This window comes from Photobacterium sanctipauli (assembly GCF_003026495.1).
In the GTDB taxonomy this organism is placed as follows: Bacteria; Pseudomonadota; Gammaproteobacteria; order Enterobacterales; family Vibrionaceae; genus Photobacterium; species Photobacterium sanctipauli.
Map to the genome: position 1 here is coordinate 57,672 of NZ_PYMA01000019.1, position 46,698 is coordinate 104,369.

The 46,698-nt window shown below is 50.1% G+C and carries 42 protein-coding genes and 11 tRNA genes (1 of these 53 cut by a window edge); 25 read left to right on the forward strand and 28 right to left on the reverse strand.

The window, feature by feature from the left end:
• Positions 1-67: the 3' portion of an anaerobic C4-dicarboxylate transporter gene (locus C9I98_RS22135; RefSeq protein ID WP_036823563.1), read on the forward strand. It extends 1,256 nt beyond the left edge of the window; 67 of the gene's 1,323 nt are visible here — the last part of the coding sequence; its start codon lies off the left edge, out of view; the stop codon is at positions 65-67.
• Positions 68-233: 166 nt separating this feature from the next.
• Here the strand turns inward: C9I98_RS22135 and focA are convergent, their stop codons facing one another.
• From focA to C9I98_RS22170, 7 genes are all read right to left on the reverse strand, one after another.
• On the reverse strand, positions 234-1,079 hold the full coding sequence (focA, locus tag C9I98_RS22140) for a formate transporter FocA (protein ID WP_107272493.1): 846 nt from the start codon (positions 1,077-1,079) through the stop codon (positions 234-236).
• A 360-nt stretch (positions 1,080-1,439) separates the two neighbouring features.
• Positions 1,440-1,781: a hypothetical protein gene (locus C9I98_RS22145; protein WP_036827885.1), complete on the reverse strand. Its 342-nt coding sequence runs from the start codon at positions 1,779-1,781 to the stop codon at positions 1,440-1,442.
• A 348-nt stretch (positions 1,782-2,129) separates the two neighbouring features.
• Positions 2,130-2,678: a phosphodiesterase gene (yfcE, locus tag C9I98_RS22150; RefSeq protein WP_036829368.1), complete on the reverse strand. Its 549-nt coding sequence runs from the start codon at positions 2,676-2,678 to the stop codon at positions 2,130-2,132.
• 79 nt (positions 2,679-2,757) lie between these two features.
• Positions 2,758-3,159 (reverse strand): CBS domain-containing protein, encoded by a 402-nt coding sequence (locus tag C9I98_RS22155; RefSeq protein WP_036829367.1) that lies wholly within the window; start codon positions 3,157-3,159, stop codon positions 2,758-2,760.
• Positions 3,156-3,506 (reverse strand): P-II family nitrogen regulator, encoded by a 351-nt coding sequence (locus C9I98_RS22160; RefSeq protein ID WP_036829364.1) that lies wholly within the window; start codon positions 3,504-3,506, stop codon positions 3,156-3,158. The genes C9I98_RS22155 and C9I98_RS22160 overlap by 4 nt, the downstream gene beginning before the upstream one ends.
• A complete protein-coding gene (locus C9I98_RS22165; protein ID WP_107272503.1) occupies positions 3,496-4,272 on the reverse strand; it encodes a DUF1538 domain-containing protein in 777 nt (258 codons plus the stop codon). Before C9I98_RS22165 ends, C9I98_RS22160 begins: the two co-directional genes overlap by 11 nt.
• A 32-nt stretch (positions 4,273-4,304) precedes the next feature.
• Entirely contained in the window at positions 4,305-5,039 is a 735-nt protein-coding gene (locus tag C9I98_RS22170) for a DUF1538 domain-containing protein (protein WP_036829359.1), read from the reverse strand.
• A gap of 246 nt (positions 5,040-5,285) precedes the next feature.
• Between C9I98_RS22170 and C9I98_RS22175 the strand changes: the two genes are divergently transcribed.
• A complete protein-coding gene (locus C9I98_RS22175) occupies positions 5,286-6,191 on the forward strand; it encodes a TIGR01777 family oxidoreductase (protein ID WP_107272494.1) in 906 nt (301 codons plus the stop codon).
• A 68-nt stretch (positions 6,192-6,259) separates the two neighbouring features.
• Here C9I98_RS22175 and C9I98_RS22180 read toward each other — a convergent pair whose 3' ends face one another.
• Together C9I98_RS22180 and C9I98_RS22185 are read right to left on the reverse strand one after the other, a co-directional pair.
• Complete coding sequence (locus C9I98_RS22180) at positions 6,260-8,713, reverse strand: ABC transporter permease (protein ID WP_036828008.1); 2,454 nt, start codon at positions 8,711-8,713, stop codon at positions 6,260-6,262.
• A complete protein-coding gene (locus C9I98_RS22185; RefSeq protein WP_107272495.1) occupies positions 8,710-9,384 on the reverse strand; it encodes an ABC transporter ATP-binding protein in 675 nt (224 codons plus the stop codon). The genes C9I98_RS22180 and C9I98_RS22185 overlap by 4 nt, the downstream gene beginning before the upstream one ends.
• Here C9I98_RS22185 and tesA point away from each other — a divergent pair.
• Together tesA and C9I98_RS22195 are read left to right on the forward strand one after the other, a co-directional pair.
• Positions 9,383-9,982: a multifunctional acyl-CoA thioesterase I/protease I/lysophospholipase L1 gene (gene tesA / locus C9I98_RS22190; RefSeq protein ID WP_036822431.1), complete on the forward strand. Its 600-nt coding sequence runs from the start codon at positions 9,383-9,385 to the stop codon at positions 9,980-9,982. The two genes, C9I98_RS22185 and tesA, sit on opposite strands and share 2 nt — an antisense overlap.
• A 36-nt stretch (positions 9,983-10,018) precedes the next feature.
• On the forward strand, positions 10,019-10,840 hold the full coding sequence (locus C9I98_RS22195; protein ID WP_036822428.1) for an SDR family oxidoreductase: 822 nt from the start codon (positions 10,019-10,021) through the stop codon (positions 10,838-10,840).
• Positions 10,841-11,285: 445 nt separating this feature from the next.
• On the opposite strand, the gene C9I98_RS22200 is transcribed toward C9I98_RS22195, so the two are convergent.
• Positions 11,286-13,172, reverse strand: coding sequence for a methyl-accepting chemotaxis protein (locus C9I98_RS22200; RefSeq protein ID WP_107272496.1), 1,887 nt, complete (start codon positions 13,170-13,172; stop codon positions 11,286-11,288).
• A gap of 99 nt (positions 13,173-13,271) precedes the next feature.
• Positions 13,272-14,753 carry a methyl-accepting chemotaxis protein gene (locus C9I98_RS22205; RefSeq protein WP_036820126.1) on the reverse strand — a complete coding sequence of 494 codons (1,482 nt, stop codon included), beginning with the start codon at positions 14,751-14,753 and terminating at the stop codon, positions 13,272-13,274.
• Positions 14,754-15,192: 439 nt separating this feature from the next.
• Here C9I98_RS22205 and C9I98_RS22210 point away from each other — a divergent pair, with 439 nt between their 5' ends.
• Positions 15,193-16,047 carry a type 2 periplasmic-binding domain-containing protein gene (locus C9I98_RS22210; RefSeq protein ID WP_051902245.1) on the forward strand — a complete coding sequence of 285 codons (855 nt, stop codon included), beginning with the start codon at positions 15,193-15,195 and terminating at the stop codon, positions 16,045-16,047.
• A gap of 89 nt (positions 16,048-16,136) precedes the next feature.
• Positions 16,137-16,880, forward strand: coding sequence for an EAL domain-containing protein (locus tag C9I98_RS22215; RefSeq protein WP_158262708.1), 744 nt, complete (start codon positions 16,137-16,139; stop codon positions 16,878-16,880).
• A 5-nt stretch (positions 16,881-16,885) separates the two neighbouring features.
• On the opposite strand, the gene C9I98_RS22220 is transcribed toward C9I98_RS22215, so the two are convergent.
• Both C9I98_RS22220 and C9I98_RS22225 read right to left on the reverse strand, forming a co-directional pair.
• Positions 16,886-18,025: a winged helix-turn-helix domain-containing protein gene (locus tag C9I98_RS22220; protein ID WP_051902247.1), complete on the reverse strand. Its 1,140-nt coding sequence runs from the start codon at positions 18,023-18,025 to the stop codon at positions 16,886-16,888.
• A gap of 3 nt (positions 18,026-18,028) precedes the next feature.
• A complete protein-coding gene (locus C9I98_RS22225) occupies positions 18,029-19,327 on the reverse strand; it encodes a winged helix-turn-helix domain-containing protein (protein WP_146153901.1) in 1,299 nt (432 codons plus the stop codon).
• A gap of 684 nt (positions 19,328-20,011) precedes the next feature.
• On the opposite strand from C9I98_RS22225, the gene C9I98_RS22230 reads away from it, so the two are divergent.
• Positions 20,012-20,866, forward strand: a complete 855-nt coding sequence (locus tag C9I98_RS22230; RefSeq protein WP_036827825.1) for a co-chaperone YbbN — start codon at positions 20,012-20,014, stop codon at positions 20,864-20,866.
• Positions 20,867-20,909: 43 nt separating this feature from the next.
• Here C9I98_RS22230 and cueR read toward each other — a convergent pair whose 3' ends face one another.
• On the reverse strand, positions 20,910-21,302 hold the full coding sequence (cueR, locus tag C9I98_RS22235) for a Cu(I)-responsive transcriptional regulator (RefSeq protein ID WP_036827823.1): 393 nt from the start codon (positions 21,300-21,302) through the stop codon (positions 20,910-20,912).
• 183 nt (positions 21,303-21,485) lie between these two features.
• Between cueR and C9I98_RS22240 the strand changes: the two genes are divergently transcribed.
• The gene (locus tag C9I98_RS22240; protein ID WP_107272498.1) at positions 21,486-24,440 is read left to right on the forward strand and encodes a cation transporter; all 2,955 of its coding nucleotides are present in this window, start codon (positions 21,486-21,488) and stop codon (positions 24,438-24,440) included.
• Positions 24,441-24,590: 150 nt separating this feature from the next.
• Positions 24,591-25,469 carry a TraB/GumN family protein gene (locus C9I98_RS22245; RefSeq protein ID WP_036823784.1) on the forward strand — a complete coding sequence of 293 codons (879 nt, stop codon included), beginning with the start codon at positions 24,591-24,593 and terminating at the stop codon, positions 25,467-25,469.
• Between the two features lie 262 nt (positions 25,470-25,731).
• On the opposite strand, the gene C9I98_RS22250 is transcribed toward C9I98_RS22245, so the two are convergent.
• From C9I98_RS22250 to C9I98_RS22260, 3 genes are all read right to left on the reverse strand, one after another.
• Positions 25,732-25,808 (reverse strand) — tRNA-Pro (locus C9I98_RS22250).
• Positions 25,809-25,944: 136 nt separating this feature from the next.
• Positions 25,945-26,021 (reverse strand) — tRNA-Pro (locus C9I98_RS22255).
• A gap of 138 nt (positions 26,022-26,159) precedes the next feature.
• A tRNA-Pro gene (locus tag C9I98_RS22260) sits at positions 26,160-26,236 on the reverse strand.
• Between the two features lie 382 nt (positions 26,237-26,618).
• Between C9I98_RS22260 and C9I98_RS22265 the strand changes: the two genes are divergently transcribed.
• Both C9I98_RS22265 and smrA read left to right on the forward strand, forming a co-directional pair.
• Complete coding sequence (locus C9I98_RS22265; protein WP_036821663.1) at positions 26,619-26,759, forward strand: DUF3149 domain-containing protein; 141 nt, start codon at positions 26,619-26,621, stop codon at positions 26,757-26,759.
• Between the two features lie 128 nt (positions 26,760-26,887).
• On the forward strand, positions 26,888-27,469 hold the full coding sequence (gene smrA, locus C9I98_RS22270) for a DNA endonuclease SmrA (RefSeq protein ID WP_036821665.1): 582 nt from the start codon (positions 26,888-26,890) through the stop codon (positions 27,467-27,469).
• A gap of 113 nt (positions 27,470-27,582) precedes the next feature.
• On the opposite strand, the gene C9I98_RS22275 is transcribed toward smrA, so the two are convergent.
• The 5 genes from C9I98_RS22275 to C9I98_RS22295 all read right to left on the reverse strand — a co-directional run bounded on the left by C9I98_RS22275 (position 27,583) and on the right by C9I98_RS22295 (position 33,122).
• The gene (locus C9I98_RS22275; protein WP_036821667.1) at positions 27,583-28,197 is read right to left on the reverse strand and encodes a LysE family translocator; all 615 of its coding nucleotides are present in this window, start codon (positions 28,195-28,197) and stop codon (positions 27,583-27,585) included.
• A gap of 81 nt (positions 28,198-28,278) precedes the next feature.
• On the reverse strand, positions 28,279-29,217 hold the full coding sequence (locus tag C9I98_RS22280) for a LysR family transcriptional regulator (protein WP_107272499.1): 939 nt from the start codon (positions 29,215-29,217) through the stop codon (positions 28,279-28,281).
• A gap of 40 nt (positions 29,218-29,257) precedes the next feature.
• Positions 29,258-29,737 (reverse strand): Cys-tRNA(Pro) deacylase, encoded by a 480-nt coding sequence (gene ybaK, locus C9I98_RS22285; RefSeq protein WP_107272500.1) that lies wholly within the window; start codon positions 29,735-29,737, stop codon positions 29,258-29,260.
• Positions 29,738-29,850: 113 nt separating this feature from the next.
• Positions 29,851-31,524: a bifunctional UDP-sugar hydrolase/5'-nucleotidase UshA gene (ushA, locus tag C9I98_RS22290; protein WP_036819260.1), complete on the reverse strand. Its 1,674-nt coding sequence runs from the start codon at positions 31,522-31,524 to the stop codon at positions 29,851-29,853.
• A gap of 233 nt (positions 31,525-31,757) precedes the next feature.
• Positions 31,758-33,122 (reverse strand): Na+/H+ antiporter NhaC family protein, encoded by a 1,365-nt coding sequence (locus C9I98_RS22295; RefSeq protein WP_036819258.1) that lies wholly within the window; start codon positions 33,120-33,122, stop codon positions 31,758-31,760.
• Between the two features lie 360 nt (positions 33,123-33,482).
• Here C9I98_RS22295 and C9I98_RS22300 point away from each other — a divergent pair, with 360 nt between their 5' ends.
• Entirely contained in the window at positions 33,483-35,366 is a 1,884-nt protein-coding gene (locus C9I98_RS22300) for a methyl-accepting chemotaxis protein (RefSeq protein ID WP_036819256.1), read from the forward strand.
• Positions 35,367-35,502: 136 nt separating this feature from the next.
• Here C9I98_RS22300 and kdsA read toward each other — a convergent pair whose 3' ends face one another.
• The 6 genes from kdsA to hemA are packed head-to-tail and all read right to left on the reverse strand — an operon-like array spanning position 35,503 to position 40,857.
• Positions 35,503-36,357, reverse strand: coding sequence for a 3-deoxy-8-phosphooctulonate synthase (gene kdsA, locus C9I98_RS22305; protein WP_036819254.1), 855 nt, complete (start codon positions 36,355-36,357; stop codon positions 35,503-35,505).
• A gap of 41 nt (positions 36,358-36,398) precedes the next feature.
• Entirely contained in the window at positions 36,399-37,211 is an 813-nt protein-coding gene (locus C9I98_RS22310) for a SirB1 family protein (protein ID WP_036819252.1), read from the reverse strand.
• A 2-nt stretch (positions 37,212-37,213) separates the two neighbouring features.
• The gene (locus tag C9I98_RS22315; protein WP_036819250.1) at positions 37,214-37,594 is read right to left on the reverse strand and encodes a SirB2 family protein; all 381 of its coding nucleotides are present in this window, start codon (positions 37,592-37,594) and stop codon (positions 37,214-37,216) included.
• Positions 37,595-37,606: 12 nt separating this feature from the next.
• Positions 37,607-38,455 (reverse strand): peptide chain release factor N(5)-glutamine methyltransferase, encoded by an 849-nt coding sequence (gene prmC, locus C9I98_RS22320; protein ID WP_036819248.1) that lies wholly within the window; start codon positions 38,453-38,455, stop codon positions 37,607-37,609.
• The gene (prfA, locus tag C9I98_RS22325) at positions 38,455-39,543 is read right to left on the reverse strand and encodes a peptide chain release factor 1 (RefSeq protein ID WP_036819246.1); all 1,089 of its coding nucleotides are present in this window, start codon (positions 39,541-39,543) and stop codon (positions 38,455-38,457) included. The genes prmC and prfA overlap by 1 nt, the downstream gene beginning before the upstream one ends.
• A gap of 51 nt (positions 39,544-39,594) precedes the next feature.
• Positions 39,595-40,857, reverse strand: coding sequence for a glutamyl-tRNA reductase (gene hemA, locus C9I98_RS22330; protein ID WP_107272501.1), 1,263 nt, complete (start codon positions 40,855-40,857; stop codon positions 39,595-39,597).
• 271 nt (positions 40,858-41,128) lie between these two features.
• Between hemA and lolB the strand changes: the two genes are divergently transcribed.
• From lolB to C9I98_RS22395, 13 genes are all read left to right on the forward strand, one after another.
• On the forward strand, positions 41,129-41,758 hold the full coding sequence (gene lolB, locus C9I98_RS22335) for a lipoprotein insertase outer membrane protein LolB (protein WP_051902071.1): 630 nt from the start codon (positions 41,129-41,131) through the stop codon (positions 41,756-41,758).
• An 8-nt stretch (positions 41,759-41,766) separates the two neighbouring features.
• On the forward strand, positions 41,767-42,630 hold the full coding sequence (gene ispE / locus C9I98_RS22340; protein ID WP_036819953.1) for a 4-(cytidine 5'-diphospho)-2-C-methyl-D-erythritol kinase: 864 nt from the start codon (positions 41,767-41,769) through the stop codon (positions 42,628-42,630).
• A 32-nt stretch (positions 42,631-42,662) separates the two neighbouring features.
• Positions 42,663-43,610, forward strand: a complete 948-nt coding sequence (locus tag C9I98_RS22345) for a ribose-phosphate pyrophosphokinase (RefSeq protein WP_036819956.1) — start codon at positions 42,663-42,665, stop codon at positions 43,608-43,610.
• 134 nt (positions 43,611-43,744) lie between these two features.
• On the forward strand, positions 43,745-44,335 hold the full coding sequence (pth, locus tag C9I98_RS22350; RefSeq protein WP_036819959.1) for an aminoacyl-tRNA hydrolase: 591 nt from the start codon (positions 43,745-43,747) through the stop codon (positions 44,333-44,335).
• A gap of 82 nt (positions 44,336-44,417) precedes the next feature.
• Positions 44,418-45,509, forward strand: a complete 1,092-nt coding sequence (gene ychF / locus C9I98_RS22355; RefSeq protein WP_107272502.1) for a redox-regulated ATPase YchF — start codon at positions 44,418-44,420, stop codon at positions 45,507-45,509.
• A gap of 293 nt (positions 45,510-45,802) precedes the next feature.
• Positions 45,803-45,879: transfer RNA gene (locus C9I98_RS22360), tRNA-Met, on the forward strand.
• Positions 45,880-45,911: 32 nt separating this feature from the next.
• Positions 45,912-45,996 (forward strand) — tRNA-Leu (locus tag C9I98_RS22365).
• A 40-nt stretch (positions 45,997-46,036) separates the two neighbouring features.
• Positions 46,037-46,111: transfer RNA gene (locus tag C9I98_RS22370), tRNA-Gln, on the forward strand.
• Positions 46,112-46,157: 46 nt separating this feature from the next.
• A tRNA-Met gene (locus C9I98_RS22375) sits at positions 46,158-46,234 on the forward strand.
• Positions 46,235-46,263: 29 nt separating this feature from the next.
• A tRNA-Leu gene (locus C9I98_RS22380) sits at positions 46,264-46,348 on the forward strand.
• Positions 46,349-46,389: 41 nt separating this feature from the next.
• Positions 46,390-46,464, forward strand: a tRNA-Gln gene (locus tag C9I98_RS22385).
• 40 nt (positions 46,465-46,504) lie between these two features.
• Positions 46,505-46,581: transfer RNA gene (locus C9I98_RS22390), tRNA-Met, on the forward strand.
• Between the two features lie 30 nt (positions 46,582-46,611).
• Positions 46,612-46,696: transfer RNA gene (locus tag C9I98_RS22395), tRNA-Leu, on the forward strand.
• Positions 46,697-46,698: the final 2 nt, after the last annotated feature.

The following is a 46,698-nucleotide window of genomic DNA, read 5'->3' on the forward strand; positions in this document are numbered from 1 at the left end:
CCCAGGCTTCATTGGTGTTGGCTCGGCCACCATTATTGGTTACTTCATCTCGATGGTGGTGAACTAAGTTAATACCGAGCTAAGCCAATCCGGAAATAAAAAAAGGCCGCTACACAGGTAGCGGCCAACGTCAGACTCGAATCACGACAAAAATGATAGCGACAAGTTATCGCCTTTAAACGTAGAAACTTCCAAACTCAATCTAGTGGTATCTATCCAGTCACCCGGATAGGTTATTTACCGCGTAGGTAAATGATCCAATACCCCATGCCGACAAACACCCCACCACCAATGATGTTGCCGATAGTCACAGGGATCAGGTTATTGATAATAAAGTTGCTCATGGTCAGGTCGGCAAAATCTGCCGGGTTCATGCCACTCATTTGCCAAAACTCAGGAGACGCTAATGCCTTAATACCGATAGCCATTGGCACCTGAAACATATTGGCAATGCAGTGCTCAAAACCCGAGGACACAAACATTGCCACTGGCAAAATCATCACCAAAATCTTATCTGTCAGGGTGCGGCCACTGAACGTCATCCACACCGCCACACACACCAATACGTTACACATGATGCCAAGGGCAACCGCCTGCGAAAAATCATGGTGCAGCTTATGCTGGGCTATTTGCATGGCATTGATCCCCACCAAGCCGCCACCAGACATATACTGCTTACTCACCAGCATGATGCCGACCAACAGCAAGGCACCGATAAGGTTACCAATGTAGACAACACCCCAGTTTAGGCACAAGCTTTTCCAGCTGATCTTGCCGCTGGCACGGGCGACCAATGTCAGCACCGAGCTGGTAAACAACTCACCACCGGTGATCACTACCAAAATCAAGCCCAAGCTAAACGCCAAGCCGCCAATAAAGCGAGACATCCCCCAAGGCATGTCGCCCGCCCCCGTGGTGACCGTGGTATAGAAGACGAAGGCAATACCAATATGCATGCCGGCAGTGATCGCCAGCAACAACGACTTCATCGGATCTTTGGTGGCCTTGCCCACACCTACCTCGGCCGCTTTCTCCGCCATTTGCGGCGGCAACAACGAATCAAACTGATTCTGACACATATTGTTCTGCACCTGACACATCTTGAAACATATTAAGAAAAAGAGGCGCGCATATTGGCTTTTATCACACAAATATTCAAGGGGTTCCCAAAGCAATAATTCGAAATATACGAGGCCATTATTCGGATAAACCGAATCAACAGATAATGTAAACATCATTCAACATTTCAATGACGCCGATGATCCAATCAAGCAATAATGCCATCACATGCAAAAGGCAGCATAAGAGGCAAACGCCATAACAGCAGATTAGGCAACTAGGAAAAGCAGAAACGAAAAAGCCACCCGAAGGTGGCTAAAAATAAATATTATTGTTATTGCATAGCTGGTTTTTCTACACGCCGTCGCTATTTTGAACCGCTACTTGACCAAATCAGGCCATAGGTAGCGCACATTCTGGCTTCTATCCGGCTTTATGTTCTCACGGGTTTGCAGAAACTTCTCTAGCTTGAATTCCTGCTGAGGCTTTGCGCTCGTTCGCTTACTGATAGTGAGCTTGGTAATCCAATGGCCTGTATCTGGACGCTTTTGACGCTTCACATCTACTTGGTAATACCAGGCGTTATCAGCTTCATGACGAATTCGGTGCAAAATGTTACTCGCCCGCCGAGGTGATACCGCAAAAGCTTCGGCAATATCATGATGGGAAATCGCCTTTTCTAATTGTGCCCCCCAGTTAATCACTTGTTCTTTCAATGACATCTTTCTACCCTCACTCTCGTCATGCCCAACCCAACTTTGGGATAAGGGTCACACTTTGAGGATGATGGTAGCGGCAGTTTTTCCGATGTCTCCTTTTATATTCTTATATTGGCTTATCAGGTTTACTTCCGTTGAAATCAGTTTTTTGAACAACGTAAGATATTGAAAATTAAAAACTTAAAATCAAAACAAAAAAAGATAAAACAAAAATAAATCGAATCTGATTAACCTGTTTTCATTCTGATTAATCGGAAAAATCCAATATGGCGAAACGGTTACGCCAATCCCTCAGATCAAAAAAGGCGGCCAAGCCGCCTTTTCTTTATGCCACCAGCAATGAATATCTGATTACACCAGTTCAACCTGGCAAATCACCTCGTTTTCAAACGACACAACCTTCAGAGTATTGTCTTCCAGCAAGCCAAAGCTCGCTTGGTACTCGCCGCGAGGGATGGTGACGGATCCTGGGTTGAAGGCAAACAAGTCACCTTTCTTTTCAGCCACAGGTAGGTGTGTGTGCCCCGAGACCACGACATCACCATCACGCAAGCGTGGGTGCTTTTCACTGTTATACAGGTGGCCATGGGTTAGGAACAGGCGGCGGCCATTTGGCAACAATACCAAGTTGTAATCTGCCATCATTGGAAACTCCAACAGCATCTGATCAACATCGCTATCGCAGTTGCCCCTTACCGCGGTAATTTTTTCAGCATGCTGGTTCAGCAGTTCGGCAACCTCAATCGGGGCATAGCCCGCTGGCAACGCATTGCGCGGGCCATGGTTTAATACGTCACCCAGCAAAATAAGGTGGTCGGCACCACTTTGCTCAAATGCAGCAAGTGTACGGCGGGTGCTCTCGGCACAACCGTGGATATCAGAAGCAAAAAACAATTTCATGATAGGGTTTCTTTTCCAGCAAGATCTGGCGCCGATCCTACACCTAAGCCCGGCATAATGCCATTGCCACTGGTACGGTTTACTCCCGCAACATACCGTTCAGCACAATGTTGTTATAGCTGACCATGCCTTGAATTTTCCCGTCTTCGATTACCGGAGCCCGGCTGATCCCAAAGCGCTCGAACAACCTGGCACAATAGCGCACATCCATACTGGCATTCACCGATAGCGCCGGTTTCGTCATGATTTCATACACATTGGTTCGCTCTGGTGAGCGATCTAACGCCAACACTTTTTTAGCAATGTCATTCATTAGCACAATGCCGTATTCATCATCCGCATGGCGCTTGTTGATGATGAGCGCCTTGATCTGTTTTTGTTGGGCAATGCGGATGGCCTCGGCGACGGTGATCACCCCTTCGACCACGGCATATTGATCCATCATGACATCGCGTACCCTGACCAAGCTTTCATTACTCATAACTTTGCCTCTACCACTTTGGTCAATGTTTCCACTTGGTGAGCCACGCCCACCGCGTCTTCTATATCAAGCTGCACTGCGATTCCCTGCCCCGATTCGGTGTCAAACTCACCGACTCGCTCAATGGTTTCGAGCACAGTCCTGGCCAGGTGCTCCTCCACTACAAACAAAATTACGTCACGCTGTATTTCAAGGCTCAGGCCAAAGAAGGTCTTCTTCTTGTTTAACCCTTCGCCCCGGGCATTATTGATCACAGTGGCACCCGTCGCGCCCGCTTCGCGGGCCGCATCAAGCACAGCATCGGTTTTCAAGTCTTCAACAAAGGCCAATAACAACTTAAAGCGCATCTCCCTCTCTCCTTCTCGCCTGCCACACCGATAATTGGGCATAGCCCATTACAGTGATCATCGGGAACAGGCTGGCAAACGCAATTAAACCGAACCCATCTAACATCGGATTTCGCCCCGGCACCGATGATGCCAGCCCCAGGCCGAGTGCCGTCACTATCGGCACCGTCACAGTAGAGGTGGTCACCCCACCCGAATCATATGCCAGCGGTACTATCGTCTTGGGGGCGAAATAGGTTTGGATCACCACCAACACATAGCCAACCAAGATGTAATAGTGCAGCGGATCGCCTGCCACTATCCGGTAGCTACCCAGCGAGATACCAAATGCGACCCCAAGGGCTACTGCGATACGCAGGCCATTCACTTTAATCGTGCCGCCAGAAACTTGGTTGGCCTTGATCGCCACGGCGATCAACGACGGCTCGGCAATGGTAGTACTGAACCCAATAGCCGCCGCAAACAAATACACCCAATAGTATTCAGACCAATGCACCACCTCCGGCACCAGCTCGTCAGAGTCAAACAAGAAATCCAACGCCGTCAGCTGCATCGCCATCGACTCACCAAGCGGAAACAAGGCCAATTCAAGCCCCATCAAAAACAGGGCGAGCCCTAAAATGACGTATACAAAGCCCAATACTATTTTGGGCCAATTTGTCACCGGACGACGCAAAACCGCTAGCTGGAAGCCGAAAATAATCACGGCAATAGGAAAGACATCGCGTACTGTCGATAACAGCGTGTCGATAAAATGTGATGTCATTTCTACTACACCCAGCATCCTAAATTATCCCCCTAGTGCATGACCATGCCGTAGCCCATGACAAAGATCATGGGTGTGAGCGAGGCGAAAGCAATCAGGCCAAAGCCATCAACCATCGGGTTACGCCCCTTGATAGACGAGGCCAAGCCAACACCAAGCGCCGCGACCAAGGGGACAGTGATCGTTGATGTGGTCACGCCGCCTGAATCATAGGCGATGCCCACAATCGTCGGCGGGGCAAACCATGTCATTAGCATGACCATCAAGTACCCGCCAATGATCATCCAGTGAATTGGCCAGCCTTTAAGAATTCGGATCACCCCAAGCATGATGGCAATACCCACCGACAACGCGACGGTTAACCGCAACCCGTTGGCATACTCAGCCTGTGCCTGCTTGTCCACCGCGATTAGGCCGCCTTCCGCAGCCACCTCAGCAGCTTCTGCCGCCACTGCAGTCAGTGCGGGCTCGGCAATGGTGGTGCCAAAGCCAAGACAGAAAGCATAAAACAGCAACCAGCTTACACTGCCTTTGCTAGCAAACGAACGGGCCATGGATTCACCAATCGGAAACAACCCCAGCTCCAAGCCATAAACGAACAGGGTCAAGCCCAAAATCACAAATAAGAGCCCGAGCAAAATAGGGGCGAGGTGAGGCATCGGTTGCTGCAGCACAACCAATTGAAAGAAGCCAATCACGACAATGATCGGCAGCAAGTCGCGAAAGCTGGAAAACATGGATTTGAGCAAAGCAAGCATAATGGTCATGATGTCCTCCTTGGCAGCCATTCCCCTTAATGCTTGGGTATACCTATAAGGTACTCCTCATTAACATTTAGACACAGTCTTTGTTGACCAGCACGAGAGCTTGCCCACACTCTTTTTTCTCCCCCTTATGCCATCCAGCCATACAGACAACAGCAGCCGCGACGAAGTCATTCAATTCACTAGATAAAGTGATCGTTATCTTGGGTATACTTGTATCTACGGTTAGTCTCTTTGTAAGGAAGCCTGATGAATATTCTCGTGACCGGTGGTACTGGTTTGATTGGCAAGGCATTAATTAGCCAACTGCATAATTGCAATATCACCGTATTAAGCCGTAACCCCCAACAAGCCAGCCAACAGCTCGGGGCGAGCGTCAAGGCCATTGCCAGCTTGGATCAACTTGATGATCTCGACCCATTCGATGCCGTCATCAACCTCGCAGGCGAGCCCATCATCAACAAGCGCTGGACCGATAACCAAAAAGAAAAAATACGCCAGAGCCGATGGGGCCTAACCCAGACATTGGTCGATAAGTGCCATGCCGGTAGCAATCCCCCGCACACCTTTATTAGCGGCTCTGCCGTGGGGATCTACGGCAACCAGCATGAAGAGACCATCACCGAAGACTTTAATATTGGCGCGCAAGTGAAGGCCGATGACTTTGCCCACCAAGTTTGCCAGCAGTGGGAATACATTGCGCTCAAAGCCCAATCGGAGCAAACCCGCGTTTGCCTGCTACGTACCGGTATTGTGCTGGCCAAACAAGGCGGGGCCCTGGCCAAGATGCTACCGCCGTACCAACTCGGCCTCGGCGGACCAATTGGTAGTGGCAAACAGTACTTTCCTTGGATCCATATCGAAGACATGGTGCAAGCCATCTTGTTTTTGCTCCACACCCCGCACACCGAGGGTGCCTTCAACCTAACAGCACCTGAGCCGGTGACCAACAAGGTGTTTAGCCAAGCCTTGGCCAAAACACTACGCCGCCCACACTTGCTGTTCACCCCCGCCTTTGTCCTCAAGGCGGCACTGGGCGAAGCATCAAGCCTATTGCTTGATGGCCAGCGGGCGATCCCCGCCAAGCTAGAGCAATTCGGCTATACCTTCCGCCATCCGCAACTTGGGGAAGCGTTGGAGGATCTCCTGAACTAACCAATGCAAATTGAAAGAGGGGAAGCCATGCTTCCCCTCTTTCATTAACCGCTAATGCATCACTTCGGCTAGCCTTTAATTGGCAGCAACAGTTCGTGCAGCATCGAGCGGATGATCAGCACCACGAGTAACAAGGATAGCAACGGCACCACCAGCCACATCATAGGGTGCAAGCTAACAGGTAACTCAAAGCCCCATTTCACCAGCGCCGCCACAACAGCCTCGGCACCCAATGCGGCCATGCCGCCCGCTATCATGGCCATGATGCCGTATTCGCCCCATACCGTAGCGGATATCCGCTTCTTGCTCGCCCCCAAAGTACGGTAGAGCTTAATCTCCTGTTTGCGCTGTACCATGCTCAAGCGAAGCAAGGTCATCACCAAAAGCAATCCGCTGGCCACGCCCAGTGCTGCCAGCACCGATAGCGACAACGACATCTGCTGCATGATCCCCTGAATACGGGTCGCCATCGTGCGCAAATCCAATAGGCTCACGGTTGGGAAATCCCTACCCAGCTGGTTGATAATGTCGCTTTGATCCGCCTCGATACGGTAGCTAACCAACCAAGTTGCTGGCAGCGCAGCCATCACATCTGGGGTGAAGATGAAATAGAAGTTCGGACGCATATTGCGCCATTCCACTTGGCGGAGGCTGGTAACGGTGGCACTGAATGGCTGGCTATTGACCATAAAGTCCAGCTTGTCACCCAACTCCAGCCCCAAGCGCTCGGCAATCCCGGACTCTACCGAGACCCCTGCCTCGCCTCCCCACTCACCATCAAGCAAGGTATTGTGGACAGGCATTTGCTCGCGCCAGGTAAAGTTAAGCTCGCGCCGCAGCGACTCGTCGCGCTCTTCCCGATCTTTCACATTCGCCAGTAAGTCCTCATCATTAATATGGGTCAAACGACCGCGTATCACCGGGTAAGCGTCCGACCGCTCGACCTCTAGGCTGTCCAGGGTCGATAAGTAACCCGCCTGCTGCTCCGGCGCGATATTCAGTGCAAACACATTGGGCGCATCGGCAGGCAAGGTCTGCTGCCAATCAGACAACAAATCACTGCGTAATACCCAGATAACCGACAACAGCATCAGGGAGCTGGTCAGGGCGGCCAGCTGAGCACCGGTTGCCGTCGGGCTGCGGCTGATCCGGCTCAATGCCAGCGTCATCGCCGCGCGCCACTTGCCGCGTTTTAACAACGCGACCACGCCTATCCCCAACCCAGCCAGCAATAGCATCAATACCGCCAAGCCAGCCAAGGTAAGCCACATCAAGCTGTTATCACCAAACCACAACAACGCGGCCACCACGGGTAAAGCCAGTAACCAATAGCTTTTACGCTTCACCGGCCATTCCGTCTGGGGCTGGATCACCGAGATGGCCGGCGCATCGACCAAGCGCAGCAAAGAAATGCCCATCCCCGGTATTGCCACCAGCAAGGCGACGAGCACACTGACCAGCAGCGGTGTGAACCCCATCTCAGGCAATGGTTGGGGAAGCACATCGGTCAACGGCAATCGCAGCAGGTACTCCAGCAAATAACCCAACCCCGCCCCGGTAACCGCGGCGATAACAAAAAGCATGGTGAGCTGGCGGGCCAGCCACTGCCAAAGCCACTTCTTGCTCGCCCCCAAGCTCTTCATCATGGCAACAGTTTCAACCCGCGTCGACGCATAGTGCATGCAGGTCAGCACCAGGGTTGCCGCTGCCATCAGGATCACCAAAATCAAGGTCAGCGATAAGTATTGGCGTGCCTTTTCAATCACATCACCAGTTCGCCCCTGCGATGTTTCACTCAGCCAGCGCTCTCCCGCATCCAGCGAAACCGACTCTTGCAGCGCCTTCAGCTGGCTGTCGGCACCATTGAAATAAGCCCGATATTGAACTCGGCTACCAGGCTGGATCGCACCGGTACTGTCGAGATCATCGGCATGGATTAGCACTGCCGGCATTTGGCTAAATGGGTTAAACGATAGCTCAGGCTCCTGTACTATCTTGCCGCTCACCACAAGCTCGGCATCACCGATAGCCAAAACGTCGCCAGCTTGGACTTGGAGCAAATCGAACAACCGCTCGGCCAACCAAAGCTCCCCAGGGGAAACCTGATGAACTAAGCCGGAAGGGCTCTCCAACACCAACTCACCACGCATCGGGAATACACTCTCGACACTTTTCACGCTGACCAGCTGCATGGCCTTCTCGCTAAATGCCATGGTGCCGAAGCGGGTTTGCTGCGAAATGGTGAGATCAAGCGCCTTAGCCTGCTCAAGCAGATCAGGCGCCACCGGGTTTGCCGAGCGGAACACCAAGTCGGCGGCAATCATGGATCGCCCCTGATCAACCATGATCTTCTCAACCCGCACCACCAAGGCCGATAGCGCGAAGACACAAGCAATGATCAAGGTTAGCGCCACGGCAACCGGCCATAACTGGCCTTGCCACAACTCGCGCCAACTCCATTTCAGCATCAGTTGCTTGTTTTGGGGTTTTACCATCGGTCGGGTTTCACTCATCTCTGTCATGCTGCCACCATACTCCCGCCTTCAATGGCCAAGGTGCGATCGCAACGCTGAGCCAAATTCGGATCATGGGTCACCAACACCATGGTCGTGCCGTGATCGCGGTTCAAGGCGAACAGCAGCTCGATCACATTCGCCGCCGTGTGTTGGTCAAGGTTGCCAGTCGGCTCATCGGCAAACAACACTTGCGGTCGGGTCATGAATGCCCTCGCCAGGGCGACCCGCTGTTGCTCACCACCTGATAGCTGAGAAGGCAGGTGGGTTTCGCGCCCGGAAAGGCCGACTTTCTCCAACAGCTCCCGAGCCCTTGCCTCATCGGCATCCTCTTCATTGATGATGGCGGGAAGCATGACGTTTTCGAGGGCGGTTAGCGATGGGATAAGTAAAAAGCTCTGGAATACAAAACCAATCGATTCACTGCGTAGCGCTGCCCGGGCTTCATCATCCATATCAGCCAGCGAGCGCCCCAGCAATTCGATTTTGCCTTGAGTCGGGACATCCAATCCGGCAAGCAGAGTCATCAAGGTTGACTTACCGGCACCAGACACCCCAACCAATGCAATCACCTCTCCCTGCTCGACCTCGAGGGAAACATCCTGCAAAATAGTGAGCGACGACGAGGCTGTCGTCACCTGTTTGGATACCGATACAGCTTTAATCACGGATGTAGACATGATGCGATTCCTTTCAGTTTTACTCTTAGTTTTGTTTTCGCAGCAAGGCATTGCCGCGACACTATTAGTACTGGGCGATAGTTTAAGTGCTGGCTACCAAATGCCAGCAGAGAAAAGTTGGCCTAGTCTCTTGGGCCCGGAAATAGAGAAAAATGGCCACGAAATCACGGTGATCAACGCCAGCATTTCCGGCGATACCACCGGAAATGGCCTTGCCCGCTTACCCGCGCTGCTCAAAAGCCACAGCCCCGATTTCGTCCTGATTGAGCTTGGGGCAAACGATGGGTTGCGCGGGTTCGCTCCTACAACTATACGCAACAATCTTACCCAGATGATCACCCAAATTGAAACTGCGGGTGCCATTCCCCTGCTAATGCAAATCTATGTGCCGCCCAACTACGGTAAACGCTATAGCGAATATTTTGCCAACCTCTATCAAGATATAAGCAAAGAATATGAAATTCCATTGCTACCCTTCTTCCTTGAGCACATTATCTTAAAACCAGAGTGGATGATGGAAGACGGGCTTCACCCTAAAGCAGACGCACAACCATGGATAGCAGGCTATATGGCTGAGCAAATCTCGCCACATCTTTAGTCGCCATGTTAAAAAGAACGGTTACAAGGAAACTCAATGAATATTTTAATCACCGGGTGTAGCAGTGGCATTGGCTACTATTGTGCCCACGCGCTTCATACCGCGGGGCACACCGTTGTTGCCAGCTGCCGCAAAGCCAGCGATGTTATGCGCCTCAAAGCCGAGGGGTTACACTGTGTCCAACTCGATATGGATGATGAGAATTCTATCGAGCAAGGGCTTGAAGCCACATTGAAGCTGACGGGTGGGAAACTGGATCTGCTGTTCAACAACGCGGCCTACGGCCAGCCCGGCGCCCTGGAAGACTTACCAACAGAAGCGCTGCGCAAGCAATTCGAAACCAACCTGTTTGGCTGGCACCACCTGACACGCGCCGTGATCCCGGTAATGTTGGAAAATGGTGGCGGTAAAATCATCCAGAACAGCTCGGTGCTCGGGCTCGTCGCCATGAAATACCGCGGGGCCTACAATGCCAGTAAGTTTGCCCTCGAGGGGTACACCGATACCTTGCGGCTCGAGCTGGAAGATACCCCGATCCATGTCAGCCTTATTGAACCGGGCCCTATCGAAAGCCAGTTCCGAGCCAATGCCAAGGCGATGTTCGAGCAATATATCGACATAGACAGCTCCCGCCATCAGCCTAACTACCGAAACATCCTCAGCCGGCTTGGCAAAACCTCTGCCACCAGCAAGTTTACCCTTGGGCCGGAATCGGTAATGGCACGGGTTGAGGCCATCATCAATGCGGCCACCCCAAAACCACGTTACTACGTTACCCAGCCGACCTACATCGTTGGTTTCCTACGCCGTATCTTGCCCAGCCAATGGCTGGATAAGCTGCTTGGTAAAAGCGACTGATCATAATTAACGACATTCACAACAAAAGCCGCCAAAGTGCGGCTTTTTTGCCATTTATGCATTGAATACTTTTTCGCCGAACCGTGACTCTTCAAGATCAAAAATGCACCACATCCCCACATTAGGCGGTTATAAATAGCCGTTTGGTGCCGCCGAGTGAGAAATCACTCGAAAAAAACAAGAAACGTCATATTTGTGTCACATAAAAGCGTTAACCTACTCATGTAAGTTGAAAGAGTGCCCTACATCCTTGCACCTTACGCCCTGATAAAAACCAAAGACTTGCTCATCCTATCAAGGTGTAGTTATGACATTGCGCCAAATTAATATTTTATGTGTCTGCGTGACACTGGCTCTGCTGCTAACGTTCCAATAAAAAGGAGAACGGTGATCCAATACCGTTCTCCTTTTTGTTATCTCAGCCAGTTTTGTATGGATTTACCTTCTAAATCTTAAACTTATTCACTTCGTGGTTAAGCTGCCCTGCAATCTCATTCAACGCCTGCGAGCCTTGGTGGGCATGGTCGGCCTTTTCTGACAGCTTTTCTGCAACCCCGTTGATGGCTTGGGTATTACGGCTAATGTCCACCGCCACCGCCCGCTGCTCTTCCGAGGCACAGGATATTTGCGTCACCATATCGGAGATTTGCTGAATAGAGGCGGTGATCTGCTCTAGCGCCTTGGCCGCGTTATCGGTCTCTGCCATGCTGCCCTCCGCCAGCAGCTGGCTCTTTTGCATAGTAGATACCGCTGTCGCTGTATTGGCTTGCAGCCGGGTGATCATCGATTGGATCTCTTCCGTTGATTGCTGGGTGCGCTGGGATAGCACCCTCACCTCGTCCGCCACCACCGCAAACCCGCGACCCTGGGCGCCGGCGCGAGCGGCTTCTATCGCGGCATTCAGCGCCAGCAGGTTAGTTTGCTCGGCTATCGACTGAATGGTCACCAGAATCGTGTTAATCCCCTTGGCATTGTTTGCCAATTCATTAATCACCTGCTCTGCCTGCTGAATATTGTCCGACAAGTTGGTAATCGATGATTGGTTACGCGACAGCACCTCCTGGACTTCCTCATTACAGCTTTGGTAAGAGGCTGTCGCCGTCCCCGCCGTCTTTTCCGACAACAGCGCCACTTCGTCGGAGGCCACTGACATTTGCCGTATCGCCGTTGCAATTTGCGTGATTTCATCAAATTGCACCGTCAAGGCGGTATGGTTTTCTTCGACATCCTCAAGGTTGGTTTGGGCCCGCTGGCTTAGGGCGCTGGACGTATTGGCAATCCCCGTCATTGAGCGGTGCAGCTTGTCGATCAAGCGGTTAACGTTTTGGCTCACCTGGCCGATTTCATTGTCTTCCCGGCAATCCAAGCGACGAGTCAGATCACCACTGCCCTGCGATAAGTCATAAATGGCCGACGACAAGATACTCAACGGGGCTAACGCACGATTGATAAAAACAGTGATCAAGCCAATCACCACCACCAGCTGGATCAAACTCCCCATTAGCGCACTGGCTTGTGACTCTTCGACATCCTTAAAGGCAATACTCTTGTCAAACATCACCACCAGCAGCCAGTTGGTCGACGGCAACCGTTTCACCTTCACCAAATAATCAATGCCATTGATAGCCAGTTCCACCATGTTTGCTTGCTGGCTCAATGACAACAGGCGCGATGGCGTTAGCTCGGGGTTAATATCGGTGCCGGGTTTCAGAGTCATACCGGGTGTTGGATGGGCGATGATTTTGCCATCGGTTCCCAGCAGCATGGTCGACATCCCAAGCTCACTACCGCTCGTGGCAAGAATTTCATCAACCAGCGCACTGATGGAAACATCGGCTCCCACCACTCCTTGATTGTGGCGGCGCTCAAAATCGGTCGAAATGGTGGTGACCAGCTGCCCGCTAGCGGCATCGATGTACGGCGGGGTATAGATGATACCGTCGCGCTCCGTGGCCAGCTGATACCACTCTCGAGTTCGCGGATCGAAATCATCCGGTAACTCAACGGGGATACTGGTGAGCAACTCCCCTTGACGGGTTCCCGCATACAACAAGTCGAACTGCCCGGCCTGCATGGCTAATAACAAGCTATTGATCGGCTTTTCTTGGTGATCAAAGCCGCTAATCGCGGCCTGTAGCGATGCTGATTTATTATCGAACCATTGCGAAATCGTCGTTGAAGACGAAAGGAAAACATACTCGGCCAATTGCTGGGTAGATCGCTCAGCATCTTGGGTTTGCCTTGAACTCGTTAGCATGATCTGAATCGCCGAAACCGACAAAATAGTCACCGCGAATATCAGGCAGATTTTGTTTTTGATTGATAGGGTCACTTACCACTTCCCACAGCATGAAAATGATTGAAATCGCTGCCGTCACCGTTGGCTGGAACGACAGTAAGGTAATAATGGTTTTCGCTATATTTTTTATATTTATTGGGTTTTGAGATCGAAGCCCGTCAGGGAAGACTGCAATGCTTCGACCTGTTGGTTTACCGTGGCTTCGGCAACTTCCAGCTCAGCCACATTCTCTGCCGCCATCGAGACCATATTGTTCAGCTCAAGCACGCTTTGGCCGATGCTTTCGGTTACATCGCTTTGCTGAGATGAAACCTCCGCCACCTCATGGTTCATTTCTTCAAGGGTATCCATTTTGGCTAGGCAAGTTTCAAGCGCCTGCCGCACCTGCTGGTATTCGCTGATCGCGTTTTCACTGGCAATGATGTTTTTATCCATTCGCTCAGTCGTTTCATCAACGTTGTTTTGCAATGCCTGCACCAAGTCATGGATTTCGGTTACGGAAGATTGGGTCTTCATCGCAAGCGAGCGTACCTCATCAGCCACCACCGCAAAGCCACGTCCGAACTCACCAGCCCGTGCAGCCTCGATAGCGGCATTCAGTGCCAACAAGTTAGTTTGATCTGCAATTTCTGAAATCATCTTGCTGATCTGGGAGATCGCATCCGTATTCCCCCTCAAAGAAGCAATGGTCTCATTGGAGTTAGTGAGCTCGCAGCCAATATCATGCAGATAAGATTCGGCCTTTTCCGAGTGGCCACTGCAAATGGAGAGTTGCTGGTGCATATCACTGGATATTGCCGAAGTCTGGGTGCACTTCTGGGCAATTTCTGCCGCCGAAGCACTCAATTCGGTAACAGATGATGAGAGCAATTCGGCCTGGGCTTGCTCGGTATGGTTGCGTTCAATCACGCTACCAATAACGCGAGATAGCGTTCTGTTTTGCTCGGCCACGGCAGTTCCGGCTTGCTGCACGTTCACCAGCGCCCCCCTAACATGGCCTGTAAATCGGTTCAGGATAGACGAGAACAGCCCTACTTCGTCATTCCTTTGGTACCGGAACTGGTAGCTGAGCTGACCATTGGCCACCGTTTCCATACCTTGCTGCATTTCAGACAGCGGCTTGGATATCAGTGCACGAACGGTTACCAGCAGCATCAATACAATCAACAAAATAAACGCCGCAACCAGATACAATTGGGAATAGAAGCTATTTTTCACCGCGCTATCGACCAGAAACTCGTTGAAGGTCACCTTGAAGCGCCCCACCAGCATCTCGCGGTAAAACACCTCAATCGGCGTTGCCTGATCATTTGGGTTACCCAAACTCAAGACCGGATTGTTCAGGTTATCTTCAATGTATAGCCCTTCGATATAACTCGACTCCATGGTCAACTGAGCAATCGCATCAATCTGGGGGTTATCAAGATTGTAAAGCGGTGCTGCCAGCATAATTGCCAACCCGTCCAATCGCTCTTGATGAATATCCAAACTATCGGCTGATGCTGAGTCCCGAACCATCATCAAGTTAATCGACGTCACCAAGACACCTGCAACCAAAAATAGTAGGCATGCTGTTACAACCAATTTCTTAGTAATACTATTGAACAAGCGCATTCTTCATTGCATTCCTTTCAACCACCGCACAAAAATGCCGAGTGACCTCGCACCAGCACCCAAAATCTTTACCCAAGTAGCTGAAAATCTCCGCTATTTAGGTACGGGGCATTAAGGAATAGCCTCAGGCTGAATACCAATGAAAGTGGCTTTAATTTTTTCATTTCCTCCTGATTTATCTGACTCAAAGCAATTTATGTTTTTTTATCTCCAGCCAAAAATATAAACGCCAAGCAAAAAATCACTGACAACACCCATAAGTAACTGTTATTAAAACAACAAATAAAAATAATCTTGTTTTCAGTAAAATTGATTCGTTCTCCCTGTCCTTAACCTCACTCCTTACTTAAATTTGGTGCCGCTGTTGCCTCCCGTCGACTGGCTGTCAGCACATCATTTTCAGGTCGAGTTGAACAAACCAAATTCATAAGGACAACCCATGAAACCACTATCAAAGCTGCTATTGGCTATTGGCCTATTTTCAGCCAGCACGGTACACGCTGCGACTGAAGTCAAAACTATGTTTGGCGGGGTCGATTTATGGCAAGACACGCTACTGCGTTCGGCACTTGATGCATCGGGAAAAGACTATACCGTATCGAAACTCGACAACAGTGGCTTGGGCGAACGTGCTGTCCGTGCGCTTGAAGCAGGCCAAAGTGATGTGATTTGGACAATGACATCGCCTGAAATGGAAGAGCGCTTGATCCCTATTCGTATTCCGCTATTCAAGGGGCTACTGGGCAACAGGCTGCCAATCATTAAAAAAGCCGATCAAGGCAAGTTTGCCTCACTAGACGAGAACCAATTCCGCCAGCTAAAAGTAGGCCAAGTGGAATCATGGCCGGATGCCAAGATACTGGCAAACGACGGGCTGCCTGTTGTCACGAGCATAGAGTACGCCCTACTCTACGGCATGCTAAATGCACAGCGATTCGATTACTTCACGTTAGGCGCAGCCGAAATCGAGGGCGAATTTAATCGTCTAGGCCCTGACGGCCAAATGATCGATAACAATATTCTGATCCAATACCATTCACCAGCTTATTTCTTTGTCAGCCCAACCAAGCCAGAGCTAGCTGCCGATATCACCGCGGGTCTTGAGAAGCTTGTCGCCAACGGTCAATTCGACGAGATGTTCTATAACCTCTCTATTTTCAAAGATCTACACCAGCGCCTGAAACTGGACAAGCGCACTGTGTTCTATATCAACAACAATAGCCTAACGGCGGAAACACCGTGTCAGCGCCCTGAACTGTGGGACTCTCTCTTCGCCACACAGTGTAACCAGTAATTACCCAAGGCTCAGCGCCCAAAGCGCCATGTATTTTATCCAAGGAGTTGGCTGGCCTACGCGCCAGCCAAAATTGCAAGATGCTAACATTGAAAGAGCTCGAAACTGCGTTTTACAACAACCAGTTTATTCCTTTCTACCAGCCGATTATTGATACCCAGCAGGGAAGTACTGCGGCATTCGAGATGCTATTGAGATTGGAAAAAGATGGCCAGATCATCATGCCGTCTGACTTCATCGCAACGCTTGAAGATAGCTGGCTTATCGAACCGGTGACCTATTACCTATTGGAACAGGCATTCGCCCTGATTGCCCAGTACCAAGGGCAGTTTAAGCTAAGCCTAAATGTGCCCCCGCAACTTATCGCTAGCGATGAAATCATCAACCAAATCAAGCTGTACAAACAGCTATACCAGCCGGTTAGCAATGGCGTGATCCTGGAAATAACCGAGCGTTTACCGGTCGAGCATATCGAAGAAACCATCGCGGTTATCCAGGCATTGCAGCTCGAAGGTATCAGCATCTATATCGACGACTACATTCCCAACCATATTCACTCAACGCTGATTTCGCACTCGGCCTTGGAAGGTATAAAGATTGACCGGAGCATGACGGATACCACCAGGATAAACCAACAGCTTTCGATGCTAGATTTGCCGACGCCAAAAGCGGTCCAGTGGATCGCAGAAGGTATCGACTCTGAAGATAAAAAACAACATTGGCAGGAAATGGGGGTGGTTCTCCAACAAGGCTTTTTATTTTCGCCACCTCATGACGAGGCAGCGATCTCGTCCATGCTGGAGACCAATTGGCATACCGAATTCGTTAATTAACGAAGCTAATTCATAAAGGGTAAAATACCGGACTGCGCTTCCGGGCTGGCATGCACCCACAACAAAGTGCCATCAGAAAATAACCACAGATCAGAATTTCCATCCCGGGCGACACTGGTAACTTTGCCACTGGTTCGAACAAACTTGGTTGTTAAGTCGATTAATAACTCATGATCAGCGCTATCATCAAAATACTGGTTAATCGCGTCTTCATTGAGGTGGAAAAAACCAGGCTTTACATTCAACCACTTTTCATTATCAATCCAGCTTGAAGCCTTCCGCTCCATCGTTGAGACTGATTGGGCCAACAGTAAAAAATCATCACCGGTATCTAGAGTTGCCACATTTAATGCCAACGCTTCCCCGTCTTCTTTTTCGTAAGCCATATCCAGCTCGACTTCAAGCAACTGGCGATTAAATGACACAAAATAGGAAGAGTAATAGTTTGAACTACCGTGATAACTCGATACTGTTTTCAACGGTGCATCCAAGCGTCCTTCGGCTAGGTGCTCAAGCATTTCGGGTAGTTGCTTATTATAAAATTGGACAGTGACATCCTCTGATGAATCACAAAGCCCATGGCTGTCCTTGACGCACCAACTGATGGAATTGAGCTCGCCATATGAAACAGCATAAACATTTAATGCCGAGCGGCGGCGTGCCAAATGTTTTATAAATGTCTCGCTTTCTTCACTTAATGTGGTGAGAGCAAATAGCGCATTATCATTATTCAGTGCGTCTTTTTCTAATCCATGACGAGGAAACAACAGTGCAATAGCCAGGGCTAATAACCCACCCAGTACGCCCGCTAAGAAATACATCCCGGTACGCTTCTTTTTTACCGTCTTTCGTTCGGTAATATTAACCCGGTATCCCAATCTGGGCACCGTAATAATAACATCCTTACCCAACTTGTTACGTAAGTTTAATATCACCCCAAACAATGATGACTCGGTGACATAACCATTTGGCCAACCAGCGCTTAGTAACTGTGCTTTGGTCAATATCTCATCATGGTGATCAACAAAGTATTGCAATATTCGATCTTCAGAGGCATTAAGCTTAACCTGAACATCATTTTTAAATAGCTTTCTCTCATCTGTATCAAATACGACATTGTCAGAAAGAAAAATTAGCTCTTTCATCTGTCACTCCATACAAGATGATACATCCAGACCATACACCCAATTCATTGACTGCCCAGGAATTAACAATAGCCCCATGTTATGTTGGCTGTAAGGAAGGTGAATTCGATAACTGCCTTTTTCAGTACCCGCCATTCGCATGAGCTCACTGGCATATTGGCCCGCATTACTAAGCAACGCATTATCAAATTTTAAGATGCTTAATTTTACATCTGCTGATGCCATGAACTCCTCAAAGTCGGGTTGCTGTAATTTGGCCCTCCCTCCCCTAACACCAATGGTATGGCTTTGCTCATTAAGATCCGCAGCATACATGACCCCTGAGAAAACTTGATTATCACAACTTTCCCCTGAGCTTATACTCCGGGTCGAATACTGAACCGTGGTGTTATCATCAAGGTATCGGTAGACATTACTCAGCCATTGCGTCTTTGATGACATATCTGCACGGAGTTCCCGCTTAGCCAAATAACGCTGCTTAATATCTTGCGCGAGTTGAGTTAAACGCTGCTCTTTTTCACTGCGGTTTAGCATCACTGAGAAGCTTTCACTTTCATCACAAATACGGTTCTGAGAGTTGCAGCCGGCAATATAAAGAGCATGCTTAGTTTGATAGAAATACAGCATCCTTTCTTTATTGGGTAACAGCGAAATGAGTCGCTCGGCATACTCTCTCAGTGGCAACAATAACTCAGCACTGTCACTATAGAGCGTTATGTGGTTACCGGTCATCACATCATAGCTAATATATAACTGCTCTTGCTCAACGTCTGGAGAAGTGCCCAACCAGAAAACCCCACCAGCTACGGCGGCTAACAGCGCCATGGCACCGAAAGTAATGCCAGTTACCCAATGTGATGTCTTTTTCTCTGTTTTTACCGTTAAGGCGTCAGGCTTTAATATGTAACCTACTTTTGAAACATTCTCTAAATATACACCTTTTTCTGGCTCGCCTAATTTTCCCCTAAGGCTTCTTATTACCTGAAATAGGGATGAGTCGGTAATGATACGATTAGGCCAAGCTGCCGCGATCAGTTCCTCTTTCGGTACTGGTTGCCCTAGTCGGCGATAAAGCACCAGCAAGACTTGATACTCTGAGTAATTCAATGTGACTTTATCTTGGTCTGACCACAATACGTCACTTTCAGGATTCCATTTAACGTTACTTTTGAAGACTACGTTGCTGATCATTATGGTTTTCACCACATAAAAACTTAAGCTTAGTGAGAATAACTGACGTAAAAAATTTTTTTTATAATTTATATACTTTAAACAAGTATTGATTTTTATATTTCCATACAAACCAAAGCAAAGATAGATGAAATATATCCCCTACAATGCTTTTCATTTTATACGGTTATCACCAGCAATAATGCCCGTGTAACATATTGATTTGCAAGTATCGGAATCTTACCCCAAACAAAAGGGATTTACTAACACTTTGGAACCAACTCGATATTTTAAGCACCAACAAAAAACACAATAAAAACAACAAACAAACATTTAATTAACCAAGCGTCAATTTTCAAACTCAATGAAAATATATATCGTCGGAAATATGGCGAAGCATGTATTGTGATTTATTTTTTATAAAGAAAGAGTGTAACTGACAATCAAGTTTATAAAGTTCTGACGACTCAATTTTAATTTATCGTATTGATGACTTTAAATTAAATAGGCATGAGACATCTCGGCAATGGCTTTTATGCCATCCTCATAAAGTGGTATGAACTAGTTTTTAAAGGCAATGAAGTCAGTCTACTGGCTTTTTCATTTCAATTCTCTGCCAGACTTCAAACATCACAAAAGTTAGAGGGCCAATTGAAATTGATAATGGGGTCATTAGGGTTCACCCACCCTCGATACAGGCTTGCTCAAGTACAAACAACTTTTGCAATTTATTGGCTAACTGTTGAAATAGATAGCCTTTGCCCCCATAACTATAACTAACAAAAGAGCAGGATTCTTAGGGAGCGAAGTAAACCCATGTACCAACAAATTGCTATCGAGCTAAACGAGCAAAACTTGCAACAGGTCATCGAGCAATCAATGCAAACACCTGTTGTGATCAGCTTTTGGGCGCCTTCTATGCCTGAAACCAGAGAAGTTAACCAAGTGCTTGAGCACGTTGTCGCTTCCTACCAAGGACTCGTTACCCTTGCTACCTTGAACTGTGAAACCGAACAGATGGTTGCTTCTCAGTTTGGCGTCCGCAGCCTACCCACGGTTGCCCTATTCAAAAACGGCCAACCTGTTGATGGTGCCGCTGGCCCACAAACAGAGCAAAGCATCCGCGAAATGCTCGCCAAACACCTGCCAAGCCAAGAAGAGCTGGAACTTAAAGCGGCGCTAGAAAAAGTCGATGCCCAGCAATACGGCGAAGCCCTGCCTGTCCTTCGCGAACTTGCGACCAAGTTTGAGAAAAACAGCGTGATCACCCTTGCGATTGCCGAGTGCCTTGTTGAAACCTCGCAATACGATGAAGCAGAAACTTTGCTTGCAACGGTGCCGATGCAAGATCAGGATGCGAAATACAAAGGGCTAATGGCCAAACTAGAACTTCATAAACAAGCTAGCGATTCGCCTGAAATCCGCCTGTTGGAAGAGAAATTTGCCGCGCAACCAGACAACCTTGATATTGCCTTCGAGCTTGCTGTTCAGTACAGCCAAGTTGAACGCGCCGAAGAAGCATTAGAGCTGCTCATCAAACTACTTCGCAAGGACATGAACTTTGCCGATGGCAACGCGAAAAAGACCACGATGGATATACTGGCTGCACTTGGCCAAGGCAATGCTATCGCCAGTAAGTTCCGCCGCCAGCTATATTCACTGATGTACTAGAAATAAATGCGATACCGCCACTCTCATTGTCATGGTGTGGCGGTTAATCATGCTTACAAAGGCCTTCAATGATTGGGCAGTTGGCCCCCTCATCACCCGGGCATTGTTTGGTCAGCACTTCCAACGTTTGCTTCATTTCCAATAACTCTTTGATTTTTTCGTCAATTTCCACCAACTTTTGCTCTGCTTTGGCTTTTACATCAGCACTGCGCCTTTTGGGATCACGCGAGAAATCCAATAATTCTTTGCTCTCGTCCAAAGTAAAGCCGACCAACCGGGAGCGCCGGATAAGGTGTAGCTCATCAATGTGCTTTTCACTGTACTGGCGATAGCCATTTTCAGCCCTAAACGGCGGTGAAATAACGCATTTATCTTCATAAAAACGGATGGTCTTCGCGGTTAGCCCCGTCAACTTGGCAACTTCACTGATGTTCATAGCAAACCTTACAGTTGATGTAATCTTTGTGGCTATTATTGGAGATCTATGTTCCTTATACAACCCCAATAAAAAACCATTGACCTTCCAGTTGATGGAAGCTTTATCATTAGGGCATCATCTTAAAAAGATCGGTGGATTGGCCACTCCAATTCCCCGCCAGGATAGTATTAAGGCAACCCCATGGCTGAGCTCACCCTCCCCCTCGCAAAAGTCAGGTGCATGAATTGCGCCGGCAAAATCCAATCCGCACTGCTGTCTCAGGCAGGTATTACCCGTGCCGAGGTAAATACCGAGCAGGCCGTACTCCAAGGGGATTTCGACCCTATGGCTGCCGTCACCGCCATTGATGAACTCGGCTATGAGGCGGGCTATAAATACGACCTACCACTGCAGGGGCTATCCTGCTGCAAGTGCGTCAACAAGGTCAAAACTGCCCTTGCCGATGAAGCCGGTATCTTTGAGTTCGAGGCAAGCAAAACTCGCCTAACCGGTCGCGGCATTATGCCACAAGCCAACCTGGTAGCAGTGATTGAGCAACTTGGTTTCCAGGTACCGCAGCTATCAACAACCCAGCTCACCCTATCGGGGCTTAGCTGTGGTAAATGCGTTGCGAAAGTTGAGGCAGCACTGAGCGTACACCCCTATATCGACGCTTTCGAGGTGAGCAAGACAGCGGCCACAATCGACGCTTACCTTTCAGAGCAAGCGCTGATCGATTGTATCCATGAGCTCGGCTTCACCGCTCACAGCGCGAATAATACCGAGACCACAACGATTGAGCAGGCGGAACCGGCTACTCAACAAGCTCAACAAGCTCAACAAGCTCAACAAGCTCAACAAGCTCAACAAGCTCAACAAGCAAACCAACCACAGTACAGTGCCACTGCCCAGCAATTTATTCTATCGGGCATGACCTGTGCCAGTTGCGTCGCGTCAGTGGAACAGGCCATCAACTCGGTCTCGGGCGTTCAGCAGGCCAATGTGAACTTGGCCGAGCGCACAGCGCTAGTTTCAGGCGCCGCATCTGCCGAAATGATCATCCAGGCGATTACCGATGCCGGGTATGGCGCCGAGCTTAGCGAAGATGAGCAAACACGCCGCCAGCGCCAACAGCAGCAGAACGAGCAAAGCTTCCGCCAGCACATCCGCCATTCGGTCATCGCCTTAATTGCAGGCGGTGCCATGATGGCGTGGGGAATGTTCGGTGGCAGCATGATGATCAACTCCCCTCAAGATCAACTGGGCTGGGGCGCTGTTGGCCTCCTCACGTTGCTCTTGTTGCTAACCGTGGGGCGCCACTTCTTCATCAATGCTTGGAAAGCCTTCAAGCATCACCGCGCAACCATGGATACCCTGGTAGCCCTCGGAACAGGGTCGGCGTGGCTTTATTCAATGCTGGCGGTGCTTGCCCCAGAGATCTTGCCAGCCCAAGCAAGGCATGTTTATTTTGAAGCCTCCGCGATGATCCTTGGCCTTATCACCCTTGGCCATGCATTAGAAGCCAGAGCCAGAAGCCGGACATCCAAAGCACTAGAGCAACTGATGGACTTGCAACCACAAACGGCGGTTATCATCGAAAATGGTGAAGAGCGTGAAGTCCCTCTGGCTGATGTCAAAGCCGGAATGCAACTTCGCCTCTACCCCGGGGCCAAAGTCCCGGTCGACGGTACGATTATCGACGGCCAAAGCTACATTGACGAGTCCATGCTTACAGGCGAACCTATTCCAGCCAACAAGCAGCAGGGCGATCAACTCCATGCCGGTACCATCAACCAAAATGGTAGCTTGATTTTCAAAGCGGAAAAGATCGGCCATGACACCATGCTAGCGCGTATTATTGACCTGGTTCGCCAAGCGCAAAGTAGCAAGCCGGCATTGGCACGCCTTGCCGATACCATTTCAGGTATCTTTGTCCCGACAGTCATGATCATCGCTATCGTGACCGCCATGGTTTGGTACTATGTTGGCCCTGATCCATCCAGCATCTACATGTTGGTTACTGCAACGACAGTGCTGATCATTGCCTGCCCTTGCGCCCTTGGATTAGCGACCCCGATGTCGGTCACTGTCGGGGTCGGACGCGCTGCCGAGCACGGGGTTCTGATCCGCAATGCCGAAGCCATGCAGGTCGCGGCTGACGTTGACACTGTCGTACTAGATAAGACTGGTACCTTAACCGAAGGCCGCCCTCAACTTATCGAAATCCAAGCCTATCAAGGAATGGGCAGCAACCAGTTACTGGCACTCTCGGCCAGTCTTGAGCAGGGCTCGGAGCACCCGTTAGCCAAGGCTATTCTCGATGCGGCAAGCGAGCAATCTATCCGCTTGATGCCCCAGCAAGGGTTCCAAGCGTTACCGGGCCTAGGGGTAAGCGGCATCGTCAACCACAGTAACTTGCTGCTTGGCAATAAGAAACTGATGGATGAGCACAACGTGGATCTGGCTGCCGTTTTGACCGATGCAGAGAATATCAGCCAGCAGGGCGCAACCCCTATTTTCGTCGCACAAGACAACCTCGTTGTTGGCCTTATGGGTATCAGTGACCCGCTGCGTCACGACTCCATTAGCGCAATCAAGCGCCTATCAGATATGGGCTTAGACGTGATCATGCTAACCGGTGATGTGGAAGCCACCGCGAAAGCCATTGCCAACCAAGCCGGGATCAACCACGTGATAGCAGGCGTACTTCCCGATGGCAAGGCAGCCAAAGTGGCTGAGTTGCAGCAACAAGGCAAAAAAGTCGCGATGGTGGGTGACGGGATCAATGATGCCCCCGCGCTGGCCCAAGCCGAGGTCGGCATCGCCATGGGGAGTGGCAGTGATGTGGCAATAGAAAGTGCCCAACTCACCTTGATGCGTCATTCGCTTCATGGTGTCGCAGACGCACTGCAGCTATCAAAGGCCACACTCAAGAATATGAAGCAGAACCTATTTGGTGCCTTTGTTTACAACACCTTGGGGATCCCGATTGCAGCCGGCGTACTTTTCCCGTTCACCGGAGCACTCCTGAGCCCGGTTGTGGCCGGGGCAGCCATGGCGCTCTCTTCAATCACCGTGGTAAGTAACGCCAACCGCCTACGTCTGTTCCGGCCTACCGGTACCACCCAGTCTCAAGCTACGCACAAGGAGCAATAACATGGTTGCTATTATTGGTATCGCCGCAATTGCCTTTATCGTTTGGTGGTTCTGGCTTCACCCGGATAAATAGCCAGAATGGCAGATAGCTGATATAACAAAGGTTGTTCCCTTAGCTATCTGCCTACTACTAACGGCCTTTATCAAATTATGCCTTTATCAAGATTGACTGCTCGCCTCACCAAACTCTTCTGGCTATTACCCTTTATCACTGCACCGGCCTATGCCGAACCCATGGTATGGCTAGCTAAAGATCAACAGCGGGAGTTTGTCTTCTTTGGCTCCATCCATGCCGGAAACGACAGCCTATACCCACTGCCTAAGCCTTTTCATGATCACTGGGCAAAAGCAGATGCCTTGGTGGTGGAAGCCAATATCCTCAAGCCCAGCAATACCCGATTAAGCCCAAGCCAACCCACAGTGCTTGATCAGCTGGACGATAGCGAAAAAGAGAAATTGGCGCAGGTTGTCAAGCAAACCCACCTTTCGAACCCTACCCTGCTCAACAGCCCACCTTGGCTTGCAGCGATACAGCTACAAATGGCAATGGCGGTACAGGCAGGGCTATCAACCGAGCAAGGCATTGATATCACCCTGCTACAAAGAGCCGAAGAAGATAAGCTACCTATTCTGGAGCTAGAGAGTGTCGAGCAGCAAATCGCCATGATGGAGCAGTTAGACGATCACGGCAAAGACTTACTGATGTCGACGGTTAACGAGTGGGAAGCCATGCAATCCCAACTGCAGTGCTTGCTCGATGCTTGGACGGCAGGGGATCACCAACAATTGCTTGCGCTATTCAATGACAGCCAGTATTCCGCCAGCACCGATGAAGCGCTTATCTTTGAGCGTAACCGCAACTGGGCAAAGACGCTTAGCTCATCCCCGCAATACCAGCAGGGCCGCTTTATCATCGTAGTGGGGGCGCTGCACTTATTTGGCGAACAAGGTGTGCCAGCCCTACTGCGGCAACAAGGCTTTGATGTCAGCTTGCTCACCGAAGGAAAGAAAAGCCGCTGCCATTATTAGGCGTTTCCGCCATACCTATGAGCAGAATGCGCTACCAAACTGCGTTATTCACTGACACTAGAAACAGAAAAGCCTCGTCATTTGACCGGGACGCGCAGTTGAGGCTTTTGAAGAGTGGTCGGTGAAGAGGCCAATCAAGGTAATAGGGAACCCCCGACTCTCTGGTCCGCCATACCTAAGAGCAGGATGCACTACCAAACTGCGCTATTCACTGACACCAGAAACAAAAAAAGCCTCGTCATTTGACGAGGCTTCTGAAGAGTGGTCGGTGAAGAGGGATTCGAACCCCCGACCCTCTGGTCCCAAACCAGATGCGCTACCAAACTGCGCTATTCACCGACATTGTTGAGCTTTGCGATGCCCCTGCTCGAGGGTCGCCTCTGGTCCGCTATTCCCAAAAATCAGGATGCCCTACCAAACTGCGCTATTCACCGACAATAAATAATGGCTTTTAGTATACCACTATTTGAAATAGTGGTCGGTGAAGAGGGATTCGAACCCCCGACCCTCTGGTCCCAAACCAGATGCGCTACCAAACTGCGCTATTCACCGACATTGTTGAGCTTTGCGATGCCCCTGCTCGAGGGTCGCCCTCTGGTCCGCTATTCCCAAAAATCAGGATGCGCTACCAAACTGCGCTATTCACCGACGATAAATAATGACTTTTAGAATGCCACTATTTTGAAATAGTGGTCGGTGAAGAGGGATTCGAACCCCCGACCCTCTGGTCCCAAACCAGATGCGCTACCAAACTGCGCTATTCACCGACATTGTAAGCATTGCGATGCCCTTGCTTGAGGGTCGCCCTCTGGTCCGCTATTCCCAAAAATCAGGATGCCCTACCAAACTGCGCTATTCACCGACTTAATTAAGTAAAAAGTCTTATAAACTCTTTACTTGCTAGCAGCTGTGCTGCTGAGGTGGCTTATAATACTCAGCCTCTAAAATTACGCAAGCAAAAATAGCTTTTTTTTAAATTTCGAACTTTGTTTGACTATTGTTGCAGCAATAAACGTAATTTAGTGATCGCAAGCACACCATTCAACACAGTAATGATACATATACCCTACCATTGATCCAGATCATCATAACATTTCCGTTTCATTGGTTATCTTGTAGCCACATTCTCGCAACCCAAAGGAAAATGATATGGAATTTTGGCTAGACCTGCTATTTGGCAATGCCGTAGGCCTCTCTTCAATGATTGTTATTTTTGGGGCGCTGGGACTGATGTTATTTTTCGGCGGTTTCTTTATCTATAAGGTACTGTCGGCACCTTCTCCTCACTAGAGCCATTTAGCAATGTAGTGTGCTTGCGCCAGAGCCAAACATGTCGGTGTTGGCTCTGGATTTCTTTTCTACCTGCGTTAACTTGATATAATCATCGTTATTAGTATTAGTTTCTAGCTGTTAGCACTATGTCAGATAACGATGAACTCGATCTCTTCAGAGAGATGATGGCCGATGTCTCGCCGATGGAGCAAGACAAGGTCGAAGACACCGCTAAGCACCAAGTGACCGAGGCGCATCTAGCGCGACGCCTTGCTGCGCAAACCCTATCCGATAGTGATCCCGAATACTTGTCACTCGACTATGCCAAAATGGTCAAACCCGACGACATGGTGGAGTTTAAACGCGATGGTGTCCAAGAAGGCGTATTCCGCAAGCTACGCTTGGGCAAATATGATATTCATGCGCGCCTCGACCTGCACCGCAAGACACTTAAGCAAGCCCGAGATGAAGTACTTCAATTCCTCAAGCAATGCCAGCGTATGGATATCCGTACGGTGATCATTGTTCACGGCAAGGGCGAGAAATCTAACCCACCCGCCATGATGAAGAGCTACGTGGCAACTTGGCTAGAGCAAATTTCCGATGTGATGTGCTTCCACTCGGCACTTCGCCAGCACGGCGGCAACGGTGCCTTGTATGTCATGCTCAAGAAGAGCCCCGAGCGCAAGCTCGAGAACCGCGAGCGGCACAGTAAGCGCCAAAGCTAGCGACATACCTTTAGCGTCACCCAATTAAAAACCAAGAGGAGCCTGCTCCTCTTGGTTTTTATCATCGATTCGAATTTATCAGTGATTAACTTTTATCGTTGATAGAAGTGCTACTAGGCTTGGATCACGACCCGCAGTGCCAACAGGATCAATACCACACCAGAAAGTTGGTCAATCAACTGTGCCTTTTCGCGTAGCTTATCAAGCACCTTCGGGCTAGATAGAACAAAAGCGATCAGGGTATACCATAAGCCATCCACCAGCAGCGGTGTTGCCACGATAATAGCGCGGCTGCTTGCCTCGGTGCCCACCGCAACAAACTGGCTAAACAATGCCAAGAAGAACAGGGCCAGCTTCGGGTTAAGTAATGAAATCATCGCCCCATCTCGGGCCGCAACCCAAATACTTGCAGGCTCGCCAGCTGCCAGTTTGGCTGCAACGCCGCCTTTTGAGCGCAGCGCGTTCACGCCAAGATAAGCCAAATAAGCGGCACCGGCATAAGTAATAAATGAAAACAGCATCGGTGACTGTTTCAATACAACGGCCAAACCCAGTAAAGTCAGTAAGGCATAAACCCCGACCCCGAGCGCGTGCGCCCAAGACGTCACTACACCATGAAAGCGGCCACCAGATAAACTATGCTTGGCAACCACTGCCAAGCTCGGGCCTGGCGACATCGCGCCAAGCATGCAAACCATTAATAATGAAAGCCAAACTGTAAATGTCATTGTTGTACTCCTTGTGTTGCCTTCACCATAGCAATCACAAGTCATTCGTGGAAATCAAAAGAAATCATCAAAGCTATGATTTTAAATCATACCCTTTAGCCGATCGACTTGGCTTATCGAATACATAGAGCTTTGCATGACATTCAATACCTGCTCCCTGAACCAAGTATGGGCAGGATCTGCATCAAATTTAGGGTGCCAGATCAACCAATAACGATGCTCCGGGACGGGAATAGGCAACGGTTTGGAAACAATGGGAAGTATTGCCTGCATGTTTACCGCAATATGTTCAGGAATGACCATCAGCATGTCTGTCCGGCACAACGCCTCAAACGCCGAGCTAAAAAACGGCACCGATAGCTGAACATGTCGAGAAAGCCCAAGCGCCTTTAGTTCATGATCAATGAAGCTGTCTTTGTCTCCCCCTGCCGACACCCGCATGTGCGGAAACTGCACCAACTGCCCAACACTGAGCTCATCAACATTGGCCAAAGGATGGTTGTTGCACATCACGCAGACCGGGTAGTCAGCCCCTATATGGGCCCCACATAGGCCATCGGGGATCGCAGGCAACATGGTCGATACCAACTGGACATCCAAGTCGGCCAACAAGGGTAATTTTTCCGGGGACCACAGCTGATAGCTCAAGTTTAGGTTTGGGGCGCTCTTTTGCACCCTTTCAACTATTTCCGGCAATATATACTGAGCCACGTAATCGGATGAAGCGAGTGCGATTGGCCCTTGCCACTGGCTGGGAACAAACTCATCACTGCTTAACAGATCATCGCAACCCGCAATAATTGCCGCAACCCGTGGCCGAAGCTGAATCGCCTTCGAGGTAGGGATCAATCGGTTGCCATCACGGATAAGCAGTTGGTCATCAAATAGCGCCCTCAGTTGGGTTAACTGCCGACTCACCGCCGACTGGGTGACAAACAAACGCTCAGCCGCCCGGCTAACATGGCACTCTTCGAGCAGAACCAACAGCGTACGCATTAAGTTTAGGTTGACTTGGTTCATCGCTGTTTGCTCCGCTATGACATTATCAGCAAGTAGGCAACTAGGCTGCCTTGGCTATCTCAGCAAATTGGCCTGAAGTCAGCATAAGCAGATCACTTGGCGTCAGCTCAATTTCCAAGCCGCGGCGACCCGCACTCACACAGATTGTCTCAAACTGCTGGGCGGAAGCATCGAGGAAAGTCGGTAATCGCTTCTTCTGTCCGAGCGGGCTGATCCCCCCCACGATGTAACCCGTGGTTTTCTCGGCGATTTGCGGATCGGCCATCTCAGCCTTTTTCCCGCCAGCAGCCTTTGCCGCCGCCTTGAGATCTAGCATCCCCGCCACGGGTACAATAGCAACAGCGAGCTTCTTCGGATCACCATTAAGGGCAAAAAGTAAGGTTTTGAATACTTGATTCGGGTCTTGACCCAATACTTCAGCAGCTTCCAAGCCAAAATTGGTATTGGCCGGATCATGCTGGTATTGATGAACGGTGTGGGTAACTTTCTTCTTTTTAGCAAGATTGATAGCTGGAGTCATCGCACCATGATCCTAAATAAAAAATTAGACTTGCCAATATAGCTTAAAAAACAAAGCCCCAGCAAATTGCCGGGGCTGAATGTGGGGCATATTTAGCGAACGCTAACTATCCGCTACTTGTAAACAATCTCGCCCTTGGGTGCAAAAGCATTGACATCAATCGGGCTGTTAACCTCCAGGAACTCTTTCAATACTTCCGCATCCACAAAGCCGGTGTTCACATGACCAGCGTGACCGGTCACTTTCGGATAGCCGTCACCGCCAGCGGCATTGAAGCTTGGTACCGTAAAGCGGTAAGTATCAGTCATGCTCAGTGGCTTGCCGCCAATTTTCACATCGCTGACTTTGCCGTTAGCAACGGTCATCGAAATGCCGTAGAACTGCGCATAGGCACCCGAATCAACCGGCTTGGTCGCAACAACATTCAGGTAGTCCATCACCTCAACCCCTGTCATATCGTTGTAGGTCACGATATTACCAAACGGCTGCACGGTCAGCACATCTTTGTAGGTGATATTGCCCGCAGCAATCGAATCGCGCACACCGCCAGAGTTCATTACCGCAAAGTCGGCTTTGGCACGTTGCATGTGGGAGGCGGCAATCAAGCGGCCTAGGTTAGTCTGCTGGAAGCGCACCACATTACGATCGCCCTCCAGTTTGCCATTTGATTCCGCAATCTTGATATTAAGCTGATCTTGACCACGCTCTTGGTATGGCTGAAGGAATGCCTTCACTTCCTGGTTTTCAGCAATTTCATCTTGAATAAAGACACGCTGCGAAGAACCGTCAGCCAGCTTAACCTTCTTCTTCAGGTTAACCGGGATCAGATCGTAGCTCACCATCTGCAGCTCGCCATTCTTGAATTCGAAGTCAGCACGGCCAACGTATTTACCCCATTCATGGGCTTGGACAATCCAGGTTCCGTTTTGCTGATCCGGCTGACAATCGTCACCTGGGTTGAAGTTCTTGTTGTACATGTTCGGGCCTTCCATACAGACCGGCTCCTGCGAGTGACCACCCACAATCATGTCCAAATCGCCTTCGTTCAGGTAGCGGGCCAATGCCACATCACCCGGCGCATTGATGCCGCGATTGCCGTTTTCATAGTGGCCCATGTGGGTTGCCGCAATGATCACATCCGGCTTTTCTGTCGCCTCAAGCTCGGCAATCAGCTTCTTCGCTTCTTCTTTAGGATCGCGGAAATCTACGCCGCCGATGTATTCCGGGTTACCGATTTTCGCGGTGTCTTCCGTCGTTAGGCCGATCACGGCAATCTTGATACCTTGCTGCTCGAAGATCTGGTAAGGCTGGAACAAGCGCTCACCCGTATCTTTATCATAGATATTGGCAGACAGCATAGGGAACTCGGCCCACTCCTCCTGCTTACGCAACACATCCAGCGGGTTATCAAACTCATGGTTACCCAATGCCATGGCATCGTAACCCAGCATGTTCATGCCCTTGAAGTCCGGCTCGGCATCTTGCAAATCGGATTCTGGTACGCCGGTATTGATATCGCCACCTGACAGCAACAGGGTTGTCCCGCCCTCAGCAGCGACTTCTGCTCGAATTTGATCAAGTAAAGTTTTGCGCGCGGCCATCCCATACTCACCATATTGGTTCTGCCAGAAGCGGCCATGGTGGTCATTGGTATGAAGGATTGTCAACTTATAAGACTCACCTTGCTGCCATGCTGGTTGCGTGGTTTCTGCTTGGTTGGCACAGCCAACAAGGGATGCAAGTACGGCTGCTGTTAATGCTGTTTTGGCGAAAAAGCGTTGCTTCATGGGGTCACCTTAACCTGGTTATTTTTATATTCCTTTACCGAAAAGTCGGTTTAACAAGCGTCAGTTTAAATTATTTAGTTAACAGCGTTATATTGATTTCATCAATCTGTTGCCTAGATCACCATACTTAACCACCTTGTTGATAACATCGCCCTAACAAGCACAAAAAAGCCCCGCTTTTGCGGGGCTTAAATTCTTTATCAGGTAAAATCAGAACCTTGTGGGCCTATGGATCAGGCCGTCGTAAGCTTACGGGCCGGGTGCTTCATGAAAACAGCCACTACTGCTGCGATAGCCAAGAAGAAACAGTAGTAAGAGTGGCTCACCACCTCCAGTGGCGATAAGCCAAATACTGAGCCAAGCAACAGGGCTTGTGCACCGTACGGCAAGACACCTTGCACCACGCAAGAGAAGATATCCAGCAAGCTCGCCGCTCGGCGTGGCGTCACACCGTTTTCTTCAGCCAGTTCGCGAGCAACGCCACCAGAAACGATAATCGCTACCGTGTTGTTTGCCGTACAGCAGTTAGTCATTCCCACCAGGCCAGCAATGCCCAACTCGCTAGCACGAAGGTTTTGGCCTTCGGTATGCTGCTTGCTAAACACGCGGATCACTTTACTCACCAATTGGGTTAGGTAGGCCAAGCCACCCTGCTGGCGCATCAACTCACCAATACCGCCGATAAGCATCGACAGCAAGAAAATTTCCTGCATGTTGCCAAAACCGGCATAGATATCCTGACCAATATTCGCCAAACCGTAATCCGCCACCGAGAACAAGCCAATCCCACCAGCCAGAACAATACCAATAGACAGCACAACAAAGACATTCAACCCCGATACCGCCAAAACCAGAATCGTCAGGTATGGCACGACTTTCAGCCACTCCACTTCAGATGTTGCCGGCACTTCAGTTGCCGTACTGCTAAACAGGAACAACACCATTGCAGCGATGGCAGCTGGCAGAGCAATACGAATATTCTCTCGGAACTTGTCCTTCATCTGACACCCCTGAGAGCGGGTAGAAGCAATCGTGGTATCAGAAATAATAGAAAGGTTGTCACCAAACATAGCACCGCTTAGTACCACACCGGCGGTAAGGGCGACATCGAAGCCCGCCGCCTGCGCAATACCCAAGGCGACTGGAGCAACAGCGGCAATGGTGCCCATAGAGGTACCCATGGCTGTCGCGATGAATGCCGAAATCACAAAGATGCCCGGTAGGATCATGCTGGCTGGTAGCATCGACAAGCCAAGATTAACCGTTGCATCAACGCCACCCGTTGCCTTAGCAACCGACGCGAAGGCACCTGCAAGCAGGTAAATCATACACATAGCGATAATATCGCTGTGGCCGACACCACGCAGGAACTGCTCAATGGCCTTGTTTAGCTTTTCTTTGCTCAGCAAAATCGCCACGACCACAGCGGGCAATGCCGCCACAGGGGCTGGCAATTGATAGAAAGCGAAATCGACACCTTGCATGGTGAAGTAAGCACCGACACCGATAAACAGGGCCAGGAAAATCCCTAAAGGAAGTAATGCCAACGCCGACGGGGTTGGTTCAATATGATGTGTTTGTTGTTTTGTGTTTGGCATGGTGATGATAGGACATCTATTTTAAAAATTGCGCGTAGACTATATATATGAACTAGCCATGTCAACATCTAGACGTCTAAACATCTAGATAGCAGTAAAAACGAACAATTATCCTCTGCTAGGCGGTGTTAAAATACCGCCCCTCCCACCAGTAAAGGCGATTCACATTAGCGCCAATAATTTGACCGTTACCCATAATATGCGTCAATTCTTTCGCTTATTTTTCATTCGTTTATTTTTTTTATGATGGGTGTCACTTTTTCGTGCAGCAAGCGCAAAAACGCTATAAAATCCACCGCCTCTTTTATGGAGTAATAAATCCCCCATTATTACTCCGCCCCATTCAGATTAAGTGAAGTAATGAAACTATCATTAAAACAAAAACTCATTGGAGCTAGCCTCTCCGCTGTGGTCATTATGGCTTCAGCGCTCACTTGGCTTGCCGCTGATCAGCTGTTCGAACAAACCCGTAACGGGATCTACTCCCGTGCAGAAAGCCTAGGCGAAGCAGCAAGTGAAGGTATCTCGGAATGGATGGAAATCCGCCGTGCTATCGCCAGCGCCTTTAACGACTACAGCACCGAAGCCGATGTTGTGCCTTTCCTGCAGCAAGCACGCAAGGCCGGCGGCTTTGACGATATCTTCCTTGGCACACCAGCAGGCGATATGTACCGCTCCCACCCAGAGCGTAACCGTGCCGACTACGATCCACGCACCCGCCCTTGGTATCGCGATGCCCAGGCAGCCAACAAGCAGATCGTTACAACGGCCTACCGCGACGCCATCACCAATGCCCTGCTGGTCACGATTGCTGAACCGGTATTGAAAAATGGCAGCATGATTGGTGTTGTCGGGGCAGACGTACTGATCGACCAGCTGATCAGTGATGTGATCAGCCTAGAGGCAGGTAAAAATGCCTATGCAATGCTGATCAACAAGCAAGACAACACTTTCCTTGCTCACCCCAACGAATCTTTACTGCTACAGCCGATCAACCGCTTTACCAATGAGCTATCAATGGCTGATATCGAGCAAGCAGCTCGCTCCGGCAGCATTGAAACGGCCACTATCAGCGGCAAAGAAAAGCTATTCTATTTCACCGAGGTGCCAGGAACAGACTGGGTACTGGGCATCGAAATGGATCGCCAGACGGAAGAAGCGAGCCATGCTTCGCTACTTCGCCAGCTCATCATTACCTCTATTGTGATCACGCTAATTGTTGTTGGCGCAGTTGCCTTCCTAGTCGGCTTCTTGTTCCGCGATCTTGCTCGTGTATCTGATGCCCTAGCAGAAATTGCGTCGGGTGAAGGTGATCTTACCCAGCGCCTTGAACCTCGCAGCGACGATGAAGTGGGCCAACTTGCCCTGAACTTCAACCGATTCGTGGGCAATATGCATACCATGGTTTGCAAGCTAAACGACATCTCCAACTCACTCAGCCAGCAAGCACACCTTACGGCTTCACAGGCAGAAGAGCGCAGCACCCGCATCCAACACCAGCAGGATGAGATCAACATGGTGGCAACCGCTATCAACGAGATGGCAGCTGCAACTCAGGAAATCGCGGGCAATGCTGACAATACCGCTTCGACATCCGGTGAAACCGTACAAGTTGCCGAACATGGCGCAGGCCAAGTAAGCCAGAGCCAGCAATCTATCACCAGCCTTGCCACCGAGGTCGATACTGCAACAGGTGTGATCGGCGAACTGAACACCCACGCCCAGAGCATCAATACCATCTTGTCGACAATTCAAGATATTGCTGAGCAAACCAACCTGTTGGCACTGAATGCCGCGATTGAGGCTGCCCGTGCAGGTGAACAAGGCCGTGGCTTTGCGGTTGTGGCCGATGAAGTACGTGTACTGAGCCAGCGCACCCATGCTTCGACCCAAGAAATCCAGCAGATGATCGAAACCCTGCAGCAGACCACGGGCCGTGCTGTCGGTATCATGGAAGACAGCCGCCGCTTGGCTGAAACCAGTGTCGATGATGCCAATGCGGCTTCTGCCAGCCTGTCGCAGATCAACAGTGCCGTGACCAATATCAGTGATATGGCAACGCAAATTGCTTCTGCTGCCGAAGAGCAATCTTCTGTAACATCAGAGATCACCCGCAACACCGAGGGGATCCGCGACGTTTCCAACGAGCTAGCATCGGAAGCCAGCGAAGCTGCGCAACAAGCCGCCGAGCTTTCTGAACTCTCCCACCAGCTGCACCAGGAGATCAGCCGCTTTAAGCTGTAACAACCAGCGAACGTGTATCTGAACCCGAAGGGCTTGCCATGATGGCAAGCCCTTTTTTATGTGCTCTACGACATATAAAAAGCGCCCCTGCTTTCGCAGGAGCGCTTGAATAAGGTATTAACCAATAAGCTAAGGCTTATTTAATCTCGATAGTCTCGAAGCCTTTGATCAGGTCATCCAACTGCTTCAGCTGGGCCAAGAACGGCTCAAGCTTATCAAGCGGGAATGCAGATGGGCCATCACAACGTGCGTTATCTGGGTCTGGGTGTGCTTCCATGAACAAGCCACCAATACCCGTTGCCAAACCAGAGCGCGCCAGATCAACGGTTTGCTCGCGGCGACCGCCCGAGGCTGCCCCTTGTGGGTCGCGGCACTGAAGCGCATGCGTCACATCAAAGATGATTGGGCTACCATTGGATGCCTTCTTCATCACGTCAAAGCCCAACATATCAACCACTAGGTTATCGTAGCCGTGCAGGACACCACGCTCACAAAGGATGATATTCTCGTTACCACACTCGGCGAACTTCTCAACAATATTACCCACCTGGCCTGGGCTCATGAACTGAGGCTTCTTCACATTGATCACCGCGCCAGTTTTCGCCATCGCCTGTACCAGATCGGTCTGGCGAGCAAGGAAGGCTGGCAACTGGATCACGTCCACAACGTCAGCAACAGGTTGTGCTTGGTACTGCTCGTGGATATCAGTAATGATTTTCACACCGAAAGTGTCTTTCAGCTCTTGGAAGATCTTCAGGCCTTCTTCCATCCCCGGACCACGGTAAGAATGCACCGACGAGCGGTTGGCCTTATCAAAAGATGCTTTGAATACGTAAGGGATCCCCAGCTTGTCCGTCACTTCCACATACTTCTCACAGATCTGCATTGCTAGATCACGTGACTCAAGTACGTTCATTCCGCCAAATAGGACAAACGGCTTGTCATTGGCAACATCAACATCACCAACTCGAACAACTTTCTGTTCCATCATATTCTCTCTTTTATTGATTATCGCCTTGGTACGTTTGACGATCAGTGCAGTACCAGCGGCTCTTGGTTGAGCTCTTCAATCTGAAGCTTCAACAACTTGGTCGTCGGATCTTCAGGACATTGCTCAATAAAATATTCAAAATCCATCACAGCAGCATGGCTACAATCTAGCTGCTGATAAATATAGCCCCGATCGCGGATTTCATGCGGGTCGCCGGGACGAAATGCGCCCAGCACCACATCGCTACAGCGCAGCGCATCGGCAAACAGCCCTTCGCGCAGCAAAGCACTCTTCATCACAGTCAACCAACGGGCCAATACATCGCTGTGCTCTGCGGTATCAAAATACTCGTTACGCAGCTCACTGAACGGGCCGCGATGGCCCTTAAGCCAAGCGCCCATCACCTGCTTGCTGAGGTATTCGCCATCAAACGGGTTGATGAACTGGGTCTCGCCATCAAACCACTCGACCTTGAGCACAAACTGGGTGGGAAAGCCCACGCCGCTAACAGGCAGCTCTAAACGATCGGCTAGATAGAGAAAAATCGCACCCAGGCTGACCGGAATGCCCTTCTTTCGCTCAAGTACTTTATCTAGGTAGATGTTTTCAGAAGAAAAGTACTGCTCATGATCGCCACTGAACCCCCACTCACGGTAGAACAGGCGGATCAAACCCTCCAGGCGAAGGTGGGCATTCGGTTCATCCATCAAGCTATGCTCGGCTTCTTGCGCCAAGCGCTCAAGCTGGACTTTCACCCATCCAGCAGGAAAAGCCGGATCGACCGCAGCGGTCACTTCCAATGCCCCTTCAACCAGCGGCATTTGCTCCAGCTCTTGTTCAGTAAAACGTAACATGATTATCCTAAGAACGAAGTTTTCGTCATTGCAATGTTAGCGGCTGCCATCAACCAGCCCAACGCGCCGAGGAAGGCAAACGTCTTAAACAATTTGCCGTGCTGCATCTTCAACGCAAAGAAGCCCAAAGCAATATAGGCTAACACACAGCTTATTTTCTCGGTTAGCCAGCCACCCGCTTCGGTAAACGGCATAAAACCGGTAATGAAAATTAATGTAACACCCGTTAGCAATAACACCGTATCGACAATGTGAGGGGTGATTTTCAAAAATTTCTTCTCGTTTAGCGTCGAGTTAGCCATCATCAGGGCATAACGCGTGACAAAAAGCAGTACACTCAACGCAATAGCGATCATATGAAGGTGTTTAACAGCGGTATACATTATTTTCTCTCTCTATCCTTGCCAACAACCCAGCGTTACCCGGTCAAGACCGGCATAATCTTGTGCTGTTGTGACCTGGTGGTAACCCAGTTCCAGTAAAATAGTTCTGACAGCTTCACCTTGCTCGAAGCCATGCTCCATCAGCAGCCAGCCGCCTGCCTGCAAGTGCTGACGCCCCTGCTCGCTGATGATTCGAATATCTGCCAACCCATTATCATCCGCCACCAGCGCACTCTTGGGCTCGAAGCGAACATCCCCTTGCGACAGGTGGGGATCGGCCTCATCAATGTAAGGCGGGTTGCTGACAATAACAGCAAAACGCGCTTCCGTCTGTAGCGGGCTATACCAGCTGCCAGATAAAAAGCGCGCATTGCCAAGATGCAGGTTGGTGCCATTTTCGGTGGCCAATGCCGCCGCTTCCGGGCGCAAGTCGATCCCCGTCACCGAAACATCACGACGCTCCGAGGCTATCGCTAGGGCGATGGCTCCCGTTCCAGTGCCCAAATCCAACACCGAACAAGCCCCTGCCGGGATCTTGTCGAGCGCCAGCTCGACCAGACGTTCGGTGTCAGGACGGGGGATCAGGGTATGGGGGGCAACTTTCAGAGGCAGCGACCAAAACTCGCGCTCACCGACAATATAGGCCACAGGCTCACCGGTCAGTCGGCGCGCCATAACGGCATCAAAAGCCGTAAGCTGTGCTTCTTCCAACATCTTTTCAGGCCAAGTCAGCAAGTAGCTACGCGGTTTGTCGAGTACGTGGCACAATAGCACCGCAGCATCAATGTGCGGGCTCTCGGAGCCCGCTTCTGTCAATTGCTCAACCGCCAGCTTCAGCCTGGCTTCAATTGACAGCGACATTAGTTTTGTTCAGCCATCGCAGCTAGCTGATCGGCTTGGTGCTCTTGCAGTACAGGCTGGATCAGTGAGTCCAGATCCCCTTCCATGACTTCGTTCAGACGGTAGATAGTCAGGTTGATACGGTGATCAGATACACGGCCCTGCGGGTAGTTGTAAGTACGAATACGGTCAGAACGGTCACCAGAGCCTAGCAGGTTACGGCGAGTGCTCGCCTCTTCCGCCTGGCGCTTTTCTTCTTCCGCCTGAATAATACGCGCAGCCAGCACAGACATCGCTTTTGCCTTGTTCTTATGCTGTGAACGCTCATCCTGACACTCAACCACAATACCGGTTGGCAAGTGGGTGATACGGATTGCAGAGTCAGTGGTGTTAACGTGCTGGCCACCCGCGCCCGATGCACGGAAGGTATCGATTTTCAGATCGCCCGCATTAATTTCTGGAATTTCTGCTTCCGGGATCTCTGGCAGGATAGCCACAGTACACGCAGAAGTATGAACACGGCCTTGCGATTCAGTGGCAGGAACACGCTGAACTCGGTGGCCGCCTGATTCAAACTTCAAGATACCGTATACGGCTTCGCCGCTGATTTTAGCGATCATTTCTTTGTAACCGCCGTGCTCGGCATCGTTGGCGCTCATTACCTCAACACGCCAGCCGCGTGATTCAGCAAACTTGCTGTACATACGGAACAGGTCACCGGCGAAGATACCCGCCTCGTCACCACCCGCACCGGCACGGATTTCAATAAAGCAGTTACGCTCATCGTTTGGATCTTTAGGAATCAATAGAACTTCTAGCTCACCTTCAAGACGGGTAATTTCGCTCTTCGCTTCTTTTACCTCTTCCTGCGCCATTTCGCGCATTTCAGGATCGTCTTCATTCGCCATTTCTTCAGCCGTTGCCAAATCTTCCTGCGCCTGCTGGTAGGCCTGGAAGCATTTGGTCACTTCTTCTAGCTGAGAGTATTCACGAGATAAAGCACGGAACTTATCCTGATTACCAATCACCTCGGGATCGCCAAGTAGGTGCTGGACTTCTTCGTAACGCTCAACCAGCGTTTCTAATTTCACTAAAATTGAAGGTTTCATAATAGGTTTCTATTGTTCCGTTGATAGCAGAGCGTAGTGCTCTGCCTAGTATTAATTCTTGAGTGAGTCTAGCCCGAGGGTTTCGCGGATCACCGCCAACTTCTCTGGCTCGCCATTGTGGGCAGCTTGCTGCATGGCACGGGTCGGGGCATGGATCAATTTATTCGTTAGCTTGTTGCTCAATTCAACCAACACTTTTTCCGGATCGCCGCCATTGGCCAGCGCCTGAATACTGCGGGCCACAAGGTCTGTTTTAATATCATCGGCCTGCACCCGGTATTGGCGAATACTGTCCACCGCCTCAAGCGAGCGCAACCAGCGCATGAATGCCGCGCTTTCCTCACTCACGATCGCCTCGGCTTGAATAGCCGCGACTTTACGCTGTTCTCGGTTTTTTTCAACAATACTGTGCAAATCATCGACAGTATAAAGGTAGGCATCGCTTAATTCCCCTACCTCTTGCTCGATATCTCGCGGTACGGCGATATCGACCAACAGCATAGGTTGGTGGCGGCGGGCCTTAATCGCCTTCTCCACCATGCCTTTGCCGACGATCGGCAACGGGCTTGCCGTCGAACTGATCACAATATCGGCCCTTGGCAGGTACTCCGGAATATCCGGCAAGCCGATGACTTCGGCACCAAACTCCTCGGCCAGGTTTTCCGCCCGCTCTTTGGTACGGTTGGCGACAATCAGGTTGTTACACCCCTGCTCAACCAAGTGGCGGGCAACCAATTCGATAGTTTCACCGGCACCTATCAGCAATACCGTCGCTTCCGACAAAGATTCAAAAATTTGCTTCGCCAAGGTACAGGCAGCAAAAGCCACCGACACCGCATTACCGCCGATATCAGTTTCGGTACGCACCCGTTTGGCAACGGTGAATGTTTTGTGGAACAACTTTTCCAGCATGCCGGAAATCGCATCGTTATCGCGGGAGTCGGAATAGGACTGCTTCACCTGACCTAGAATTTGCGGCTCACCCAATACGAGCGAATCAAGCCCACACGAGACTCGCATCAGGTGGCGGACGGCGGCCTGCTCTTCATGGAAGTAAAGGCTAGGCATCAGTTCTTCGGTTGAGATCTGATGGAACTTGGTCAGCCAATCAATCATCACGCCGGGGCCGGATTGATTAACATCGCAATAAAGTTCAGTGCGGTTGCACGTAGAAACAATAACACCACTGTTCACCTCGGGGTGTGTTTCTAGCTGGTGTAACGCCTGTTTCAGCTTTTCAGGTGAAAACGCAACACGTTCGCGTAAATCCACAGAGGCTGTTTTATGGTTTATTCCTAGTGCAAGCAATGTCATGGAGACGGTGTACCACTTCGCCGATGAAAAAAGATCTAGGGCGGGATTTTACTTGATGCCCCAACGTAATAAAAGAACGCAAACCCAATCTATACGGCATAACTCAGTAAAAGTGGGTTTTTAAATACTTTATTACAACTCAAACTTTCTTATTATAGCGTTTAAGATAGTTCAAAAAAATAATGCTATCGAGTTACTAAGAAGTTGGAAATCTATGACTTTTACCGCTATTGTTTGCCACATAACACTCCAACAATAAGCCATTCTTACTATGCCCGTGACTCAGCCTATTGCAGCGCCAACTTCCAACACAAGAAAGTACCGGCTCCTCCTTCCCCTGTTATTCACCGTCTTAGCGGGCTGTGCAACTCAAGCACCGCAAACGTCCTCGACAGATTGGGAAAGCCACCAAGCCGAACTGGAAAAGCTCGATAGCTACCAAGCCAAGGGAAAATTGGGTTACAAAGGCAGCCAACGATTTGGCGCAAATCTCATTTGGGAGACACAACCCAACAAGGATCACCTGCTGCTCACCAGCTTTCTTGGCAGTACCCTGCTAAAGCTTGACGCGGCGCCAAACCAGGTCACCCTCGTCAACAACGAAGGCAAAACCTTTCAAGGTACCGATGCCCAAGCCTTGATCCAGCAACTCACCGATATCAACTTGCCAATCGAACAAATGCGCGACTGGCTTATCGGCTTACCGACGGCTGCCGATACTTACCAACTCAACGGCGAAGGCCGTGTCGGCTACCTTGCCAAGCAGATAGACGACAAGCTATGGCAGCTCGATTACAACGAATATGATTATTCTGTGACGCCGGGCCTGCCTAAACGCATGGTATTAAGCACCACAGGGGTTAGTATTACCCTCGTCATCAACAACTGGTCCATTAAATAGAGCGTACTATGATCACCCGCACCACCCGTTGGCCCGCACCGGCCAAATTGAACCTGTTTTTGTACATTACCGGCCAGCGCCCAAATGGCTACCATGAACTGCAAACCCTGTTCCAGTTTGTCGACCATAGCGACACGCTAACCATCACGGCCAATGATTCCGGTGACATCACGCTCTCGCCAGCCATTGAAGGCGTTGCCACCGAAGACAACCTGATCTATCGCGCGGCTGATATGCTGCGAAAAAAAGCCGGCATCCAAGCAGGGGCTGACATCCACATCGACAAGATCCTGCCTATGGGCGGCGGACTGGGTGGCGGCTCATCCAATGCCGCTACGACACTGATTGCATTGAATTATTTATGGCAGACTAACCTCGATACCGATACCCTTGCCGAATTGGGCCTTGCCCTTGGTGCGGATGTGCCAGTATTCGTAAGAGGAGTAAGTGCATTCGCTGAAGGTATTGGGGAGAAATTGCAGCCCGCCGAACCGGAAGAAAAGTGGTATTTGGTCGCCAAGCCAGAGATCAGCATCGCCACTGTCGATATTTTCACCCACCCGCAGTTAAAACGTGATAGCGAAAAAAGGTCGCTGAGTGCCCTAATATCGGGGGTTTACGAAAACGATTGCGAAAAAATTGTCAGATCACTGCACCCCGAGGTTGATAAGGCTCTTTCGTGGCTGGTAGAATACGCGCCGTCAAGATTGACCGGCTCTGGCGCTTGTGTGTTTGCTGAATTTAGCACTCAACAAGAGGCCATTGCAATACTGAATATATTACCTGACTGGCTTGATGGATTTGTCGCAAAAGGTGTCAACACATCTCCCCTTTTGACAGCCTTGACCGCTCATTCCAACGAGAGCCAGTAATTACAACTTGGACGCAACCTGAGGTTTCCACCGTGCCTGATATGAAGCTGTTTGCTGGTAACGCGACACCAGAACTAGCCCAACGCATTGCTGATCGTCTTTACATTTCACTAGGAGACGCAACAGTTAACCGTTTTTCCGACGGTGAAGTCTGTGTTCAGATTAATGAGAACGTTCGTGGTAGCGACGTATTCATCATTCAATCTACTTGTGCGCCAACTAACGACAACCTAATGGAACTGGTTGTTATGATCGATGCACTTCGCCGCGCTTCTGCTGGCCGTATTACTGCTGTAATTCCTTACTTCGGTTATGCTCGCCAAGACCGCCGCGTGCGTTCTGCTCGTGTGCCAATCACAGCTAAAGTAGTAGCGGATTTCCTTTCTAACGTTGGTGTTGACCGCGTTCTGACTGTTGACCTACACGCAGAGCAGATCCAAGGCTTCTTCGACGTACCAGTAGACAACGTATTCGGTAGCCCAGTACTACTAGAAGACATGCTGGCTAAGAACCTAGAAGATCCAGTGGTTGTTTCTCCTGATATCGGTGGTGTTGTTCGTGCTCGCGCTATCGCGAAGCTACTAGATGACACTGACATCGCGATCATCGACAAGCGTCGCCCACGTGCAAACGTCTCTCAGGTTATGCACCTGATCGGTGACGTTGAAGGCCGTGACTGCATCATCGTTGATGACATGATCGATACTGGCGGCACACTATGTAAAGCAGCTGAAGCACTGAAAGATCGTGGCGCGAAGCGTGTATTTGCTTACGCAACACACCCAGTATTCTCAGGTAATGCCCCACAGAACATTCGTGAGTCTGTGATTGACGAAGTTATCGTAACTGACTCAATCCCACTATCAAAAGAGATCCAAGACACTGGTCGCGTATCAGTACTAACGCTTTCTGGCATGCTAGCCGAAGCAATTCGTCGCATCAGCAACGAAGAGTCTATCTCTGCGATGTTCCAACACTAATCGCTAACCGCGATAAGTTTTCAACGCCCCGCCTTGTGCGGGGCGTTTTTCGTTACTTCGGGCAAAGTATCAATTTCGCCGCGTTTGGTATAACATAGCGCGCGTTTTAAGCCCCTAAGAGTTGAGAGACAAGCGTGAGTAATAACATTCGCCTACTAGTCGGCCTCGCCAATCCCGGTGCCGAGTACGCTAAAACCCGCCACAACGCGGGCGCATGGGTTGTTGAAGAACTGGCCCGTGCTCACAACGTTAGCCTACGTGAAGAGTCCAAATACTTTGGCCAAACTGGCCGGATCATGGCAAACGGCCAAGATCTTCGCTTGTTGATCCCTTCGACATACATGAACCTATCGGGCAAGTCTGTCGCGGCGCTGGCAAACTTCTACCAGATCAAGCCAGAAGAGATCTTAGTGGCACACGACGAGCTTGACCTGCCTCCTGGCGTGGCTAAGTTCAAAAAAGGCGGTGGCCACGGTGGTCACAACGGCCTAAGAGATATCATCAGCAAGATGGGCAACAACAAAGACTTTTATCGCCTGCGTATTGGCATCGGCCACCCTGGCGATAAAAACAAGGTTGCCGGCTTTGTACTGGGTAAAGCGCCAGCCAAGGAGCAAGATAACATTGATGCCGCCGTTGACGAAGCTGTCCGCTGCATGGATATCTTGCTAAAAGATGGCTTAAATAAAGCGCAAAATCGACTACATTCATTCAAAGCAGAATAATTGTAGTTATTCCAATTTTTTTCACTGGCCCAAAGCGCCAGTGGGATGTTTCACCGAATAATCACCAAAAGGGTTTCACACCATGGGTTTTAAATGCGGAATCGTTGGCCTGCCTAACGTTGGTAAGTCAACACTATTCAACGCCTTAACCAAAGCAGGCATCGAAGCGGCAAACTTCCCGTTCTGTACAATCGAACCAAACACTGGCGTTGTACCTGTGCCAGATCTACGCCTAGACGCGCTAGCGGCTATCGTTAATCCAGAGCGCATTCTGCCTACGACCATGGAGTTTGTAGATATTGCAGGTCTGGTAGCGGGTGCATCGAAAGGTGAAGGTCTAGGTAACAAGTTCCTGGCTAACATCCGTGAAACTGATGCTATCGGCCACGTTGTTCGTTGTTTCGAAAACGAGAACATCGTTCACGTTGCAGGTAAGATCAACCCACTAGACGATATCGAAGTGATCAACCTTGAGCTTGCTCTGGCTGATCTTGATACCTGTGAGCGTGCTATCCAGCGTCAGGCTAAGCGTGCCAAAGGTGGTGACAAAGATGCTAAATTCGAAATCACTGTGCTTGAAAAACTACTACCGACCCTAACCGAGGGTGGTATGGCACGCTCTGTTGAGTTGGCGAAAGAAGAGTTTGCAGCAATTAGCTACCTAAACTTCCTAACGCTAAAACCAACGATGTACATCGCTAACGTGAGCGAAGACGGTTTCGAAGATAACGAATTCCTAGACATGGTTCGCGAGCACGCGGCAAAAGAAAATGCGGTTGTGGTACCGGTTTGTGCCGCTATCGAATCTGAGATTGCCGAACTTGACGATGCAGACCGCGAAGAGTTCCTTGCGGACATGGGTATCGAAGAACCAGGCCTAAACCGCGTGATCCGCTCTGGTTACGAGCTACTGAACCTACAAACTTACTTCACCGCTGGTGTTAAGGAAGTTCGCGCATGGACTATCCCTGTGGGAGCAACAGCACCTCAATCAGCCGGTAAGATCCACACCGACTTCGAGAAAGGTTTCATCCGTGCAGAAGTTGTGGGCTACGATCACTTCATCGAGTTCAACGGTGAAAGCGGTGCGAAAGAAGCAGGCAAGTGGCGCCTAGAAGGTAAAGATTACATCGTTAAAGACGGCGATGTGGTTCACTTCCGCTTCAACGTATAAGTCAGTTAGTCATACTGATCCGCAATACAAACTCTAAGCCAGCCTTCGCGCTGGCTTAATTTTTATCAGGCGCCACAGCCTTGATAAATTCCGACACAATTTTCTTGCCAGAACAGCCCCAAAAACCTTAATTTAGCATGGCATTCGCCCAGTTCGCCCAAATAAGCAACGAACAAGCGTATTTTCTGAAGATATTGAAAAAAACTATTGACCCTTTTCGCTGGTATGAGCATAATGCGCCCCGTTCCCGAGACAGCGGCCGCTTAGGCAACTGGCTTGAGAAATGAAAAAATGGCTACGTAGCTCAGTTGGTTAGAGCACATCACTCATAATGATGGGGTCACAGGTTCGAATCCCGTCGTAGCCACCATCCTTCTCTACCGAAGGATGTAAAACATTGATGCGGAAGTGGCGGAATTGGTAGACGCACCAGATTTAGGTTCTGGCGCCGCAAGGTGTGAGAGTTCAAGTCTCTCCTTCCGCACCATTCTCTCTTTTTGAGGGCAGCTTTGAAGAAAAGCGATTGTAGGTCTATCGCCAAGCGGTAAGGCAACGGGTTTTGATCCCGTCATTCCCTGGTTCGAATCCAGGTAGACCTGCCACCTTTACAAGGTTGGTGATTATCATGTATAGTCGGCAACCCACGTTGGCTACGTAGCTCAGTTGGTTAGAGCACATCACTCATAATGATGGGGTCACAGGTTCGAATCCCGTCGTAGCCACCATCTTCTCTACCGAAGATGTAAAACTTGATGCGGAAGTGGCGGAATTGGTAGACGCACCAGATTTAGGTTCTGGCGCCGCAAGGTGTGAGAGTTCAAGTCTCTCCTTCCGCACCATTCTCTCTTTTTGAGAGCGGCTTTGAAGAAAAGCATCCTGCAGGTCTATCGCCAAGCGGTAAGGCAACGGGTTTTGATCCCGTCATTCCCTGGTTCGAATCCAGGTAGACCTGCCACTATTTTCGATGTTGATTTCATTATCAACAACGACAAGATGGCTACGTAGCTCAGTTGGTTAGAGCACATCACTCATAATGATGGGGTCACAGGTTCGAATCCCGTCGTAGCCACCATCTTCTCTACCGAAGATGTAAAACTTTGATGCGGAAGTGGCGGAATTGGTAGACGCACCAGATTTAGGTTCTGGCGCCGCAAGGTGTGAGAGTTCAAGTCTCTCCTTCCGCACCATT

Excerpts from the sequence above, each read along its gene's own strand:
- focA (WP_107272493.1), bottom strand. The coding sequence starts at position 1,079 with ATGTGTCAGAATCAGTTTGATTCGTTGTTGCCGCCGCAAATGGCGGAG.
- C9I98_RS22145 (WP_036827885.1), bottom strand. The coding sequence starts at position 1,781 with ATGTCATTGAAAGAACAAGTGATTAACTGGGGGGCACAATTAGAAAAG.
- yfcE (WP_036829368.1), bottom strand. The coding sequence starts at position 2,678 with ATGAAATTGTTTTTTGCTTCTGATATCCACGGTTGTGCCGAGAGCACC.
- C9I98_RS22155 (WP_036829367.1), bottom strand. The coding sequence starts at position 3,159 with ATGAGTAATGAAAGCTTGGTCAGGGTACGCGATGTCATGATGGATCAA.
- C9I98_RS22160 (WP_036829364.1), bottom strand. The coding sequence starts at position 3,506 with ATGCGCTTTAAGTTGTTATTGGCCTTTGTTGAAGACTTGAAAACCGAT.
- C9I98_RS22165 (WP_107272503.1), bottom strand. The coding sequence starts at position 4,272 with ATGACATCACATTTTATCGACACGCTGTTATCGACAGTACGCGATGTC.
- C9I98_RS22170 (WP_036829359.1), bottom strand. The coding sequence starts at position 5,039 with ATGACCATTATGCTTGCTTTGCTCAAATCCATGTTTTCCAGCTTTCGC.
- C9I98_RS22175 (WP_107272494.1), top strand. The coding sequence starts at position 5,286 with ATGAATATTCTCGTGACCGGTGGTACTGGTTTGATTGGCAAGGCATTA.
- C9I98_RS22180 (WP_036828008.1), bottom strand. The coding sequence starts at position 8,713 with ATGACAGAGATGAGTGAAACCCGACCGATGGTAAAACCCCAAAACAAG.
- tesA (WP_036822431.1), top strand. The coding sequence starts at position 9,383 with ATGATGCGATTCCTTTCAGTTTTACTCTTAGTTTTGTTTTCGCAGCAA.
- C9I98_RS22185 (WP_107272495.1), bottom strand. The coding sequence starts at position 9,384 with ATGTCTACATCCGTGATTAAAGCTGTATCGGTATCCAAACAGGTGACG.
- C9I98_RS22195 (WP_036822428.1), top strand. The coding sequence starts at position 10,019 with ATGAATATTTTAATCACCGGGTGTAGCAGTGGCATTGGCTACTATTGT.
- C9I98_RS22205 (WP_036820126.1), bottom strand. The coding sequence starts at position 14,753 with ATGCGCTTGTTCAATAGTATTACTAAGAAATTGGTTGTAACAGCATGC.
- C9I98_RS22210 (WP_051902245.1), top strand. The coding sequence starts at position 15,193 with ATGAAACCACTATCAAAGCTGCTATTGGCTATTGGCCTATTTTCAGCC.
- C9I98_RS22220 (WP_051902247.1), bottom strand. The coding sequence starts at position 18,025 with ATGAAAGAGCTAATTTTTCTTTCTGACAATGTCGTATTTGATACAGAT.
- C9I98_RS22230 (WP_036827825.1), top strand. The coding sequence starts at position 20,012 with ATGTACCAACAAATTGCTATCGAGCTAAACGAGCAAAACTTGCAACAG.
- cueR (WP_036827823.1), bottom strand. The coding sequence starts at position 21,302 with ATGAACATCAGTGAAGTTGCCAAGTTGACGGGGCTAACCGCGAAGACC.
- C9I98_RS22240 (WP_107272498.1), top strand. The coding sequence starts at position 21,486 with ATGGCTGAGCTCACCCTCCCCCTCGCAAAAGTCAGGTGCATGAATTGC.
- C9I98_RS22245 (WP_036823784.1), top strand. The coding sequence starts at position 24,591 with ATGCCTTTATCAAGATTGACTGCTCGCCTCACCAAACTCTTCTGGCTA.
- C9I98_RS22265 (WP_036821663.1), top strand. The coding sequence starts at position 26,619 with ATGGAATTTTGGCTAGACCTGCTATTTGGCAATGCCGTAGGCCTCTCT.
- smrA (WP_036821665.1), top strand. The coding sequence starts at position 26,888 with ATGTCAGATAACGATGAACTCGATCTCTTCAGAGAGATGATGGCCGAT.
- C9I98_RS22275 (WP_036821667.1), bottom strand. The coding sequence starts at position 28,197 with ATGACATTTACAGTTTGGCTTTCATTATTAATGGTTTGCATGCTTGGC.
- C9I98_RS22280 (WP_107272499.1), bottom strand. The coding sequence starts at position 29,217 with ATGAACCAAGTCAACCTAAACTTAATGCGTACGCTGTTGGTTCTGCTC.
- ybaK (WP_107272500.1), bottom strand. The coding sequence starts at position 29,737 with ATGACTCCAGCTATCAATCTTGCTAAAAAGAAGAAAGTTACCCACACC.
- ushA (WP_036819260.1), bottom strand. The coding sequence starts at position 31,524 with ATGAAGCAACGCTTTTTCGCCAAAACAGCATTAACAGCAGCCGTACTT.
- C9I98_RS22295 (WP_036819258.1), bottom strand. The coding sequence starts at position 33,122 with ATGCCAAACACAAAACAACAAACACATCATATTGAACCAACCCCGTCG.
- C9I98_RS22300 (WP_036819256.1), top strand. The coding sequence starts at position 33,483 with ATGAAACTATCATTAAAACAAAAACTCATTGGAGCTAGCCTCTCCGCT.
- kdsA (WP_036819254.1), bottom strand. The coding sequence starts at position 36,357 with ATGATGGAACAGAAAGTTGTTCGAGTTGGTGATGTTGATGTTGCCAAT.
- C9I98_RS22310 (WP_036819252.1), bottom strand. The coding sequence starts at position 37,211 with ATGTTACGTTTTACTGAACAAGAGCTGGAGCAAATGCCGCTGGTTGAA.
- C9I98_RS22315 (WP_036819250.1), bottom strand. The coding sequence starts at position 37,594 with ATGTATACCGCTGTTAAACACCTTCATATGATCGCTATTGCGTTGAGT.
- prmC (WP_036819248.1), bottom strand. The coding sequence starts at position 38,455 with ATGTCGCTGTCAATTGAAGCCAGGCTGAAGCTGGCGGTTGAGCAATTG.
- prfA (WP_036819246.1), bottom strand. The coding sequence starts at position 39,543 with ATGAAACCTTCAATTTTAGTGAAATTAGAAACGCTGGTTGAGCGTTAC.
- hemA (WP_107272501.1), bottom strand. The coding sequence starts at position 40,857 with ATGACATTGCTTGCACTAGGAATAAACCATAAAACAGCCTCTGTGGAT.
- lolB (WP_051902071.1), top strand. The coding sequence starts at position 41,129 with ATGCCCGTGACTCAGCCTATTGCAGCGCCAACTTCCAACACAAGAAAG.
- ispE (WP_036819953.1), top strand. The coding sequence starts at position 41,767 with ATGATCACCCGCACCACCCGTTGGCCCGCACCGGCCAAATTGAACCTG.
- ychF (WP_107272502.1), top strand. The coding sequence starts at position 44,418 with ATGGGTTTTAAATGCGGAATCGTTGGCCTGCCTAACGTTGGTAAGTCA.